The organism is Parasphingorhabdus sp. (assembly GCF_039939955.1).
Lineage (GTDB): Bacteria > Pseudomonadota > Alphaproteobacteria > Sphingomonadales > Sphingomonadaceae > Parasphingorhabdus.
In genome coordinates, this window is record NZ_JBDVHS010000005.1 from 516,864 (window position 1) to 574,306 (window position 57,443).

54 protein-coding genes, 1 tRNA gene and 1 pseudogene (2 of these 56 cut by a window edge) are annotated in these 57,443 nt (G+C 53.0%); 43 read left to right on the plus strand and 13 right to left on the minus strand.

Going from position 1 to position 57,443, the window contains the following annotated elements; all coding sequences use genetic code 11:
- The 5 genes from aspS to ABJG22_RS07780 all read left to right on the plus strand — a co-directional run.
- On the plus strand, window positions 1-941 hold the 3' portion of the coding sequence (aspS, locus tag ABJG22_RS07760; RefSeq protein ID WP_348019669.1) for an aspartate--tRNA ligase. The gene continues 844 nt to the left of window position 1, outside the view; 941 of the gene's 1,785 nt are visible here — the last part of the coding sequence; the start codon falls outside the window, past its left edge; its stop codon occupies window positions 939-941.
- 85 nt (window positions 942-1,026) lie between these two features.
- Window positions 1,027-1,881 (plus strand): alpha/beta hydrolase, encoded by an 855-nt coding sequence (locus ABJG22_RS07765; protein ID WP_348019670.1) that lies wholly within the window; start codon window positions 1,027-1,029, stop codon window positions 1,879-1,881.
- 54 nt (window positions 1,882-1,935) lie between these two features.
- Window positions 1,936-2,877: a tetratricopeptide repeat protein gene (locus ABJG22_RS07770; RefSeq protein WP_348019671.1), complete on the plus strand. Its 942-nt coding sequence runs from the start codon at window positions 1,936-1,938 to the stop codon at window positions 2,875-2,877.
- A gap of 163 nt (window positions 2,878-3,040) precedes the next feature.
- Window positions 3,041-3,826 (plus strand): polyphosphate kinase, encoded by a 786-nt coding sequence (locus tag ABJG22_RS07775; protein ID WP_348019672.1) that lies wholly within the window; start codon window positions 3,041-3,043, stop codon window positions 3,824-3,826.
- 41 nt (window positions 3,827-3,867) lie between these two features.
- A complete protein-coding gene (locus tag ABJG22_RS07780) occupies window positions 3,868-4,149 on the plus strand; it encodes an antibiotic biosynthesis monooxygenase (protein ID WP_348019673.1) in 282 nt (93 codons plus the stop codon).
- Here ABJG22_RS07780 and ABJG22_RS07785 read toward each other — a convergent pair.
- Window positions 4,146-5,123, minus strand: a complete 978-nt coding sequence (locus ABJG22_RS07785; RefSeq protein ID WP_348019674.1) for an MBL fold metallo-hydrolase — start codon at window positions 5,121-5,123, stop codon at window positions 4,146-4,148. The two genes, ABJG22_RS07780 and ABJG22_RS07785, sit on opposite strands and share 4 nt — an antisense overlap.
- Window positions 5,124-5,269: 146 nt before the next feature.
- Window positions 5,270-7,249 carry a transglycosylase SLT domain-containing protein gene (locus ABJG22_RS07790; protein WP_348019675.1) on the minus strand — a complete coding sequence of 660 codons (1,980 nt, stop codon included), beginning with the start codon at window positions 7,247-7,249 and terminating at the stop codon, window positions 5,270-5,272.
- A 114-nt stretch (window positions 7,250-7,363) separates the two neighbouring features.
- Between ABJG22_RS07790 and dapA the strand changes: the two genes are divergently transcribed.
- The 7 genes from dapA to alaS all read left to right on the plus strand — a co-directional run bounded on the left by dapA (window position 7,364) and on the right by alaS (window position 16,592).
- Window positions 7,364-8,239: a 4-hydroxy-tetrahydrodipicolinate synthase gene (dapA, locus tag ABJG22_RS07795; protein WP_348019676.1), complete on the plus strand. Its 876-nt coding sequence runs from the start codon at window positions 7,364-7,366 to the stop codon at window positions 8,237-8,239.
- Complete coding sequence (gene smpB, locus ABJG22_RS07800) at window positions 8,239-8,721, plus strand: SsrA-binding protein SmpB (RefSeq protein WP_348019677.1); 483 nt, start codon at window positions 8,239-8,241, stop codon at window positions 8,719-8,721. The genes dapA and smpB overlap by 1 nt, the downstream gene beginning before the upstream one ends.
- Window positions 8,714-9,328 (plus strand): DUF2062 domain-containing protein, encoded by a 615-nt coding sequence (locus ABJG22_RS07805; protein WP_348019678.1) that lies wholly within the window; start codon window positions 8,714-8,716, stop codon window positions 9,326-9,328. Before smpB ends, ABJG22_RS07805 begins: the two co-directional genes overlap by 8 nt.
- A gap of 61 nt (window positions 9,329-9,389) precedes the next feature.
- Complete coding sequence (locus ABJG22_RS07810) at window positions 9,390-11,750, plus strand: response regulator (RefSeq protein WP_348020327.1); 2,361 nt, start codon at window positions 9,390-9,392, stop codon at window positions 11,748-11,750.
- Between the two features lie 156 nt (window positions 11,751-11,906).
- Entirely contained in the window at window positions 11,907-12,995 is a 1,089-nt protein-coding gene (gene recA / locus ABJG22_RS07815) for a recombinase RecA (protein WP_348019679.1), read from the plus strand.
- A gap of 249 nt (window positions 12,996-13,244) precedes the next feature.
- Window positions 13,245-13,871 (plus strand): glutathione S-transferase, encoded by a 627-nt coding sequence (locus ABJG22_RS07820; protein ID WP_348019680.1) that lies wholly within the window; start codon window positions 13,245-13,247, stop codon window positions 13,869-13,871.
- Between the two features lie 72 nt (window positions 13,872-13,943).
- A complete protein-coding gene (gene alaS / locus ABJG22_RS07825) occupies window positions 13,944-16,592 on the plus strand; it encodes an alanine--tRNA ligase (protein ID WP_348019681.1) in 2,649 nt (882 codons plus the stop codon).
- Here the strand turns inward: alaS and ABJG22_RS07830 are convergent.
- On the minus strand, window positions 16,570-18,399 hold the full coding sequence (locus ABJG22_RS07830) for a cation:proton antiporter (protein WP_348019682.1): 1,830 nt from the start codon (window positions 18,397-18,399) through the stop codon (window positions 16,570-16,572). The two genes, alaS and ABJG22_RS07830, sit on opposite strands and share 23 nt — an antisense overlap.
- Before the next feature lie 59 nt (window positions 18,400-18,458).
- Here ABJG22_RS07830 and ABJG22_RS07835 point away from each other — a divergent pair, with 59 nt between their 5' ends.
- Window positions 18,459-19,685: an FAD-dependent oxidoreductase gene (locus tag ABJG22_RS07835; protein WP_348019683.1), complete on the plus strand. Its 1,227-nt coding sequence runs from the start codon at window positions 18,459-18,461 to the stop codon at window positions 19,683-19,685.
- On the opposite strand, the gene ABJG22_RS07840 is transcribed toward ABJG22_RS07835, so the two are convergent.
- Entirely contained in the window at window positions 19,680-20,906 is a 1,227-nt protein-coding gene (locus ABJG22_RS07840) for an NADP-dependent isocitrate dehydrogenase (protein WP_348019684.1), read from the minus strand. The two genes, ABJG22_RS07835 and ABJG22_RS07840, sit on opposite strands and share 6 nt — an antisense overlap.
- 180 nt (window positions 20,907-21,086) lie before the next feature.
- On the opposite strand from ABJG22_RS07840, the gene ABJG22_RS07845 reads away from it, so the two are divergent.
- From ABJG22_RS07845 to rpmE, 14 genes and pseudogenes are all read left to right on the plus strand, one after another.
- On the plus strand, window positions 21,087-21,821 hold the full coding sequence (locus tag ABJG22_RS07845; RefSeq protein WP_348019685.1) for a phosphatidylserine decarboxylase: 735 nt from the start codon (window positions 21,087-21,089) through the stop codon (window positions 21,819-21,821).
- Between the two features lie 55 nt (window positions 21,822-21,876).
- The gene (locus ABJG22_RS07850; protein ID WP_348019686.1) at window positions 21,877-22,653 is read left to right on the plus strand and encodes a phosphatidylcholine/phosphatidylserine synthase; all 777 of its coding nucleotides are present in this window, start codon (window positions 21,877-21,879) and stop codon (window positions 22,651-22,653) included.
- A 459-nt stretch (window positions 22,654-23,112) separates the two neighbouring features.
- Window positions 23,113-23,841: pseudogene (gene rpsB / locus ABJG22_RS07855) on the plus strand (30S ribosomal protein S2); the annotation flags it as partial.
- Between the two features lie 393 nt (window positions 23,842-24,234).
- Window positions 24,235-25,161 (plus strand): translation elongation factor Ts, encoded by a 927-nt coding sequence (tsf, locus tag ABJG22_RS07860; RefSeq protein WP_348020328.1) that lies wholly within the window; start codon window positions 24,235-24,237, stop codon window positions 25,159-25,161.
- Window positions 25,162-25,280: 119 nt separating this feature from the next.
- Window positions 25,281-26,003, plus strand: a complete 723-nt coding sequence (pyrH, locus tag ABJG22_RS07865) for a UMP kinase (protein WP_348019687.1) — start codon at window positions 25,281-25,283, stop codon at window positions 26,001-26,003.
- A 19-nt stretch (window positions 26,004-26,022) separates the two neighbouring features.
- Complete coding sequence (gene frr, locus ABJG22_RS07870) at window positions 26,023-26,580, plus strand: ribosome recycling factor (RefSeq protein WP_348019688.1); 558 nt, start codon at window positions 26,023-26,025, stop codon at window positions 26,578-26,580.
- A 53-nt stretch (window positions 26,581-26,633) separates the two neighbouring features.
- A complete protein-coding gene (locus tag ABJG22_RS07875) occupies window positions 26,634-27,344 on the plus strand; it encodes an isoprenyl transferase (RefSeq protein WP_348019689.1) in 711 nt (236 codons plus the stop codon).
- Between the two features lie 2 nt (window positions 27,345-27,346).
- The gene (locus ABJG22_RS07880; protein WP_348019690.1) at window positions 27,347-28,150 is read left to right on the plus strand and encodes a phosphatidate cytidylyltransferase; all 804 of its coding nucleotides are present in this window, start codon (window positions 27,347-27,349) and stop codon (window positions 28,148-28,150) included.
- Entirely contained in the window at window positions 28,147-29,307 is a 1,161-nt protein-coding gene (locus tag ABJG22_RS07885; RefSeq protein ID WP_348019691.1) for a 1-deoxy-D-xylulose-5-phosphate reductoisomerase, read from the plus strand. The genes ABJG22_RS07880 and ABJG22_RS07885 overlap by 4 nt, the downstream gene beginning before the upstream one ends.
- Entirely contained in the window at window positions 29,304-30,428 is a 1,125-nt protein-coding gene (gene rseP / locus ABJG22_RS07890; RefSeq protein ID WP_348019692.1) for an RIP metalloprotease RseP, read from the plus strand. Before ABJG22_RS07885 ends, rseP begins: the two co-directional genes overlap by 4 nt.
- A 143-nt stretch (window positions 30,429-30,571) precedes the next feature.
- On the plus strand, window positions 30,572-33,298 hold the full coding sequence (bamA, locus tag ABJG22_RS07895) for an outer membrane protein assembly factor BamA (RefSeq protein ID WP_348020329.1): 2,727 nt from the start codon (window positions 30,572-30,574) through the stop codon (window positions 33,296-33,298).
- A complete protein-coding gene (locus ABJG22_RS07900; RefSeq protein ID WP_348019693.1) occupies window positions 33,298-33,984 on the plus strand; it encodes an OmpH family outer membrane protein in 687 nt (228 codons plus the stop codon). Before bamA ends, ABJG22_RS07900 begins: the two co-directional genes overlap by 1 nt.
- A 10-nt stretch (window positions 33,985-33,994) precedes the next feature.
- Entirely contained in the window at window positions 33,995-34,453 is a 459-nt protein-coding gene (gene fabZ, locus ABJG22_RS07905) for a 3-hydroxyacyl-ACP dehydratase FabZ (RefSeq protein WP_348019694.1), read from the plus strand.
- 110 nt (window positions 34,454-34,563) lie between these two features.
- Window positions 34,564-34,794 carry a 50S ribosomal protein L31 gene (rpmE, locus tag ABJG22_RS07910; RefSeq protein ID WP_348019695.1) on the plus strand — a complete coding sequence of 77 codons (231 nt, stop codon included), beginning with the start codon at window positions 34,564-34,566 and terminating at the stop codon, window positions 34,792-34,794.
- Window positions 34,795-34,826: 32 nt separating this feature from the next.
- On the opposite strand, the gene ABJG22_RS07915 is transcribed toward rpmE, so the two are convergent.
- The 5 genes from ABJG22_RS07915 to ABJG22_RS07935 are packed head-to-tail and all read right to left on the minus strand — an operon-like array spanning window position 34,827 to window position 39,066.
- Entirely contained in the window at window positions 34,827-35,774 is a 948-nt protein-coding gene (locus tag ABJG22_RS07915) for a biotin-dependent carboxyltransferase family protein (protein WP_348019696.1), read from the minus strand.
- Window positions 35,771-36,442: a carboxyltransferase domain-containing protein gene (locus ABJG22_RS07920; RefSeq protein WP_348019697.1), complete on the minus strand. Its 672-nt coding sequence runs from the start codon at window positions 36,440-36,442 to the stop codon at window positions 35,771-35,773. Before ABJG22_RS07920 ends, ABJG22_RS07915 begins: the two co-directional genes overlap by 4 nt.
- The gene (pxpA, locus tag ABJG22_RS07925; RefSeq protein ID WP_348019698.1) at window positions 36,442-37,188 is read right to left on the minus strand and encodes a 5-oxoprolinase subunit PxpA; all 747 of its coding nucleotides are present in this window, start codon (window positions 37,186-37,188) and stop codon (window positions 36,442-36,444) included. Before pxpA ends, ABJG22_RS07920 begins: the two co-directional genes overlap by 1 nt.
- A gap of 5 nt (window positions 37,189-37,193) precedes the next feature.
- Window positions 37,194-38,405, minus strand: a complete 1,212-nt coding sequence (locus ABJG22_RS07930) for an Nramp family divalent metal transporter (RefSeq protein ID WP_348019699.1) — start codon at window positions 38,403-38,405, stop codon at window positions 37,194-37,196.
- A 19-nt stretch (window positions 38,406-38,424) separates the two neighbouring features.
- Window positions 38,425-39,066 carry a 2OG-Fe(II) oxygenase gene (locus ABJG22_RS07935; RefSeq protein WP_348019700.1) on the minus strand — a complete coding sequence of 214 codons (642 nt, stop codon included), beginning with the start codon at window positions 39,064-39,066 and terminating at the stop codon, window positions 38,425-38,427.
- Between the two features lie 108 nt (window positions 39,067-39,174).
- Here ABJG22_RS07935 and gspJ point away from each other — a divergent pair, with 108 nt between their 5' ends.
- From gspJ to ABJG22_RS07955, 4 genes are all read left to right on the plus strand, one after another.
- Window positions 39,175-39,789 (plus strand): type II secretion system minor pseudopilin GspJ, encoded by a 615-nt coding sequence (gene gspJ, locus ABJG22_RS07940; RefSeq protein WP_348019701.1) that lies wholly within the window; start codon window positions 39,175-39,177, stop codon window positions 39,787-39,789.
- A complete protein-coding gene (gene gspK, locus ABJG22_RS07945; RefSeq protein ID WP_348019702.1) occupies window positions 39,786-40,781 on the plus strand; it encodes a type II secretion system minor pseudopilin GspK in 996 nt (331 codons plus the stop codon). The genes gspJ and gspK overlap by 4 nt, the downstream gene beginning before the upstream one ends.
- 90 nt (window positions 40,782-40,871) lie before the next feature.
- Window positions 40,872-40,948: transfer RNA gene (locus tag ABJG22_RS07950), tRNA-His, on the plus strand.
- A gap of 129 nt (window positions 40,949-41,077) precedes the next feature.
- Entirely contained in the window at window positions 41,078-42,130 is a 1,053-nt protein-coding gene (locus ABJG22_RS07955) for a Glu/Leu/Phe/Val dehydrogenase dimerization domain-containing protein (protein ID WP_348019703.1), read from the plus strand.
- Between the two features lie 309 nt (window positions 42,131-42,439).
- Here the strand turns inward: ABJG22_RS07955 and ABJG22_RS07960 are convergent, their stop codons facing one another.
- Entirely contained in the window at window positions 42,440-43,483 is a 1,044-nt protein-coding gene (locus tag ABJG22_RS07960; RefSeq protein WP_348020330.1) for a phytase, read from the minus strand.
- Window positions 43,483-46,320 carry a TonB-dependent receptor gene (locus ABJG22_RS07965; RefSeq protein ID WP_348019704.1) on the minus strand — a complete coding sequence of 946 codons (2,838 nt, stop codon included), beginning with the start codon at window positions 46,318-46,320 and terminating at the stop codon, window positions 43,483-43,485. The genes ABJG22_RS07960 and ABJG22_RS07965 overlap by 1 nt, the downstream gene beginning before the upstream one ends.
- A 209-nt stretch (window positions 46,321-46,529) precedes the next feature.
- On the opposite strand from ABJG22_RS07965, the gene ccmC reads away from it, so the two are divergent.
- The 8 genes from ccmC to ABJG22_RS08005 all read left to right on the plus strand — a co-directional run bounded on the left by ccmC (window position 46,530) and on the right by ABJG22_RS08005 (window position 53,441).
- Entirely contained in the window at window positions 46,530-47,249 is a 720-nt protein-coding gene (ccmC, locus tag ABJG22_RS07970; protein WP_348019705.1) for a heme ABC transporter permease CcmC, read from the plus strand.
- The gene (ccmD, locus tag ABJG22_RS07975; protein WP_348019706.1) at window positions 47,246-47,377 is read left to right on the plus strand and encodes a heme exporter protein CcmD; all 132 of its coding nucleotides are present in this window, start codon (window positions 47,246-47,248) and stop codon (window positions 47,375-47,377) included. Before ccmC ends, ccmD begins: the two co-directional genes overlap by 4 nt.
- Window positions 47,374-47,823 (plus strand): cytochrome c maturation protein CcmE, encoded by a 450-nt coding sequence (gene ccmE / locus ABJG22_RS07980; RefSeq protein ID WP_348019707.1) that lies wholly within the window; start codon window positions 47,374-47,376, stop codon window positions 47,821-47,823. Before ccmD ends, ccmE begins: the two co-directional genes overlap by 4 nt.
- Window positions 47,820-49,757, plus strand: coding sequence for a heme lyase CcmF/NrfE family subunit (locus ABJG22_RS07985; RefSeq protein WP_348019708.1), 1,938 nt, complete (start codon window positions 47,820-47,822; stop codon window positions 49,755-49,757). The genes ccmE and ABJG22_RS07985 overlap by 4 nt, the downstream gene beginning before the upstream one ends.
- Entirely contained in the window at window positions 49,754-50,281 is a 528-nt protein-coding gene (locus ABJG22_RS07990) for a DsbE family thiol:disulfide interchange protein (RefSeq protein ID WP_348019709.1), read from the plus strand. The genes ABJG22_RS07985 and ABJG22_RS07990 overlap by 4 nt, the downstream gene beginning before the upstream one ends.
- The gene (locus ABJG22_RS07995; RefSeq protein ID WP_348019710.1) at window positions 50,278-50,694 is read left to right on the plus strand and encodes a cytochrome c-type biogenesis protein; all 417 of its coding nucleotides are present in this window, start codon (window positions 50,278-50,280) and stop codon (window positions 50,692-50,694) included. The genes ABJG22_RS07990 and ABJG22_RS07995 overlap by 4 nt, the downstream gene beginning before the upstream one ends.
- Window positions 50,691-51,347, plus strand: a complete 657-nt coding sequence (locus ABJG22_RS08000) for a tetratricopeptide repeat protein (protein ID WP_348019711.1) — start codon at window positions 50,691-50,693, stop codon at window positions 51,345-51,347. The genes ABJG22_RS07995 and ABJG22_RS08000 overlap by 4 nt, the downstream gene beginning before the upstream one ends.
- A gap of 153 nt (window positions 51,348-51,500) precedes the next feature.
- Entirely contained in the window at window positions 51,501-53,441 is a 1,941-nt protein-coding gene (locus ABJG22_RS08005; protein ID WP_348019712.1) for a potassium transporter Kup, read from the plus strand.
- Window positions 53,442-53,468: 27 nt separating this feature from the next.
- Here ABJG22_RS08005 and ABJG22_RS08010 read toward each other — a convergent pair whose 3' ends face one another.
- Window positions 53,469-54,089, minus strand: a complete 621-nt coding sequence (locus ABJG22_RS08010; protein WP_348019713.1) for a class I SAM-dependent methyltransferase — start codon at window positions 54,087-54,089, stop codon at window positions 53,469-53,471.
- Window positions 54,090-54,203: 114 nt separating this feature from the next.
- On the opposite strand from ABJG22_RS08010, the gene rpiB reads away from it, so the two are divergent.
- From rpiB to ABJG22_RS08030, 4 genes are read left to right on the plus strand one after another with little or no spacing between them, the layout of a single operon-like run.
- A complete protein-coding gene (gene rpiB / locus ABJG22_RS08015; protein WP_348019714.1) occupies window positions 54,204-54,656 on the plus strand; it encodes a ribose 5-phosphate isomerase B in 453 nt (150 codons plus the stop codon).
- Entirely contained in the window at window positions 54,653-55,960 is a 1,308-nt protein-coding gene (gene glyA / locus ABJG22_RS08020) for a serine hydroxymethyltransferase (protein WP_348019715.1), read from the plus strand. Before rpiB ends, glyA begins: the two co-directional genes overlap by 4 nt.
- 15 nt (window positions 55,961-55,975) lie before the next feature.
- Entirely contained in the window at window positions 55,976-56,437 is a 462-nt protein-coding gene (gene nrdR / locus ABJG22_RS08025) for a transcriptional regulator NrdR (protein ID WP_348019716.1), read from the plus strand.
- Window positions 56,434-57,174, plus strand: coding sequence for an RNA methyltransferase (locus ABJG22_RS08030; protein WP_348019717.1), 741 nt, complete (start codon window positions 56,434-56,436; stop codon window positions 57,172-57,174). Before nrdR ends, ABJG22_RS08030 begins: the two co-directional genes overlap by 4 nt.
- A 13-nt stretch (window positions 57,175-57,187) precedes the next feature.
- On the opposite strand, the gene ABJG22_RS08035 is transcribed toward ABJG22_RS08030, so the two are convergent.
- Window positions 57,188-57,443, minus strand: partial view of a chorismate mutase gene (locus ABJG22_RS08035; protein WP_348019718.1) — the 3' portion only. It continues 56 nt past the right edge of the window; the window shows 256 of its 312 coding nt (coding positions 57-312); the start codon falls outside the window, past its right edge; its stop codon occupies window positions 57,188-57,190.

The following is a 57,443-nucleotide window of genomic DNA, read 5'->3' on the forward strand; positions in this document are numbered from 1 at the left end:
AGGAATCAATGCTGAAATATGGCAATGACAAACCGGATTTACGCAACCCAATCATTATCCAGGACGTTAGCGATCATTTCAAGGGTTCGGGCTTTGGTCTGTTCGATAAAATCACGTCAACCGGCGGCACCGTGCGCGCTTTTGTCGCCCCGGAAGCCGGCAAAAACAGCCGTAAGTTCTTCGATAGTATGAATGACTGGGCCCGCAGCGAAGGTTTTGCAGGGCTTGGCTATATCAATATGAAAGAAGGCGCTGCCGGTGGACCGATTGCCAAAAACCATGGCGAAGAAGGCACGGCGAAGCTGCTAGCCGATCTTGGCTGTGGCCCTGATGATGGTGTGTTCTTTGCTGCCGGCAAGGAAGCCGATGCAGCGAGACTGGCTGGCGTTGCCCGGACAAGGGCTGCGGAACAATTGGACTTGATCGACAAGAATGCGTTTAAATTCTGCTGGATCGTCGACTATCCGATGTTCGAATATGATGACGAGCTGAAGAAAATGGATTTCTCGCACAACCCATTCTCCATGCCGCAGGGCGAGATGGAAGCGCTGGAAAACCAGGACCCACTCGATATTCTTGCTTGGCAATATGACATTGTCTGCAATGGTATCGAACTGTCCTCCGGTGCGATCCGAAACCATCGGCCTGACATCATGTACAAGGCGTTCGAGATTGCTGGATATACCAAGGAACAGGTCGACACTGAGTTTTCCGGCATGATCAACGCGCTGAAATATGGCGCACCGCCTCATGGTGGCTCCGCTCCGGGCGTTGACCGGATTGTGATGATGTTGGCGAATGAGCCCAATATCCGCGAAGTGGTGTTGTTCCCGATGAACCAGAAGGCCGAAGATCTCATGATGAGCGCGCCGAGCGGTGTCTCTCAGAAGCAGTTGCGGGAATTACATATTCGGGTGGTCGAGCCACCGAAGGAAGCCTAACATCAAATCCGTTAGTGGTGAGCCTGTCGAACCACGCTTATCGATACATGTTCTTAGACAGGGTCAGAACTAACGGAAATCGTGTATGAATCCTCTCAAGCAGCATATCTTCCAGTCCTCTCACGGCGACATTTGTTATTTCGAATGGGGCAGTGTCGGCGAAGGTCCGTCGATTTTGTTGCTCCACGCGACTGGCTTCCATGCGCGGTGCTGGGACAAGGTAGTCAAGGCTTTCCCGAAAGGCACACATGTTATCGCCGTTGACCAACTGGGTCATGGGCGCAGTGCAAAGCCTGTCATCGCCGACTGGACCATGGTTTCAGGTGCCACTGCGGAACTGCTGGAAACACTTGGAGTAAAATTTGCGGCAGGCGCGGGACACAGTATGGGTGGCCATTGTCTAGTGCAGGTCGTTGACCGACTGCCTGACCTATTCGAGAGGTTGGTGCTGGTCGATCCGGTGATCATGGAACGCGGAATCTATCAAAACCCGCCTGACTATAGCGCGACCAACGAGATGGTAGCTAAGCGCCGGAATAGTTGGACGGGGCCTGATGCTATGTTTGATCGTTTTCAAGACCGTCATCCCTACAAACTATGGGATCCCGACGTGTTGCGGGATTATTGTGAATATGGACTACTGCCTGATGGCGAGGGCAGCTATGTGCTGGCTTGCCCTCCGCAAACCGAAGCTTCGGTTTATGCGACGAGCGCATCGGTTGATCCATGGCCGATGATTGATCGGATCAAACAATCGGTCACTGTTTTGCGGGCGCCGCAGATAGAACGAAATGGTGCTTTCGATTTTGCCGGCTCACCGACACCATCGGGACTAGCGGACAGTTTTGCGAATGGTACCGATATCTATTTGCCTGACCTTACCCATTTTATGGCGATGCAGGACCCGAAACGGATTGCAGGATTTATCATCACTGACTAATATTGCGTTCATATTGTGGTCGATATTTGTGAACAGACGGGTTTGGAGATAGACATGAACAGATTATTGAACGCAGCGGTCACGGCCTCATTGGCCTTCACTTGCCTTTCTAACGCGGCACAGGCTGAAGTGCTGGTCATCGACGGGATGACGCCGGCAGATTCCTCCGCCTTTGCCCAAATTCAATCAATCGCTTTGGAAGATTTTGGTGGCCGAGATGGCCGCGCGCTTGCGTTCGAATTGGAAGATGCTCTTGCTGCCATTCGGATTTATGGGGAACCGTATTTTGATGTCATTGGCGGGCGATCTGCGGTGGAGTCTGACGCGATATTGTCCGGAAATGTTACTACGGACGTCGAACAGGATGAGACGGTTGCGAAACGCCGGCGCTGCGTAGAGCGCGACGACAAGGATAAATGTATCACCCATAAGAATATTAGAGTCGATTGCCTGACCCGGACCGTCAATTTTAGAGCAGAGTTGCGGGCGACGCGGTATAGTGATGGGCGCCGTATCTATTCAGAGAGCTTTCCCAACCAAAATGAACAGACAATCTGTTTCGGCGATGATGAGGAATTTACGAGCCGGCGTTCGATAATTCGGAACATGGTGTCTGAGACAGTTGGAACTATCCGTCGCGACCTGGCGCCAAGACAATATCGCCGCGAGGTAAGGGTCTTGGAAAGTCGAAAGGGCATGGCGAAAGCCGACGGAAAGTTCTTCAAAGCGGCGGTGAAGATGACCAAGAGCAATCCAACAGAAGCCTGCCGGATGTGGGATGAGGCTGCGGACAACGGGCTGGTGCATATTTCACTGACATTCAATCGCGGTCTTTGTGCAGAACAGCGCGGTGACTTCGAATCCGCTATCGCTCTATACCAAGAGGCGCAGCGGATCTCGCCTGGAAAGCTTGAAGTGAATCAATCCATACAGCGGATCAGTGATCATCGCCGTGCATTGGATGAATGGGAGTTGCGTCAGTCCGGAACGCCGTAAGGCTGAAGCTGACAATCATTGTGAACCGATAGATTATCCAAACGGTTCAATTATTATATTGACCGTTTCGGGCTGAACTTGCCAAGGTCTGCTGATAGGCGATAGATGCTGTTGAGCGTCACTCGTCTTTTGGGGCGGCGGATTTGGGACGAACGGAGATAGAATGACCATAGACCTATCTGATTATGAATCCGGTGACAAATTTGACGGCGACTATGATGAGGCGCTGAGGGTGTTGCAGGACCGGTTGGCGCAGGTCCATTTCAAACATATCATTCACGGTAGTCGATCGATCTTGGTCTTCGAAGGCTGGGATGCGGCGGGCAAGGGCGGAGCGATCCGTCGGATGACCGGCGGCTGGGATCCGCGCTACTATGACGTCTGGTCAATCGGTGCGCCGACCAAGCAAGAGAAAGACCGTCATTTCCTTTGGCGTTTTTGGCAGAAATTGCCTGGTAGTCGGGAAATTGGTGTGTTCGACCGTAGTTGGTATGGCCGCGTTCTAGTCGAACGGGTCGAAGAATTTTGTACCAAAGCCGAATGGAAACGCGGCTATGACGAGATTAATGAATTTGAAGCCCAGCAGATTGATGGCGGCACGAATTTGATAAAATTATTCTTCCACACGACGCAGGAAGAGCAGGATGAACGTTTCGCCAAACGGCTCGACACACCGCACAAGCGCTGGAAGATCACCGGCGAGGATTTTCGGAACCGTGAAAAACGCGGTGACTATCTCGATGCGATGCAGGATATGTTCAAATATACTGACACCCGATGGGCGCCGTGGAAAGTCATTGCCGGCAACGACAAGAAATCTGCGCGCATTGCTGCCATGACCCATGTCGCAGAAATGTTGGAAGCTGCATTACCCGCTGACTTCCCGGATGCTGATCCGGAATTGGTGAAATTGGCGCAAGACGCTTTTGGCTATGAGTTCAAGGACTAACCGACGATAATATTGATGATTTTTTGCGGACTCTATATTTGGTGAACTATGTTTTGATCATTCACGAGGTGGAGGATTATGCCGTTTGGAAAAAGGGGTTTGACCAAGCTCGCGATCTACGCAAGTCCGCTGGCGAAATTGAATATCAGATCCTCAGATATGAAGATGATCCGAACAGAATCGTCCATTTTTCAAAATGGCACTCCTTGGATCAGGCAAAGGGCTTCTTTGAATCTGACAAGGTGAACGCAATCAGAAATGAACTGGGCGTAAAGGCGCCAGACTTTATCTATTTGGATGCGCTTGAGAGCGGAATTCTCTAATCCTCATCATCGGGATAAGTTGGTGACCAGTCCTGCAACCAGCGCGGTTCTGCCTGCATTACGACATCTTCCTTGATCGCATAGATCCGCGGATAAGAGCCTGTGCTTTTCAGTTCTCCATCTTTGATCCTGATCAGTTGGTCGCGGAGAACTGCAAAGTCCTCTCTTGATTTGATAGGCAGTTGCCCATCCTCTCCTGCGTGAGCTCCGCGGAACTCAATATCAGGATTACCGGCCGACGCTCTCAGGATTTTGCGTGCGGATTGTAGATAATCTCCCATGCTGGCCCCTGGATAATAGGCCGAGATGCTGCCGGCGGACATATAATCGCCGGTAAACATGATATTATTGGCATTGTCCAAGAGTGAAATCGAATTGTCCGTGTGGCCGGGCGTAAACAGAAGAGTTAGCCTCCGTTCGCCTAACTCAATTTCTGATCCTGGCTTGATCCATTCATCGATGTTCCAGGTCGCTGGCTCCAGCCCTTCGGCTACCCCCAGATGTTCGCCCCAATTCGGCGTGAAGGCATCACCGGTTGCGCGTTCTCTCAGATGTGGCAAGTCGACAAGAGCGATCCGTTCATAATCGCCTTGCCCGGTGTGATCATAGTGCAAATGCGAGGGAATGAAGGTCACTGGCAGGTCGGTGAGTTGCTTGACGACCGGACGGATATCATAAAAGCCAACGCCTGCATCCAGCAACAGAGCGCGGTCCGTTCCGGCAATGAGATAGTTGACGTTCCTTGGCCAAGCATAGGGCTCGGCAATGGCAAAAGTGCGCTCATCAAGTTGGACTATGTAGAAATAAGAGTCCTCGCCAAACGGCTTGCCATCGGCCGGTAGATTGGCTTGTTCCGACCGCATTATCTGTTCTCCCGTCGTCGCGAGCGGGATTAGAATGCGATGGCGCTGCCAGACACCGATTGCGAGCAGCAGCACAATGATGACCAGTGCGATTCCGAATTTCTTTGTCATATCTATCCCTCTTGAACCGACAACAGTTGCGACCGCTGTGTCGACCATTCTGGCAGGCAATGGAGCTATTTGGCAACTATAGATGCAGATATAGATAGGACGACCGTCAGATCTGGTCCTCCTAAACGGCACTCCTGTAGAGGTTTTTAGCCTTTACCGTTCTTACCGATATAACGCGATAGCGGGGCCGTACTCCGGATCGTCGGACCGCTAGGGTTCTTCGTGTCATAAACCACCGCGTTTTCGAGCACGCGTTTAACGTAGTTGCGCGTCTCCGAAATTGGGATGTCTTCAATCCATTTGATCCAGTCGATTCCGCCCATGCGCGGGTCGCCGTTGCGCCGAAGCCATTTGTTCACATTGCCAGGACCTGCATTATAGGCCGCAACGGCGAGCGGATAGCTACCGCCATAATAGTCCAGCATACGTTGGATGTAACCGCTGCCGAGTCGGATGTTATATTGTGGATCGCCGGTCAGGCTCGACAGTCTATAGGACAGGTTCGCTTTGCCCGACTGTTCGCGTGCGGTGCCAGGCATCAACTGCATCAAGCCGCGCGCGCCAGCATGGCTGATCGCGCCTTGGGCAAATTGGCTTTCCTGTCGGGTGATCGCGTGGATCAGTGTCCAAGTGCTTTCGTGACCAAAGGGAATGGGCATGGTAGGGAAGGTGGTTTTGTCAATCGGACCAACTCCGGCACCAAAAGCGCTAATCCCCTTGATTACGCCCAAATCACGGGCACCGGTACGGGTGGCAAGATCACTGATCAGCATATAGTCTTTTGCGGTCTTGGCGTTATAGGCCAGAGCGCGGTGAAAACGAATTTGTTCGCGCCATGGTCCGGTGCGAACCGATGCTTTCGTCGCGATAACCAGCGGTTCTTTATCAAACGCAATGCGTTCAGCGTCGGTAATCTCGACATCCGGCTTGCGGTTGAATGTCGGTAGAGGGCGACCAAGTCGCTCTAGCGACAATTGGCCATAGAAATGCTCGGGGAAGGCTGCTGCCTTCTCAAAATAGGCATTGGCTTTTTCTGTCTGACCCGCTTCCGATGCAGCGCGACCGGCCCAATAATAGCCTTTCGAAGTGATATTGGGGGAGTCATAGGATTGTGCATAAAGATCGAACATCCGGACGGCTTTGGCGGGCTGACGCATGCCATTCAGAGCAGACGTGCCCGCAACCCACGCGAGATCGGAATATTTATCACGCACGCGGGAATTTTGGTCAGCAATCCGGGTCGGTTCGTCATATGCATCCTCGATTTTCGAGGCGATATCATAGGCTGTCTTCCATTGCCGATCGTTGGCCGCCGCTTTCGCGTTGATCAGCATTGCTTCGAACCAGGTTTCCGGTTTCGCTGGTTTGACCCGCAGTGGTAATCTTGTCGCTAGCAATTGCCGTGCGGCAAAGCTCTGGCCGCGGTTGCGCAAATAGCGGGCACGATCCGCCAGATAGCCGGAATCATCACGGGCAATGGCGCCGACGGCACTTGCTAGAGCATTGGCATTCGTTGCTTCGGTCAGCTGTGCCAGTCGTGCAGCAAATATTGGACGCTTGGCGGCTGAGGCAAAGCCAAGCTTGCGTTTCGCATCTCCCGTGGCCCGAGCCCAGAGCAATGCATTCATCCGGGCATCATGATCGTCAATCGTCAGTACCGAACTGAAGCGGGACAACAGTGCAGCTTCATCTTCGTCAGTCAGCGTGCCGCCGCGCCAAGCCTTTTTGGCCATCGCATTGGCTTCGTCATGCCGGTCCGATGCTTTCAGTGCGACTGCATATTTCGCCGCTCCGGCATTGGTGACGGGTTCAAACTTGTCAAAAAAGGCAAGAACCTGGCGCGGAGAGAAACTGTCGATGTTGATTGCCTGTTCGGCATTGCGCTGCATCCGGCTATCTTCCGGCCAATCCGGATAGGTGACCAGAAAACCTGCATAGTCCTCAAAGGAATAATTGTCGGATTGGGTCAATACCCGCCAGCGTTGTAGGCCGAGAACGGCGTTGCCGCCCGTTGGATCGGATAGTTCGCTTTCTCCAGTTTTCCAGCCTATCTGTTCTGCCGCCATGCAGGTAACAGGAGATAAAAGCAGCGCTGCGATAACAATTCTTGATACCATGCTGGACATTTTAGGGGTAGGCTCCTTATCAGGCGCTGAACGGCGCACTATATCGCTGTTAATATTGCAAATGACTTGGTGGGAGCTTTGCCCATTTCCAAGTCAAATATAAAGGATTATTACATGTTTTCCGGCTCAATTCCGGCTCTGGCGACGCCCTTTCGCGACGGATCGTTTGCGGAGGACCAATTCCGCGCATTGGTAGACTGGCAAATCGAACAGGGCAGCAGTGCCCTTGTACCTTGCGGGACGACCGGCGAAGCGTCCACTTTATCAAATGCCGAGCATCATCGAGTTATCGAAGTATGCATTGAGCAGGCGGCTGGTCGCGTGCCTATCATCGCGGGTTGTGGTTCCAATGATACGACCAATGCTCTGTTGCATCTCAATTTCTCGAAAAAATGCGGGGCGACAGCCGGTCTCGTGGTGGCGCCATATTATAATCGTCCCAATCAGGAAGGCATTACGGCCCATTTCAGAGCCTTGACCGATAAGACGGATCTGCCGTTGGTTCTCTATAATGTGCCGGCACGAACCGTGACTGATATTCAGCCGGACACTGTTGCAGCGCTGTCCCAATTGCCCAGCGTCGTGGCGATCAAGGACGCCAGCGGCGATCTCGACCGGGTGACCGAGCATCGTCTCGATTGCGCTGATGATTTTGTGATGCTGTCAGGCGTCGACGAACTATCGCTGGCGTTTAACGCCGGCGGCGGGGTTGGCTGTATCTCGGTTACCGCCAATGTTGCGCCCAAATTATGTGCAGAGTTTCAGGCAGCTTGCGCAGCAGGCGATTATGAAAAGGCACGTGAGTTGAATGACGTGCTCTACCCGCTGCACAAATCTTTATTCTCAGATGCTTCTCCGGGGCCGATAAAATATGCAATGTCTCGCGTATTGGCGGATTTCTCTGCAGACCTGCGTTTACCGATGACCCCGCCATCTGAAGCGAGCCGCATGGCTGTGGATGCTGCTCTGGAAGGGGCAGGTCTAGTCTAATGGCAAAACCGCGGCCGGAGGAATTTGACAAGAAAAAGATCGTCGCCGAAAATCGGCGCGCGCGCTATGATTATCATCTGGAGGACCGTTTTGAGGCTGGTATCATGTTGACTGGCACAGAAGTTAAATCGCTACGCTTTGGTTCCGGCGCGATTGCCGAGAGCTATGCCGAAGTGAAAGACGAGGAAGCCTGGCTGATCAACGCCAATATTCCCGAATGGAGCCATGGCAACCGCCACAATCATACGCCAACGCGCCCTCGGAAACTGTTGTTGAAGCGTCGCGAGATCAACAAGCTATATGGCGCGGTCATGCGCAAGGGGATGACCGTTGTGCCCTTATCGATCTATTTTAACAGTAAGGGTAAGGCCAAGTTAGAATTGGCGCTCGCCAAGGGTAAAAAGGCACCGGATAAACGTCAGACCGAAAAGGATCGTGACTGGAAAAGGCAGCAAGGCCGGTTGATGCGCGAACATGGTTGATCGGAAGCCCAATATTCGCGACAAGGATTTTGCCGCTCGATGGATCATGCTCATTGTCCATTGGTTTCAGCGCAAAATGCCGACTCGGGCCGGGATGGAGCGGAATAAATATCTGAAACCGATTGCACACCGTTTCCTGCATTCGGAGCTATGGCGCTTTACGCGACGTTCGGTCCCGCGCGGCGTCGCCTTAGGTATGCTGGCGGCTTTTCTGGTCCCCGTTGGTCAGATATTCGCGGCGGTTTTTCTGGCTCTACCGGTGCGCGCCAATGTTCCGATTGCAGCCATCACAACTTTCATCACCAATCCTTTCACCTATCCGCTCTGGATCGGGGCGGCGCATAAGGTTGGCGAATTTGCCCTGCAAATTGACGCAATGACCGCTAGTCAGCCGATTAATACACAGATGCAAAGTGAATTCGGGATTTGGTTGAGCTGGCTGGTGCGGGAAATCGGCGTGACGGCATTTGGTTTTCTTTTGTTCGCGATATTTTTCTCGGTCGCCGGCTATTTCGTCAGCTCTTTTGCGTGGCGCTGGTGGATTGGGCGGAAACGCAAAGGGCGGTTGGACCAAATTCTTGCGGATCGGGCTGGTGATGGCGAGTAAAGCCCAGAATAAGTCGGGTTTGTTGAACCCGAGTACCCGCAAATCGCTAGTCGATGTTCGGATGAGGGGCGCGTTGCTCCTCCTATTAGCGCTTGCTTCTGCAGGGCTTCTTTATTGGCAAGTGCAGAATATCGCCGTGATTGTCGCTTTTCTGGCGCTGGTGCTGAGCATGGCGGGCATCGCCTATTTCCTGCGCCCGCAGCACGCAATGATCGATCAGGATCAAGCTGATCCGGAAGATTGGGCGGTAACCCGGATGGTTGCGGATCAGTCGGAAATTGGTTTGGCTATTACCGACCGTGCGGGACGGCTAGTTTGCGCAAATGAACTGTTCACCAAATGGTTTGACGGGCCTGCTGTTCCCCCTGAATTGCCACTGCAGGCAGGCGGTAACGAGCTGCTTGCGACGGCTGGCCGCAATGCCTGGCGGGACGGCCGCGGCTATGTTGAGGGTCTGAAACGCGGGGTCGCTGAATATAGCGCAAAAGTTGTCCGGGCGGGGCAGGGTGATGAATATCTTCTATGGCAGATGATACCCAAGATTCAGGGCGATATCCTGGATGATATTATTCGTCTGGTCAGTGGCGGCGGTGGCCGTGCATTTTCAGAAGCCGGGATTCTGGTAAGCGTCATCGGCGGCGAAGGACGTATCCGGGCTTCCAATGCCGCGTTCGCTCTGCGCGCAACTGGGCGGGTGGATGCCAATATCTCAGGTCGCAATTTTATCAATTTTCTGCGTTCCGATAATAAAGGTACGATCTTTTTTGAACGCGAGGGCCGACACGGCACTCCGGTCCGGCTTTTCCATGTTCCTCTGGAGCGGGGCAAAGAGAATGGCCCAGCTTTGATTCTACTGATCGACGATGAAGGCGGAATGGTCGAGCGCGGCAAAGCGCTGGAACAGGTGGAATCGATGTTATCGTTGTTGCCCTTGGGGCTGGCGTTGACGGATCGTGATGGGCGGTTCCTTTTTATCAACGAGGCTTTCGCCAAAACCACGGCTATTTCTGAGGGTGAGCAGCCGCTTTATCCGGGGGACCTCATGATCCGTGATGATAAGTCGGCCGTTGCGGACGCCGTGCGTCGCTATGCCAGTGGCCCGCCGATGACTGGCGATCTAGCGGTTCGGTTGCGCAATGGCGGTGAAGATCCGATCGCGCTGGGCATTGCTGGTGTTCGCGGACTGGGCGATGCGGCCGTATTGCTGTCTGTGCGGGACAATAGCGAAGAGTCGAAATTGAAAAGCCAGGTAGCGCAAGCGACGAAAATGCAAGCTGTTGGTCAGCTGGCTGGCGGCGTGGCTCATGATTTCAACAATATACTGACCGCAATCATTGGCCATTGCGACTTGATGCTGCTGCGCCATTCGCCAGGCGACAGCGACTATGATGATATTCAACAGGTCAAGAATAACAGCAATCGCGCGGCGGGCCTGACGAGGCAATTGCTTGCTTTCTCACGACAGCAGACCTTACGTCCTCAGGTGATACAGCTACCTGATGTGGTGGCGGATGTATCAAATCTGCTCAAGCGGCTGCTGAATGAGACGATCGAACTCGAAGTGCGCCATGGCCGTAATCTGGGCCTCGTCCGCGCCGACCCCGGCCAGCTTGAACAAGTGATTATCAACCTCGGCGTCAATGCCCGGGACGCGATGCCCAAAGGTGGCAAGATTTCCATCTCGACGCAGGCATTGGTTGCATCAGATGTCCGGGCGTTGAAGAGCGACATTCTGCCGGTCGGTGATTATACGGCACTGATTTTCAGCGACACTGGCAATGGCATACCGCCGCATATTATCAGTAAAATCTTTGAACCGTTTTTTACGACCAAAGAAGTAGGCAAGGGCACTGGGCTGGGCCTGTCGACGGTCTATGGGATCATCAAGCAATCTGGTGGCTATATCTTTGCCGATTCCAAACCCGGGGAGGGCACAACCTTCTCGATCTATTTCCCGGTTCATCAACAAACGCCCGAAGATACCGCACGTGCCACATTAAATTCTCCACCTGTCAAAGAAACGGCCAAGAAGGAATTATGGGGAAGTGGACATATCTTGCTGGTTGAGGATGAGGATATGGTTCGTGCTGTCGCAGAGCGGGCGTTAACGCGGCAAGGCTACACCGTTGCCACTGCAAGTGAAGGCGAAGAAGCTCTGGCCTTGCTGGCCGATCAGGACGGTAAGGAGCAGCAGTTCGATCTGATTGTCTCTGATGTCGTGATGCCCAATATGGATGGCCCGACAATGGCGAAACATGTCCGCAAAAATTATCCCGACATGCCGATCCTGTTCATGTCTGGATATGCGGAGGAGCAATTGCGTAAATCCATTGATCTCGACAAGGTCAATTTCCTTCCTAAACCTTTCTCAGTGGCGCAAATTGCCGAATCGGTCGGAGAGACTTTGGCCGAACATGCCTAATTCTATTCCAAGCTTGCAATATTATATCTAAAATACAACGTGATAAGGCTATTTAAGAAAAATTATGTTCCCCCCTTGTTCTATGAGAACAAATAAGGTACATAATCACAATCATTGATTGATAGTGGTTAAACATTTAGCAGAGGGGACAGGCAAATGGCCGGCAATTTAAAAGTCGTAGAATCGGATAATCAATTGAATTCATCAGACAGACAAAAGGCGCTCGACGCCGCATTGGCGCAGATTGATCGTGCCTTTGGTAAAGGCTCGGCTATGAAGCTCGGCCAACGAAAAGCTCTCGAAGTAGAAGCCATTTCTACTGGTAGCTTGGGATTGGATATTGCGCTTGGAATCGGGGGATTGCCAAAAGGACGTGTGATCGAAGTATATGGACCGGAAAGTTCAGGCAAAACAACGCTCGCTTTGCACGTCATCGCCGAAGCGCAAAAAAATGGTGGCACCGCTGCTTTTGTTGATGCGGAGCACGCGCTAGACCCCGTCTATGCCAAAGCATTGGGCGTTAACACGGATGATTTGATTATTTCTCAACCCGATACGGGTGAGCAAGCGTTGGAGATTACCGATACGTTGGTGCGTTCCAATGCAATTGACATATTGGTTGTCGATTCGGTTGCTGCTTTGGTCCCACGGGCTGAAATTGAAGGCGAAATGGGGGATACCCATGTTGGCCTTCAAGCCCGTTTGATGAGTCAGGCGCTGCGCAAGCTGACCGGTTCGATCAGCCGTTCCAAATGCATGGTGATTTTCATCAACCAGATCCGCATGAAAATTGGTGTGATGTACGGTAGCCCAGAAACCACCTCTGGCGGCAATGCGCTGAAATTCTATGCATCGGTTCGGCTCGATATCCGACGGACAGGCCAGATCAAGGAGCGCGACGATATCGTCGGTAACTCGACCCGCGTTAAAGTCGTAAAGAATAAGGTCGCTCCACCCTTCAAGCAGGTCGAATTTGATATCATGTACGGGCAGGGCATTTCCAAGGTCGGCGAGATCATCGATCTTGGTGTGAAAGCAGGCGTCGTCGAAAAATCCGGTGCTTGGTTCTCCTATGACTCGGTTCGTATCGGGCAGGGACGAGAGAATTCGAAGCGGTTCTTGCTTGAACATCCGGAAATGATGGAGAAGCTGGAAAATCAAATTCGCGGCAAGCAAGAAGAAGTGGCCGAGGAAATGATGACAGGGCCGATTGGCAAAGCTGATGATGGCGATGACGGGAAATAGGTAGCTCGGCCATCACAATGAGCGATAGCGCCGTTGCGATGGTCGTATCTCCCGCCTGCAGATCATAGATTTTTGATAGTTTTGCCGGATCCCTCTCCCCCGGGTGGTCCTTGGCATAGGGCCATCCTTCTGTCCCCCGACTGAAAGGATGGCCCTTTTTCTATTTGAACGATCTAAACATTTGACAAATTCCGATTTTGTGGGACTTCTTGAGGGCCAACCACTGTCTTGCTCTCATAGGAATTATATATGACCATCATCGTTCATCATCTCGAAAACAGTCGTTCGCAACGGATCATCTGGCTGCTCGAAGAACTCGGTCTAGACTATGAGATCAAGCGCTATGAACGGAATCCCAAAACCCAGAAGGCACCGGACAGTCTGAAAGCCATTCACCCGCTCGGCAAATCTCCGATGATCGAGGATGATGGAGACGTGATTATTGAGACGGCCGTTATAGCCGAATATCTGGTTGAGAAAGCTGGCGGAAAATTAGGCGCGCCTGCCGATAAAAAGGCTGCGCGGCTTTACAACCAATATCTCCATTTTGCCGAAGGTTCGATGATGCCGCCGCTCTATGGTTTGTTGGTGGTCGGTCGTCTTGGCTTGCTTGGCTTACCGGCGCGCAAACCAGTTTCCCAGATGACCACCGATCTGCTTGTATGGCTGGAAACCGAATTGGCTGACCGCGATTATTTCGCGGGAGATGAACTCACCGCTGCGGATATCATGATGAGTTTCCCGCTTGAGGCCTGCCAGTCGCGCGCTGGGTTGGATGAACGTTATCCCAACTTGTTGGCATTTCTGGAACGGATTCATTCCCGCCCGCAATATCAGACGGCGCTCAAGAAGGGTGGGCCCTATGCCTATGCCTGAATATTGCATTGATTTCAGTCGCTGGTGCAATGCAGGATTGTCAACGGCATAAGGCTCGCCTAAGTCGATTCAATGCAAACCACCAATGATATAAGACGGTCTTTTCTGGACTATTTTGCCGCTCAGGGGCACGAGATCGTGCCGTCTGCGCCGCTCATTCCCTATAATGACCCAACGTTGATGTTCATCAACGCGGGGATGGTCCCGTTTAAGAATGTCTTCACCGGAGCGGAGAAAAGTTCTTATTCCACGGCAACTTCTAGCCAGAAGTGCGTGCGTGCGGGCGGGAAGCATAATGATCTCGACAATGTCGGCTATACCGCGCGGCATCACACATTTTTTGAGATGCTGGGCAATTTCTCTTTTGGCGATTATTTCAAGGAACAGGCTATCCACAATGCGTGGAACCTGATCACAAAGACATGGGGTATCTCGTCAGACCGGTTGACCGTAACCGTCTATCATAATGATGACGAAGCTTTCGATCTGTGGAAAAAAATTGCGGGCCTGCCGGATGAACGGATCATTCGAATCGCGACCAATGATAATTTTTGGTCGATGGGTGACACCGGACCCTGTGGTCCTTGCAGCGAGATATTTTACGATCATGGTGCGCATATCGCTGGCGGTCCTCCGGGTAGTCCGGACGAAGACGGTGATCGTTTTGTCGAAATCTGGAACCTTGTGTTCATGCAATATGATCAGCGGGGCGAAGGGGATCGTATTGATCTTCCCAAGCCGTCGATCGATACCGGCATGGGGCTGGAACGTGTTGCTGCCGTCATGCAGGGCGTACATGATAATTATGACATTGATTTGTTCAAGGCGTTGATCGCGGAATCCGGATCGCTGACCGGAACCGATACAACTGGCGACAATCAAGCCAGCCACCGGGTGATTGCAGATCATCTGCGTGCCTCATCCTTCCTTGTTGCAGATGGTGTTTTGCCATCCAACGAAGGCCGCGGCTATGTGCTGCGTCGGATCATGCGGCGGGCCATGCGCCACGCCCATTTGCTTGGCGCACAAGATCCGTTGATGCACCGCATGGTTGGTTCGCTGACCGGTGAAATGGGCAATGCTTTCCCAGAATTGATCCGAGCAAAGCCGCTGATCGAAGAAACCTTATTGCGCGAAGAAACCAATTTCCGTCAGACATTGGCCAATGGCTTGAAGTTGCTGGACGCAGAAATCGCCGACATGGATGATGGTGACATTCTTCCCGGCGCAACGGCTTTCAAACTATATGACACATACGGGTTCCCGTATGATCTGACCGAAGATGCTTTGCGCGCACAATCGTTGGGTGTGGATCGCGAAGGCTTTGACAAAGCAATGGCTGAACAAAAAGCCGCTGCCCGTGCTGCCTGGAAGGGCTCCGGCGATCAGGCTTCTGATACGGTCTGGTTTGATATTGCAGAACGGGACGGTAGCACTGAATTTACTGGCTATACTTCTGAGGAAGGCGAGGGTGTTGTTGTTGGCTTGGTCAAGGATGGTGCAGAGATTAAAGCCGCGAAAAGCGGCGATATTGTTACCCTGTTGACCAATCAAACACCATTTTATGGCGAAAGTGGCGGACAGATGGGTGATGCTGGCCGGATCTCGGGCGCGGAAGGGTTCGCCGCGGAAGTGACCGATACCAGAAAGCCGTTGGGCCGGCTTCATGCCCATCAAATCGAAATCCAATCAGGATCGATATCGGTCGGGGACATGGTCCATCTGACGGTAGACGCCGATCGGCGCACTAGATTGCGCGCCAATCATAGTGCGACCCATTTGCTTCACAAGGCATTGCGGGATCATCTGGGAGATCACGTGACACAGAAGGGGAGCCTGGTTGCGCCCGATCGCCTGCGTTTCGACTTTTCGCATCCGTCGGCTCTCACTGAATCCGAGATGCAAGCCGTTGAGGCAGATGTGAATGCGCAAATCCGTGGCAACAGTTCTGTGACGACGCGCCTTATGAGTCCCGATGACGCCGTAAAGGCAGGGGCATTGGCGCTCTTCGGCGAAAAATATGGTGATGAGGTTCGCGTGCTCTCGATGGGTCGGGAAGCCGATCTAGACTATTCCGTAGAGCTATGCGGCGGAACGCATGTTCACGCGCTGGGAGATATTGGTCTGATGGCCATTGTGTCGGAATCGGCGGTTTCTAGTGGTGTCAGACGAGTAGAGGCGTTGACGGGAGAAGCCGCACGGCTATGGCTGACCGATCGGGATGCCAAGCTTAAGTCAATTGCTGCGGCGCTCAAGGCATCCCCAGAGGAGGCCGCAGATCGTGTCGCGATTTTGGTCGATGAACGGAAGAAGTTGGAGCGGGAGTTGACCGAAGCGAAAAAAGCTCTCGCCTTGGCTGGCGATGGCGGTGGTGCGAAGGCAGCGGAAACAGAAACTGTGGGTGATATCGCCTTTAGCGGTCAGGTCATTCAGGGATTGAATCCGAAAGAATTGCGCGGTCTGATCGATGACGCGAAAAAGAAGCTGTCGAGCGGCATCAGTGCCTTGGTTGCGGTCAATGATGGTCGTGCAACCGTTGCGGTGGGTGTGACCGATGACCTGACGGAGCGCTTCAGTGCGGTTGATCTCGTCCGGGCTGGTGTGGCCGCAGTGGACGGGAAGGGCGGTGGTGGTCGTCCCGACATGGCGCAGGGCGGTGGTCCTGATGGTGCCAAAGCAGATGACGCGATTGCAGCAGTTAAGGCAGTTCTTGCCGGCTGAGTCCATCTGGTACTAAGTCATCGGCGGTAGCTTGCCCGGATGAAGTGCTCATTGATTTTAGCTTGGGCTTTTTCTCTAGATCACCATCTTCCTGAATACGCTCTCGGTAGATGTCGCGTAGCTCATGAATAGAGGCGATGACCGGCCCCATGGCGACGCCATTTTCGACGAGCACGGCTTCTGACAATTGCAAAGACCCTTCAAGCGCCTCGGGTACCGCATTTGTTGCCCCTGCCTGGTATAGTTCCGTAGCATGGTCGATGTCCCGTGCTCGTGCAATAATTGGAAGGTCAGGCACCCAGGCACGGACTTTTTTTACGATCTGCACCGAAAGAACCGGTTCATCCATTGTCAGGACCAGAGCTTTGGCGTGACCCAGCCGCAACCGATCGAGCATTTCGTTCCGTGACACGTTGCCAAAAATGATTGGATAGCCATCACGACGTGCCTTTGCGACCGTATCGATGTCGGTTTCTACCGCGAGAAATTTTTGATCATGGGTTGTCAGAAGATCAGCGATTAACTTACCGACCCGGCCGAAGCCGATAATGATTGTCTGCTGGGCTTCAACCGGTTGTTCACCGTGCGCGGGGCCGCTGTTGCTCCGCATTTCCATTCGCCGAGCAATATCATGGCCAAATCGAGCAAGCAGTGGGGTGATCGTTAGGCCGATCGCTGTTACGATCTGCCAAAATGCGGCTGTTTGTGGTTGGATAAGTTGGGCCTGCATGGCCGCCGCTAGCACGATCAAAGTGGTTTCCGAGGGGCTGGCCATCAACACACCGGCTTCGGTGGCTGTCCCGACGCGAGCACCGGCAAAGCGGAGCAGGCTGCTGGTGACAACCGCTTTCACAACAACCACGCCGGCGACGGCGGTGATCAGACTAGCCCAATTCTCAAGGACAACGCGGATATCAATCTGCATACCAACGGTGATCAGAAATACGCCCAGCGCCAAACCCTTGAACGGTTGTGTGATCACTTCGACTTCGCCGTGATATTCGGTTTCTGCGATGAGCAGGCCAGCGAGCAGGGCGCCGACAATGGGCGATAATCCTGTCGCAGCGGTTGCTAGGCTAGCGAGAATAATGACCAGCAGGCTGACCGCTAGGAAGAGTTCCGGGCTCTTGGTTCGCGCTGCCTGTGCAAAAATTCGAGGTAAGATCAGTCGTCCAAGAACGAGCATGCCAATGATGACCGCACCGCCGAGCAGAAGCGTCCATCCTAGATCATCCCATCCACCATCAGCGGTGATGGCTGGAGAGATGGCGCCGAGGAGAAAAATGATCGGCACAATGGCAACATCTTCGAACAATAGCATTGCCAGGGCGGCCCGGCCGACAGGGCTTTTTGTGCCTGCCATCGGCAGAACCAACGCGGTGGAGGAAAGCGCCAAGGCGAGCCCCAAGCCCAATGCACCTGCCGGATTTTGACCAAGTAGATAAAGAACCGAACCGATGATCAGGCCCGACGCTAATAGCTCGGCTGCACCGACACCAAAGACCAAACGACGCAACGACCAGAGACGTTTGAATGACAGTTCCAACCCAATAGAAAACAGGAGCAATATGATCCCGAATTCGGCGAAAGGTGCGATGGCTTCACGGTCGTTGATCGTGACAAATTGCAGCCAGTCATATTGATTTTGCAGGGACCCGAGACCTGATGGGCCAAGCAGAATGCCGACCAGAATGAATCCGATGATCGGCGTGATCCGAAAACGGGCAAAAGCCGGAATCACGATTCCGGCGGCACCCAAGATCACAATGGCATCGATAAACGCCGGATTTCCGAATGGACTATGCATTTGGCTACTCTATACCTGAACATATTATTTGTCAGCAGGTTACATAGTGGAGTGCACGAATGGCGAATATTGATCGCGACATATTGATTGTGGGCGGCGGCCCTGCAGGATTGATGGCTGGCCTGCTGTTTGCACGCGCTGGCCTGAAGGTGACCGTGTTGGAAAAACATGCGGATTTTCTGCGCGATTTTAGAGGGGATACGATCCATCCTTCGACATTGGAGCTTTTTCACCAGATGGGGATGCTGGATGAGTTGCTTCAGCTGCCTCACAATAGAGTTGATCAGGCATTCATTCACATCGCGGGACGCCAGATGAAAGCCATGGATTTTCGGCATTTGCCCGTTGCGGCACCGTATATTGCGATGATGCCACAATGGGATTTGTTAAACTTCATTACCAGAAAAGCGAAACAATATCCTGGATTTGAGGTGCTTATGAAAACGGAAGCCGTCGATCTGGAATATGACGAGGCTGATCGTGTGCGCGCTGTCGAAACCAAAGATGGAAGGAAGCTGAGCGCCAAGCTTGTGATTGCCGCTGATGGCAGAAGATCGGTGCTGCGCGGCAAAGCGAAGTTACCACTGCAGAAAATTGGCGCGCCAATGGATATTTTCTGGTTTCGTGTCGATAAACCGGAAAATTACGGCGGTGACGTCTTCGGAACGGTGCAAGCGGGGCGGTTCATGGTTATGATTGATCGCGGAGATTATTATCAATGTGCCTTTGTCTTTAACAAAGGACAGGCCGATGAAGTCAGAGCTGCGGGGCTTGATGCATTCCGCGCCAGTTTGCGGTCTCTGGTTCCGGACCTCGCCCATAGCTTTGACCAGATATCTGACTGGGATCAGGTTAAAATGCTTGAAGTGGCGCTCGATCGATTAGATCGATGGCATCGTTCTGGCTTGCTGGCCATTGGCGATGCGGCACATGCTATGTCACCCATCGGTGGGGTCGGTATCAACATTGCTGTTCAGGATGCGGTGACGGCGGCCAATGTTTTGGCGGCTCGGATGACGAATGGAGAAAGCCCCGACCCGTTGCTTGAACAGGTCTATGCTCGCCGCATTAAACCGGTGCGCCGGATGCAGGCATTTCAGAAATTTGCTCAGGATAGGGTGATTGCACCGCTATTGCGGCGCACCAAGCCGATCGAAAAGCCATTGTTCGCGTTGACGCTGTTGGATCAGATGCCTTTGTTGCGGCGGCTGCCCGGACGAGTCATTGGGTTGGGCTTCGGGCGAGAGGATATCCAATCGCCCGAAATACCGATCAACCGATTATGACTTCTGCCAGTTTTCCATTTCTTTTTCGAGATTGGAGCGGACGGCTTCGAAAAACTGTTCGGTCGTCATCCATGACTGATCGGGTCCGATAAGGATCGCGAGATCTTTTGTCATATCGCCCTTTTCAACGGTTTCGATGCAGACACGCTCCAATGTTTCAGCAAAGCGCGTCACATCAGGCGTATCGTCAAATTTGCCACGATAGATCAAGCCGCGCGTCCAAGCGAAGATGGAAGCGATCGGATTGGTCGATGTGGCTTTGCCTTGCTGATGCTGACGATAGTGGCGGGTAACCGTACCATGAGCCGCTTCTGCTTCGACACAATCGCCGGTGGGTGTCATCAGAACGGATGTCATCAGGCCAAGGGAACCAAAGCCCTGAGCGACGGTGTCTGACTGGACATCGCCATCATAGTTTTTGCAAGCCCAGACGAATTTACCGCTCCATTTCAGAGCAGAAGCCACCATGTCATCGATCAAACGATGCTGATACTCGATTCCGGCTTTGTCGAACTGCTCTTTGAATTCCGCTTGGAAAATTTCTTCAAACAGATCTTTGAAGCGCCCGTCATAGGCCTTCATGATTGTGTTCTTTGTTGAAAGATAGACCGGCCATCCACGGTTCAGGCCATAGTTCATCGATGCACGGGCAAAGTCGCGGATCGAATCATCCAGATTGTACATCGCCATGGCAATACCAGGGGACGGGAATTGGAACACTTCTTCGTCGATTTTCGTGCCATCATCACCGTCAAAGACGAGACGCAGTTTGCCAGGGCCGGGAACCTTGAAGTCGGTTGAACGATATTGGTCACCAAAGGCATGGCGGCCGACAACAATAGGATCGGTCCAGCCGGGGACGAGCCGCGGAACATTGTCAATCACGATCGGTTCGCGGAACACCACACCGCCAAGAATATTGCGAATGGTGCCGTTTGGTGATTTCCACATCCGCTTCAGGCCAAATTCTTCGACCCGGTCTTCGTCAGGAGTGATTGTCGCGCATTTGACGCCAACGCCGTATTTTTTGATCGCATTCGCAGCGTCGACGGTGATCTTGTCATTGGTGTCGTCGCGGACTTGGACAGCCAAATCATAATAGTGGAGATCAATGTCCAGATAAGGTTCAATCAACCGTTCGCGAATCCATTGCCAGATGATCCGTGTCATTTCGTCGCCATCAATTTCGACGACCGGGTTTTTGACCTTAATTTTCGACATATTGCTTAGTCTTTCCTGAAACTGGAATAATAGGGAGGAATGATGTTGCGAGCCTCTTAGCAAAGATTGCCATTTGTTCAACCTAGAGTTGTTGGTGAGGAAAACCAAAGCCGGCTGTTGGATTGCGGATATATCGACGGGAGTGTTGTCAGAGTACTGGCTCGCGCCTAAGTAGCGTCCATGGCAATTGAGAAATATTCAAACAAAGGGCTGGGCGAAGCCAAATGGTCTTTCCCCCCAGTGCACCCCGAAGGACGCAAATTTGCAGTTATCGCAGCGGGCATCACCGCGGTTTTTGCAGTCATGGCGTGGGAAACACTGGCTTGGCCAATGGCAGGCATTACCATCTGGGTGCTTGCGTTTTTCCGCGACCCGAAGCGGGTTACGCCCCTTGACGACAAATATATTGTCGCGCCTGCCGATGGTTTGGTAAACCTGATCATGCCGGTCATCCCGCCCTTGGAATTGCAGGGCGAAGGCGGGCTTGGCGAAGAGGAAGTGACCCGCGTGTCCATATTCATGAGTGTGTTTGATGTGCATATCAATCGGACCCCAATTGAAGGTATGGTGAAAAGGCAAGCCTATATTTCAGGGAAATTTCTAAACGCTGACTTGGACAAGGCCAGCGAAGAAAATGAACGGCAGCATTTCCTAGTCGAGCGCAATGATGGACTTAAAGTGGGCTTTACCCAGATCGCGGGCTTAGTGGCTCGGCGGATCATGGCCTTCGTCAAAGAAGGCGATTATGTCGCGGCTGGTCAGAGAATCGGATTGATTCGATTTGGTAGCCGTGTGGATGTCTATTTGCCGAAAGGCACAATGCCCAACGTGGTTTTGGGGCAGCGGACCATAGCCGGTGAAACTATAATTGCCGTGACCGGTGAGATGAAAGAAATTGAAGGCGTTGGTCAATGATAGCCGGATTGGCTAATGGCTTGCTACATCGAAGCTGATGGCTGATAATAGCCCAATGAAACGACCCGAAAAAGGCATCTCCCTGAGAGCTTTTGTTCCTAACGCCGTGACGGCTTTGGCGCTTTGCGTCGGGTTGAGCAGTGTGCGTTTCGCCTATTTTGATAATTGGGTGCTTGCGGCTGCCGCGATTGTTCTGGCGGGTATATTGGATGGCTTAGATGGTCGTATCGCCCGTTTACTAAATGCGCAAAGCCGCTTTGGTGCGGAGCTCGACTCGCTTTCAGACGTGATTGCCTTTGGTGTGGCACCGGCGCTGGTTATGTTTCTTTGGTCGACCCAATATATGCCGCATTTTGGTTGGGTTTTGGCACTCACCATGGTTGTCGGCTGCGCTCTCAGGCTAGCGCGTTTTAATGCATCGATTGATGATGAGGAACAGCCTCATAAGTCAGCCGGCTTTCTTACAGGAATCCCGGCGCCCGTGGGGGCAGGCTTGGCAATGTTGCCGCTCTATTTGTGGATGATAACCGATCAGGAGATATTCCGTCACTATTTTTTAGTGGCACCGTGGATCGTTCTGATCGCTTTTCTGATGATGTCCAACACGGCGACTTTCAGTTGGTCTTCGCTGCGCCTGCGTAAGAATATCAGGCTTGAAGGAATCGCTGTGATTGCCTTGCTTGGTGTTGCTTTGATCAATGCCCCATGGATCATCCTAACGGTAATCAGCGTCGGATACCTGATATTGATCCCGTTCAGTATCAGAGGTTATGCGAAAGTTAAGCGGCAGCGCGCAGCGGAACGGACTGCAACGAGCGATGCTGGCTCATAAGCTGCGGCGCTTTGACAATCCGGTGGTGATAGGCCGTATGCTGTAAAACTGCTTTTGGCTGTCTGGCGCTCAACTCGTTTTGAATGACGCTAGAAATTTTGTCACGATATTGAAAAAACATCATTGCTATAACCGTAGCAGAGCCGAGAAAAGCGAGTGCGAAGAAGGTTGAAATAGCGATGGTGAGCATGTGATGTTCCATTTGTTCTTTTGATGAGCCCTTAATGTTCCATTTATGTTCCCATTGTCAAGTATATATCGCTCCAGACTGAAAATTTTAATTCTGACAGAGCGATAGGTGGCGGATTGCCGTCATTTTATGGTTGCATTTCCTGCGCGACCGCTCTAACGCGCCGGACATTCCACATGGAAAGCACTCATACCGGTGCTGACAGCGGCCTTTCAGGTCGTTTGAGGTTCTCAGTTTTCCAGAGGCATAACCGGATAAGGAGAAATATTATGGCGGCCCCTGTCGTCACCCTACAGCAATTGATTGAAGCCGGAGCGCATTTCGGCCACCAGACCCACCGCTGGAACCCAAAGATGAAACCATACATCTTCGGCGCCCGCAACAGTGTCCATATTCTTGACCTTTCACAGAGCGTGCCCTTGTTCGCACGGGCGCTTGATTTTATCGCCAATGCCGTTTCGGCTGGCGGCAAGGTCCTCTTCGTTGGTACCAAGCGTCAGGCGCAAGAGCCTATCGCTGAAGCTGCGCGCGCAAGCGGACAGCACTTCGTCAACCATCGCTGGCTCGGTGGCATGCTGACCAACTGGAAAACCATTTCCAACTCGATCCGTCGTATGAAGACTTTGGAAGAACAGCTTGGTGGTGACACTGCTGGCTTTACTAAAAAAGAAGTCCTGCAGATGACGCGCGAGCACATCAAGCTGGAACTTTCGCTGGGCGGTATTCGCGACATGGGCGGTATTCCGGATGTGATGTTCGTAATTGATGCCAACAAAGAAGAGCTCGCAATCAAGGAAGCCAATGTTTTGGGTATTCCGGTTGTCGCAATTCTCGATTCCAACGTTGACCCCAGCAACATCGCTTTCCCGGTTCCGGGTAATGACGATGCGGCGCGGGCGATTCGTCTCTACTGCGAATCCGTTGCTGCGGCTGCGACTAAGGGCGGTCAAGACGCTGCTGTTGCATCCGGTGTCGACCTGGGATCAGCAGTCGCACCTGCGGTGGAAGAAATTGTTTCGAGCGAAGCCAATGCAAGCGCAATGGCTTCCGGAGAAGAAGCAGCGGTTGCTGACATTGCCGAAATAGCAGCAGAAACGGCACCTGTTGAGGAAGCTCCTGCGGCTGAAGACGCAAAAGCGGAAAAAGCACCTGCTAAGGAAGCAAAAGCTGAAAAGAAAGCGGCCCCGAAAAAGGCCGCTGCCAAAAAGCCTGCCGCTAAAAAGCCAGCCGCCAAAAAGGCTGCTGCGAAGAAAGATGATAAGAAGGCCGACGAAAAAGCCTGAATTTGAGTCATCTTTTTACGGTCACATATTGACTGTAACGTAAAAATAATCGGGGCGACATTTTTGTCGCCCCAATTTCACATTCCCCATCAAGAAATTGAGGAGCAAATAATGGCTATTACAGCAGCAGCAGTGAAAGAACTGCGTGAGCGCACCGGCGCTGGCATGATGGATTGTAAGAAAGCACTGAACGAAACCAATGGCGACGTTGAAGCAGCAGTTGATTTGTTGCGGACCAAAGGTCTCGCCGCGGCGCAGAAAAAATCGAGCCGTACGGCGGCTGAAGGTCTTGTCGGTGTTTCCGTACAAGGGACCAAAGGCGTAGCGGTTGAAGTGAACAGCGAAACCGATTTCGTTGCCAAAAATGACCAATTTCAGGACTTTGTCGCCAAAGTCACGGACGTTGCACTTGGTCTCGGCAGCGACGATGTCGAAGCACTTGCTGCTTCGGCCCATCCTTCTGGCGGCACGGTACAAGAAGTGCTCACCAACAATATCGCGACCATTGGCGAGAATCAGGCTATTCGCCGGATGAAAACGGTGTCAGTTTCTAGCGGTCTGGTTGTTCCTTATATCCACAATGCCGTTACTTCGACGATGGGTAAAATTGGCGTATTGGTTGCTCTGGAAAGCACCGCAGGGGCGGATGTACTCGAACCATTGGGTAAGCAGATTGCGATGCATATCGCTGCAGCATTCCCGCTGGCGTTGAATGCCGATGACCTCGATCCGGAATTGCTTGCCCGTGAGCGTTCTATCGCCACTGAAAAGGCAGCTGAATCCGGTAAGCCTGAAAATATCGTCGAGAAAATGGTTGATGGTGCAATGGCAAAATTTGCCAAAGAAAATGCGCTGCTCAGCCAGATTTTCGTGATGGACAACAAAAGCACGATTGCCAAAGTTGTTGAGCAAGCTGGCAAAGACGCTGGCGCAGAAATCAAGCTTACGGAATATGTCCGCTTCCAGCTTGGTGAAGGCATCGAGAAGAAAGAAGACGATTTCGCAGCAGAAGTCGCTGCCGCAGTTGCGAGCTAAGAACGTAACAGGTTGAATAATTCAGGCGGTAACGCTTGGCAGCATGGCGCGGACTATCTATGGTCTGCGCCATATTTGTTTTTGGGGCCGGATTTCGATGCCGGTGGGATGGGATTTGCATGAAACGACCAGCATTCAAGCGCATTTTACTAAAATTATCTGGTGAGGCCTTGATGGGTTCGGGTGAATTCGGGATAGACCCGGAAACGGTCAACCGCATTGCGGCTGAAGTGAAATCAGCAAAAGAGGCCGGATTTGAGCTTTGCTTGGTTGTTGGCGGCGGTAATATTTTCAGAGGGCTGGCTGCGGCAGCGAAGGGCTTCGAGCGGACGAGCGCCGACTATATGGGTATGCTTGCAACCGTGATGAACGCGCTTGCCGTGCAAAATGCACTGGAGCAGATGGGTTGTGACACGCGGGTCTTATCAGCCATTCCGATGGCCAGCGTTTGCGAACCCTATATCCGTCGCAAGGCCGTGCGACACCTTGAGAAGGGACGCATCGTTATTTTTGCGGCGGGGACCGGCAATCCCTATTTTACGACCGACACCGCTGCGGCATTACGCGCCGCGGAAATGGGCTGTGAGGCGCTTTTCAAGGGTACGAGCGTCGATGGTGTCTACAATGCCGATCCGAAGAAGGATCCCGATGCCACCCGCTATGAGCAATTGAGTTTCGACCAGGTCTTAACGGATAATCTGAAAGTGATGGATGCCAGCGCGGTAGCACTTTGCCGTGAAAATAAGATTCCGATTGTGGTGTTCTCGATCCGGGAAAAGGGCAATCTAGCGACTGTATTGGGTGGCGATGGCACCGCGACTATGGTCGGAACAACCGAATAGTTATTGAGGGGAAATAGCAATGGCACAATATGATAAAGCCGACCTGCAAAAAAGAATGAACAGCACGATAGAAGCGCTCAAACATGATTTGAGCGGTCTTCGCACTGGCCGAGCCAATGTTGCTCTTCTCGATACGATAACGGTCGAAGTCTATGGTTCGAATATGCCGCTAAATCAGGTCGCGACTGTGTCCGTGCCCGAGCCACGCATGTTGTCGGTTCAAGTGTGGGACAAAAGCAATATTCAGCCCGTGGAGAAATCGATCCGGTCCGCTGGTTTGGGATTGAACCCGATGGTTGATGGTCCCAACATCAGACTTCCTATCCCTGACTTGACCGAAGAACGTCGCAAAGATTTGGCGAAACTGACCGGTCAATTTGCGGAAAAGGCACGCATCGCCATTCGCAATGTTCGGCGGGACGGCATGGATGATTTGAAAGCGGATCAGAATAAAAAAGAAATCAGCGAAGATGACAAGAAGCGGCTTGAGACTGAAGTTCAAAAGCTGACTGACGACATGATAGCCGAAGCAGACAAGCTTGCTGATGCAAAAGAGCAGGAAATTCTAACCCAGTGAAGCTTTCGCGTTCCAAAATTGATTCTGGCGACCCATCGCAAAGTCCGGCAGTTGTGGCGGACCCCACATATGGTGCCCGTCATATAGCCATCATCATGGACGGCAACGGACGATGGGCAAAACGCAAGCATTTGCCGCGTGCGCTTGGCCACAAGAAGGGTGTGGAGGCGGTTCGCAATATAGTGCGTACGGCTGGTAGAATGGGCATTGAGGCGATGACGCTATATGCCTTTTCATCGGAAAACTGGAATCGGCCGGAAGATGAAATTAGCGACCTCATGGGATTGCTACGCCAATATATACAGTCGGATATCGAAGAATTTGTCGAAAATGGCGTACGGTTGAAGGTTATCGGCAACTATAAAGCGCTGGATACCGATATTGTCGAGATGATCGACGAGGCGATCGAAAAAACTGCCGGAAACACCAAGATGACCTTGGCGGTCGCGCTTAACTATGGAGCACAGGATGAGTTGCTTCGCGCGACCCACTATATAGCGGCAGCTACACAAAGCGGCGAAATCGAACTAGACAAACTAAGTATCGAACATATTTCGAATGCTCTGGATACAGCCGATATGCCGCCGCTGGATTTGCTGATCAGAACCTCCGGTGAACTGCGTTTATCCAATTTTCTTCTTTGGCAGGCTGCTTATGCAGAGCTCTATTTTACCGACACGCTCTGGCCTGACTTTGATCAGGGCGAGCTGGAAAAAGCACTGAAGTCTTTCGGCAGCCGTGAACGCCGATTCGGTGGGCGTTGATCATGGATGAACCTGCTACTCCGCCGTCCGGTAAAACCAATGAACTGCAAACACGTGTCATCGTGGGTGTGATTCTAGTCGCCGCTGCGGTGTTAGCAGAATATTTTGGCGGTGTTCTGTTGTGGTTGCTTGTCGTGCTCATGGCCCTTGGAATTATGAGCGAATGGGCCGGATTGACCGGTCGGCTAGAAAAACGAATGCTTGCGATGTACGCCTTGTCGGTGCCCTTGGCGATCATGTCTCCCTGGGCTGCAGGGGCCTCGTTTCTGGCATTGGGCTTGATCATAGGTGCGGCTATGTTTGTCGCGGTTTTTGATCGGTCGCTCAAGCTCGCTACGGGCGTATTTTATGCCGGACTTCCAGCTCTTGCGATCATCTATTTGCGGGACATCGACAATGGGATTTTGATCGTGTTCTGGACGCTTGCTTTGGTCTGGGCCACCGACATCGGTGCCTATTTCTCCGGACGCGCCATTGGCGGGCCGAAATTAGCGCCGCAATTCAGCCCCAATAAAACTTGGGCCGGTTTGATAGGCGGCGTCGCGCTGACGGCGGCGGCGAGCTATGGCTTGCATGTCTATTGGGGGCTTCCCTTCTATCTGGTGCTACTCAGCATTCCTTTAGCGATTTTGGCGCAAATGGGTGATTTGTTCGAAAGCTGGCTGAAGCGAAGGGCAGGGGTGAAGGATAGTGGTACGGTTTTTCCTGGCCATGGCGGTGTGATGGATCGGCTTGATGGCTTGATTCCAGTGGCGCCGGTTGTTGCGCTTATCATGCTTGCTGAAAACCTGTCTGCTTTATCATGACCAAATCGGTCTCTATTTTTGGCGCGACTGGATCGGTGGGACAGTCGACCTTGGACCTTATCCGGCAGCATCCGGAAGACTATAATGTCATTGCGTTGACGGCTAACGGAAATGCCGACGAGCTTGCCGCTCTAGCCAAGGAATTTTCTGCGCAGGTCGCGGTTGTCGCAGATGAGGCAGCTTATGATTGTCTGAAGCAACGGTTGGCCGGTACTTCGATAGAGGCTAGCAGCGGGCCGGATGCCCTGATTGCTGCAGCGGGCTTGGGTGCCGATTGGACCATGGCCGCGATTGTTGGTTGTGCTGGTTTACCGCCCACGCTCGAAGCCTTGCGGAGCGGTAAGACGGTTGCCCTGGCGAATAAGGAAGCCTTGGTTTCTGCAGGTGCGTTGATGATGGCCGAAGCCGAAAAGGCTGGTGCAACGCTATTGCCCGTCGATTCGGAACATAATGCAATATTCCAAGCCTTGCAGGGCGGACAGATTCAGCAAGTCCGCAAGATCACTTTGACCGCTAGCGGTGGCCCGTTTCGGACGTGGACGCGTGAACAGATGGCGAGCGTTACGCCGGAACAGGCTGTCGCACATCCCAACTGGGATATGGGCGCTAAGATTTCGATTGATAGCGCGACCATGATGAATAAAGGGCTGGAATTGATCGAGGCTCATTATCTTTTTCCAGTCGGCCTCGAGAATATTGAAATATTGGTGCATCCGCAGTCGGTGATTCACTCAATGGTCGAATATCAAGACCGTTCAACGTTGGCGCAACTGGGGTCCCCGGATATGCGGATACCGATTGCCAATGCACTGGCATGGCCGGAACGCATGACGACCAATTGCGAGCCTCTCAATTTGGTAGAGATTAGCCGATTGGATTTCGAGCAGCCCGATGAAAGTCGTTTTCCAGCGACGAAGATCGCTAGAGCCGCGATTACGGCGGGCGGCGCCACGCCTGCAATGCTTAACGCAGCCAATGAAGTTGCGGTTGCGGCTTTTCTTAATGGAGCGGTTCAGTTTCTGGACATCACAGAGATTGTAACGCGGCTGTTAGATAGTTATAGCCCCCCGGAACCGAACGCTTTGGCAGATATTTTTGCGATAGACAAAGAAACGCGTGTTCGGACCGAACAATTGGTCGAGGGATTGCAGGTTTGACAGAAAATCCGGGTATTTTACTAACGCTTTTGGCGTTCCTTATTGTCATCGGCGTGCTCGTATTTGTGCATGAGATGGGCCATTATCTTGTCGGTCGCTGGTGTGGCGTGAAAGCCGACACATTCTCCATTGGCTTTGGCAAAGAAATTGCCGGATGGACGGATAAGCGCGGGACTCGTTGGAAAATAGGTATGTTACCTCTGGGTGGCTATGTTCAATTTGCAGGTGATATGGATCCGGCAGGTGCCAAGAGCAAAGAGTGGCTTAACCTCAGCGCCGACGAACGCAATCAAACATTCCAATCGAAATCACTTTGGCAGCGTGCTGCCATTGTTTTCGCCGGGCCGGCGATCAATTTCCTCTTCGCTATTTTGATTATTATGGGTTTTGTTATCGCCTATGGAACGAGCGCAACCTTGCCGGTTGCGCATGAAATATCTGAAAATTCAACGGCAGCCAGCATTGGCATGAAACCTGGAGATCGGATTGTGTCTGTCGATGGCGAGGAAATTGAATTATTTCAGGATTTGCAGCAGAAAATTGTTCTGATTCCTGACCAGAATGTAGAAATTGTCTATGAGCGTGACGGCCAACGTATAGCCAAGCAGGGTACGATTGGCGTCAATATAATGCGGGATAGATTCGGGAATGAATACCGACTGGGTTTGTTGGGAATGTCATCCAGCAAAGTAGAATGGCGGGAAGTTAGCCCGATAGAGTCTCCGATTGTGGCGGTAGAGAAAACCGTCGGCATTGTCGATCAAATCACCACTACGCTTGGGCAGGTTATTACCGGTAAACGTTCGATAAAGGAGCTTGGCGGGCCGCTTAAAATTGCGCAGGTTTCCGGTGAGCAGTTTAAGCTGGGGCTCGAAAGCTTCATTCTCTTCGTTGCGCTGATCTCAATTAACTTAGGGTTCATCAACTTGCTGCCAATCCCGATGCTCGATGGAGGGCATTTGATGTTCTATGCAATTGAAGCGGTTCGGAGAAAGCCGGCTAGTCCAAAAATTCAAGAATGGGCTTTTCGGTCGGGATTTGCGTTGGTGGTAGTTTTTATGTTGGTGGTGACATTTAACGATTTAACGTCATTTGGTCTGTTCCGGTCCGTCTCTGGCTGATTGGCCATTGATTGAAACGCTGCATTGGGGCAGGGGGTTCGCGAAGTTGGTGCATTGGTGTCGATTTTAGTCTGTTTACTGGTTTTTTTGGTGTGAAAGCGAGTTTGTCTGTGAATCATAAAAAGCGGCTTCTGCCCATATTGATGTGTGGTACCATTTTGGGTGGCATTGCTGTTCCTCTGCAGGCGCAAGAACAGGAAGCAGCGCAAGCTGTGCCAGCGGCTCCGGCTGATGGCACTATCCGGTCCATTGTGGTCAACGGTGCGCAGCGATTGGAACCGACGACGGTCTTGTCCTATATGCAATTGCGCAACGGGCAGGCCTACACCGAGGAAGCCGCCGACCAGGCCTTGAAGGACTTGTTTGAAACTGAATTGTTCAAGGATGTCAGCATCCGGAACAATCAGGGTGCTGTGGTTATCGATGTTGTCGAAAATCCGGTGATCAATCGCATTTTGCTGGAAGGCAATAAGCGGATCAAAGAAGACAAGATCTATCCCGAGATTCGATTGGCTCCGCGGCAGATATTTACGCGCTCGAAAGTTCGGGCCGACGTCGCTCGAATTGTCGAGCTATATAAGCGCAAGGGTCGCTTTGCGGCGAGCGTTGAGCCCAAGATGGTCCAATTAGATCAGAATCGCGTCGACATCGTCTTCGAGATTAATGAGGGACCCAAATCTAAAGTTCAGCAGATCAATATCATTGGCAATGAGGAATTTTCTGACGGCAAGCTGCGCGGTGAAATGGTCACCAAACAATCGCGCTTTTATCGTTTCTTCAGTTCTAGCGACACCTATGATCCTGATCGCCTCGCTTTTGACCAGCAGAAGCTTCGCCAGTTCTATTTGACCGAAGGTTATGCGGATTTTCGTGTGATCTCTGCTGTGGCGGAACTCACGCCGGACAAACGTGATTTTATCATCACTTATGTGGTTGAAGAAGGCGAGCGATATCAGTTTGGCGATGTGACCGTCGAAAGTGATATTCGTGATTTTACCGCCGAGTTTTTAACTCCGCAGCTGCCGATGAAGTCCGGAGACTTCTATGACGCGAAGCAAGTTGAGGACACGGTCGAACGTCTCTCGGAAACCGCTGGGCTGTTTGGATATGCCTTCGCCGACGTCCGCCCGCAATTTACGCGGAACAAAGAAACGTTGACCATGGATATCTTGTTCCAGGTTGCCGAAAGCGACCGGGTCTATGTCGAACGGATTGATATTAACGGCAACACTTTGACTCAGGACAAGATCGTCCGTCGGGAATTTCGTCTGAACGAAGGCGACGCTTTTAACAGTTTTCAGGTCAAGCGCTCTGCCAACCGTATTAAGTCATTGGGCTTTTTCCAGGAAGAGCTGGAAATTGAACAGAAGCAGGGTAGCGCTCCTGATCGCATCATATTGGAAGCGAATGTAGAAGAGAAAGCAACCGGTGAGCTTCAGCTTTCAGCAGGTTTTTCTAGTGTTGAGAATTTCATTCTTCAGGCTTCTGTGCGGCAGCGTAACTTCCGCGGCAAGGGACAGGAACTGCGAACAAGCATAAGCTACTCGAGCTTCTCGCAATCCATCGAACTGGGCTTTACTGAGCCCTATCTTTTCGATCGGAACATTGCGGTTGGCGCTGATATTTTTCGTCGCGATCAAAATAGCTTTAACTTCGTCAACAATGATCGGGAAACCACCTTTGAGCAATTGACAACCGGTTTTCAAATCCGGGCAGGTGTTCCGATAACAGAGTATATGTCGGCTTCGTTCCGCTACGGGCTTAGTCAAGATGACGTGACCCTAGAGCCAAGCTTGTTCTTCTCTGATAGCAATGGTGACGGAATCCGAGGCAATAGCCCGGAAGATGCGTGTGACCCGCTTCAAGCCGGGCGCTTTTTGTGCGATGCTATAGGTAGTCGGACGACTTCTTCGCTCGGTGCGTCGTTGATCTATGATGACCGGGATAGTCGTATCCGACCAACCCGGGGCCAGACGGTGGTCGGCAGCGTCGATTTTGCTGGTCTTGGCGGTAGCGTCAAATATCTGCGGGGCCGCTTGAATGCGTCCAAGCACTGGCGTGTGCTGGGTGACTTTATCTTTACGGTTAAGGGTGAAGGTGGATATATCCATCCACTTTCAGATCGTTCCGTAACTCCAGGGGATGGTATCGATGATGTTCGTCTGACAGACCGTTTTTTCCTCGGTGAACCGCAGATGCGGGGATTCGATATCCGCGGTGTTGGACCACGGATCGTTAGAAATCTGACGACGCCGGCTCTTGATGAAAACGGTACACCGTTTAATCAGATCATCGTCCAAGAAAACGGCCGGCAAACCGATGATGCCATCGGTGGCCGAGCTTATTACCTGGCAAGAGCTGAACTAGAAATACCCCTCGGGTCGGGGGCTCGTGAACTGGGCTTGAGGCCTTCGATCTTTATTGATGCGGGTGCCGTATTCAAAGTCACAACCCCAATTTTGCAGAACCCCCAATTTATTGGAAATCTTCAAGAGCGGGCCGATGACGGAAGTGGGATTACGACATTGAGGCTTAATGCTGACGGCACGCCGGACCTTGATGAAAACGGCAATGAAGTGTTCGTCCCCGTGTTCGTTAACAACGCTCTGGGCTATTTGAGAACAGATGAAAATGGCGAAGTCATTATTACGCCACAAGCGACTGATGCTAATGGAAACCCATATCCAATCGCGACTAGTTTCATAGAGCGCTTCTTTGGCGATAGCATCAGCCCTCGCGTTTCGGTTGGCATCGGGGTCAACTGGAACTCACCATTTGGTCCATTCAGGATCGACATAGCCAAGGCGCTGTTGAAAGAGCCAGGCGATGACACCAAACTTTTCACCTTTAATGTAGGAACACAATTCTGATGACACGTTTTTTCAAAACCGCACTTACCGTTCTCGCGGTGACTGCTGCTCCACTAGCTGTTGGCTCGGTGGCTAACGCACAAGTTTCCGGTATCGCTACTGCAAATCCGACTGTTGCCATTGCTAGAACAAAAGCCTTCTCGGCCGCTTATTCGCAGATTGGAACTCAGTATAAATCCTATTTCGATCAAATTGATGTGCGCAACAAAACGCTGAACGGGTTGCGTGCGCAGTTGGATACGGACAACAACAAGCAACTGACGCAAGAAGAGCTTGATGCTGCTGTAAGAGCGAACAACCCTGTGCTGCAGAGCATCCAGACGGAAGAAACAGAAATCCAGAAACTGCAAACCCCTGCAATCAAGGCTCAAATGTTTGCCGTTGAGAGCATTTTTAATGAATATGCCAACGCCCAGCAGCAAGTGGTCGCCGACAAAAAAATCGGCGTTATCCTGAACCCTGATGCGTTTCTTTATGCTCCTCCGCAGGCAGATGTGACGGAAGCTATTACCGCGGCTTTAGATACCCGAGTTCCATCGGTTAACACCACGCCTCCGGCGGATTGGCAGCCTCAGCGCAATACGGTAACGCTTCATCAACGGTTACAGCAATTGATTATGGCCAGTGCCCGCAGTCAGGCAGCTCAGCAGCAACAGCCACCGGCAGCACAACCTGCTAGTCGCTAGTTGATCGTTGATGACTGACACATTGGACTATGATGTAACCAAGGTGATGGCGGTGCTACCGCACCGCTATCCCATGCTTTTGGTTGATCGAGTGGAAGAGCTCGTAAAAGACGAATCCATCCGCGCTATTAAAGCCGTGACCATCAATGAGGGATTCTTCCAAGGGCATTTTCCTGGCCGACCGATCATGCCGGGTGTGCTGATCGTCGAAGCACTGGCGCAAGCGGCTGGTGTTCTCGCTATGGAGAGTTTTGAATTGGTTGGGTCAGGCAAACTGGTCTATTTCATGGCAATAGACGGTGCGAAGTTCCGTCAGCCCGTGGAGCCCGGCTGTTTGCTGTCCTTGAATGTGAAATTCGAGCAAAAACGTGCGCGTGTTTGCAAATTTTCCGGGCAAGCGATGATTGGAGACAAGTTGGCCGCTGAGGCGAGTTTTACCGCGATGATCGCTGATCCTCCTTCAGCATAAGCTTTTTCAAAAGAATCTTGCCCTTTTCCCGTTCCGCGGTTAATGCGCCGCTTCCGCTAATTTTATTCGCTTTGGGTCTGGTCGGTAACCAGCCTGTTTAGGAGCCGAAAATGAAATCCGATACGCATCCCGATTATCACATGATCAAGGTCCAGATGACCGATGGCACGACGTTTGAAACCCGCTCTACTTGGGGCAAAGAGGGTGAAACGCTGCAACTTGACATTGATCCAACATCTCACCCAGCTTGGACCGGCGGTAACCAGCGCCTTATGGACCAAGGTGGCCAGGTGGCTCGCTTTAACAAGCGTTTTGGTGGTTTGTCTCTCAAAAAGAGCTGATCTCTGTTGAGGCTATTGGATAGCCTCAATGTTCACCACAAAACGATCTGGCCGAGCCAGGAAGATAGCAGGGATAGTTTTTCCTGATAAATTTCTGTGGCTCGTTCGGATGTGGTGCGAACAAATTGAATTTTTGAGCCTGCACTTAGTTGCCCGATCAAATGTCGGTCGGCGCGAATGACTTGTGCAATTCTAGGATAGCCACCCGTTGTTTGTGCATCGGGACCGAGCAGAAACGGCTGACCATCCGGCGGTATTTGAATGGTTCCCGGAAAAACCGCTGCGCTTTGCATATTGGCGGTTTCGTCTGCAGGCAGGGGGTCCCCTTCCAATGCTATACCCATTCGGTTTGCACGTACTCCTGCGGTATAAGACCTTTGGCACAGACAATCTAAAGCCGATTCATGACCTTTGGTTGCTTCCGGTCCCGCGGTGATCCGAAGCACGTGGCTATTGCTATAGTGCGGTCTGAGATGCGGGGGCGTAGTGCGATCTCCAACTAAAAAAGTTCCATTATTTGAAAAGGTAGTGACATCTTCTGTCTGGAGTGCGCGGCCATGATATCCGCCCAAGCCGGCGGCGAGATAGGTTGACCGACCGCCCAGCAATTGGTCCGTATTGATATCCGCCGACATGGCTAGATAGGTCCGGCATCCGGGGCGGCTTGGGCCGATATGGAGCTGGTCCCCGGCCTCAACGTTTAAGGTTTGATGCTGAGGGCGATCTTTTCCATTGATGCGGACATATTCTGCACCACCCACCACGCCAATGGAGCATGGCTCGTCCATTCCGAAAATTGCGTCGGTGAGCGTGATTTCCAAGGCGATTTCACCAAAGGATTTTCCGACCAAGAAATTTGCCAATGCCAAAGAAAGGCAGTCAGCTGAACCAGCGGCGGGCATTCCAATATGCCGATGCCCGGTAAAGGGCGCGCCCTGCAAAGTGGTTTGCATCCCGGCTTTCAAAACCGTGAGGCTCATCTTTTCGCCTCCGTTGGCCAATTGTCGAACGCGGCCTTCGAAATGGACTCAAAGCGCACAGATTGTCCGGTGGAAAGTAGAGTGGACTCTTTTCTAGACGGGTCAAATAAGCGGAGCGGTGTACGGCCGATGATTGGCCAACCACCGGGACTATCAAAGGAATAGATACAGCTTTGTGTGCCGATGATACCGATAGAACCAGCGGGGATCAATTGTCTGGGGCTATTCAACCGACCAATGGCGGGACATTCTGCATTGTTTTCAAGATAGGCAAAACCCGGCATGAACCCGAGCATGGCTACCCGAGGCCTTTGTGATGCGTGCCATGATGGTAACGCTTCCGCTTCGATCCCCAGTTTTTCGGCGACATAGTCACGATCCGGCGCATGTTCAGCTTCATAACAGATCGGAATAGTTACTACGGAATATGTGTTTTCGGTCGCGCTGGCATCGATATTCAGTTGATCAGAAGCTAGGTTTGCGGCGTCGCGGGGTGATATAAGGGCAGGGTCGAACTGGACGGCTATGCTGTCTAGCCCCGGCACAATTTCCGTCCAACGATTGTCAGCGGAAAAGGCGGTTTGCGCCGCTAGGATTGTTTCCCAATTGGGCAGTTTGATATCGATCCAGTCGTCGCAGATATGGATCATGGGATCATATTTCGCCACTATCCGACTGGTCCAATCATGATTTTTGCCTTTTCCAGCGCCAGTCGCATCTGTTTCGCGCTTTCCAGAGCACCATCGCTATCGGAATGCAGGCACAGGCTTTGTGCTTTCACAGTTAGTTTTGACCCATCATGTGCTGCAAACGCGGTTCCCTTTGCTAGCGCGAGGCCCTGGCTTACTCTTTCGCCTTCGTCGGCAATGATTGCGCCTTCTTCGCTGCGGGGAACCAGTCTGCCGTTGTTGCTATATCGCCGATCAATGAAGGCTTCTGCAACATAGCCAATGCCGATCTGAGTGGCTTTCTGTTGGACCAGCGATCCAGGCATACCAACAAGCGCGAGCCCGGTCTCGGTCGCCATGTCGATTAGAAGGGCCGAAAGTTCGGGGTCATCTTGCGCGTCATTATATAGGGCGCCATGCGGCTTAATATGGGTCAGCGCTATACCACCTTCTGATGCCAAGGCCGCGATGCAGGCCAATTGCTTGTTCAAGCTGATTCGTAGATCTGTAAGCGAGATTTCCATCGATTGTCGGCCAAAACCGGCTCGATCCGGATAGGAGGGATGTGCTCCTGGTGCGATGGCTTTGGACTTTGCCGTCGCCAGCATTGTCCGCATCGTTGTTGGTGATCCGGCATGGCCGCCGCAGGCGATGTTGCAGCTGGAGACAATATCCATGATCTCGATATCGCGCGCGATGCCAGCGGGACTATCATCCTCGCCGAGATCTGCGTTGAGATCGATCATGGAAATCATGGCCAGAAACCTACGGCGCGTGCGATCAATCGGAAGCCCAAGCCGATGGTAATAACCAAAATGGCCGCGCCTAGGATATTTGCCTTCAGGCCATTTGCATATTGTCCGAGCAGTTTTTTGTCATTGGCGAGCTTGAGCAGAAAAATCGCAACGATAGGGAGCAGCAGTCCGTTGGCAATCTGCGCAACGAATATGAGTTCAACGGGACGATATCCGAGCAGAGACGCGAGCGCGCCTGAGACAATTACAATCAGGGCACCGATCTGAAAAGGCCTGCGAGAGTTGGATGATTTGAAAATCTCTTGCATGATATAGCCGGTAGCCAATGGTGCGGTGATGGCGGAGGTCAATCCGGCTGCAAATAATCCAGCGCCAAGAGTGAAGGTCGCCATGCTGCCGAACAGAGGGGTGAGTTGTTCAGCCATATCTACCGCGTTTGATATTGTCTTGCCGCTGCCAAAAAGGCTTGCTGCTGCCGTTGCCAATATCGTAATCGAGATTAGCCCGCCGATGCCAATGGAAATTGTGTTGTCTAACTGTGCTTCCGGCATCTGTTCTGCGTTCCAACGTTGGCGCACGCTGGCGGCGTGAAGAAACAGATTATAGGGTACGATGGTGGTGCCAATGAGCGCGATAGCGGTCATCAGGCCACCATCGGGGATGGACGGCACAAACCCTTGCAATATGGCCCCTAGATCTGGCCCGATGAGCAAAAAGGTCAATAGAAAGGCTGCACTCATCAACATCACCAGCGCAATCAAGATATTCTCGATCCATTTTGGTTTCGAGAATATCAGCATGGCCGCAGCGAACAGGGCAATGGTGATGATGATTGGCGCTATACCGAAGGTCAGCGGTCCACCGTTAATGGCTTCCAGTCCCAGCGCGGCACCGGACATGTTTCCGGCCTCATAAGCGGCATTGCCCATTACAAGGGCGCAAATCAAAAGCAACGCAGCGCAGGCGCGTATGATCGGTGATGCGATGGATTTTAGCATCGCTTCTGCCAAGCCGAGTTGCGTTACCAAGGCGATGCGGACGGCAAAGGATTGAAGGATGATTGTCGTGACGGTAGCAAATATTAACGCCCAAAGCAGCGCGAAGCCAAAATTTACACCCGCCAACGTGCAGGCCGTGACGGTTCCGGGGCCGATGAATGCGGCCGAAACCATCATGCCGGGGCCAGGGCGGTAGCGGCTCAGTTTCATTGTTCTAGGTGCAATATATTTAACCGTTCCAAGGCCAGGGTTTCTCACGGTACCATTTGGTAATCACATACTTTGTGCCACTGCGGACTTTCATTCCGTGGTGCAGTGTCCAGTCGTTAACGCTACCATCGATGTTCCGGTTATTCCAGCACAGCATGGCTCTGGTCTCTGGAGTGAAGCTCTTTTTGAATTGGGTGAAGCGGGTTGCACCACCGGCTACGGGCTGATTGAGATAAATCATAAATGTCCAAGTGCGCTGTCCAGAAACCGCGCAATATTTCTGAAAATCTTGACCGTGAGGATCGAAAAAATCGGTGTGCGCTTTAAATTCCTGCCCGACTGCATAGCGTTGCCCTTGAAGGGGCTCTCCGAATTTCTTGTCAATGCCGGAAAAACTGCAAATCTTTGTGTCAATTGCCTGCACGAATTTATCGCGATGATCGAGGTCGCAGGTTTCGCTGGTGCGGAAATAGTCATCACCATTGGGGTCAGCAATGGTGGAAGGGCGTCTATGTTCGTCGATAAGCGCGATTAGTCTATGGCATTCATCCGCGCTGAGGAAGTTTTTGATAACGCACAATTCAATTTCCTTGCGTGGAAAGCGCTGCACATGACTCGATTTCGTGAGATAGTCAGCCGAGGTGTTGTTGGCCTCTGTCATATGAACGTCCAAAATTGTTCTTAGGCTATCGCCAGTTACGATAAATGAATCCCCGTTTATCGCAACCGCTGTTTGCGGGTTGGAGCAATCCGAATATAAGCGAGGCCGATGGCAATGAATCCTGTGAAATCCTGCGATAGCAATGGCTTCACTCTGGTCGAGATGATGGTGGCGCTATTCATTTTCGCGATGCTGTCCGTAGCGGGCGTGATCATGTTGCGTTCGGCCGTTGATAGTGATGAAGTGACGGCTGGAAATCTGAGTGAAATGGCAGCGATGCAGCGCTTCATTTCTTTGATGGAATCGGATTTGAGTCAGGCCTTGCCTCGAACTTATCGTAATGACAAGGGAGACCGCATGCCGGCTTTCGCGAGTGAGACCAGCGGGCTGGAAGCCGCTTTCCTGAAATTCACACGAGGTGGTCAAAGCAACGTCAACGGCGAGGCCCGGTCCAATCTGGAACGGGTAGAATATCGACTGACTGCTGGTAACCTGGAGCGGTGGCGATATCGGATGACCGATGGCGGTGCGATCGATCCGCCTGCGCTACTGATGTCGGAAGTGGGATCGGTGCAGCTGCGTTTTCGGGATAAACGGGGACAATGGTCCGGTGACTGGCAGGGGGAGCGATTGGTGGACCTTCCACGTGCGATCGAAATCCAATTTGACAAGCAAGGGCGTCGTTATCGCCATCAGTTTCTAGTCGGTGCGGGTTATTTATGAGTGTATCGCAAGAGATTGGGAACCAAAAGGAGCGAGGCGCAGCGCTGTTGACAGTTCTGTTGCTGGTCGCGGTGATCGCGATATTGGCAGCGCACGGCATTGATCGGTTGGCGGGTGCTACGAAACTGGCGTCTAACGCAAGAGAGCTATCCCAGGCCAAGGCCTATCTGATCGCTGCTGAATCGATCGGGATGCGGTCTGCTGAACAGATTACATCGATCTCTCCCGGACGAACAATCAACGTGGGTGGCTGGAACGGCAAGGAACGGAAATTCCCTGTGCCCGGCGGGATTGTCACAGCATCGCTTGCTGATGGCGGCAATTGTTTCAATATCAATAGTCTTGTGATGCAGCGACAAGAGCTGCTGTACGCTAGGCCCGAAGGTTTGGCGCAATTTTCGCGGTTGATGATCATGTTGGGTGTCATGGACGGAGATGCTGCGGATATTGCGGAATCGGTCGCGGACTGGATTGATAGCGATATGGTCGCAGCGCCCCGCGGAGCGGAGGACCAATATTATCTGCAGCAGGAAAACCCTTATCGCACGGCCAATGCCCTGATCGTAGACGTGAGCGAATTGCGCGCGATCAAAGGGGTGTCCGATGATATTTACGTACGTCTTGCGCCCTGGGTTTGTGCCTTGCCAACCACCGATCTCTCTCCGATCAACATCAACATGTTGCGGCCGGAGCAGGCGATATTGCTGGCGATGTTGGGGGATGTACCTTCTGATCTGACGCCGGCGCGACAGTTTCTGGGCAGGCGTTCTGAGCTTGGTTATGCCAGTTTGAACGATTTTTGGGCGCAATCTTATCCTGCCAGCCTGGGAGCAGGGACCGACGTCCAAAGCCAGATCAAATTGACGACACGGTGGTTCCGCGCGGACCTCGCGGTCGAGATGCAAAGTGCCTTGGTGGAGGAGCGGGCGTTGATTGATGCAGCCCGCCGACCGGCTCGCCTTGTCCATCGTCAGCGGGGAGATGCTTTTTAATTTGGAAACAGCCTGCTAAATGCTTGACGATTGCTACCCGCTGTCCCTATGGACCGCGGCGCAATGCGGCTATATAGTGCGCGGCTTGTGGCGATCGTAGCTCAGTTGGTTAGAGCGCCGGTTTGTGGTACCGGAGGTCGGGGGTTCGAGACCCCTCGATCGCCCCATTTTTCTCCTAGAAGCGCAAGAAACATATGGTCACCACCACATGGTCATATTGGAAAGACTCTCTTTATTTGTAATTAAATTACATCTATGAGATGTTTTATTACTCCAGTTTGCTAGGGATGACAGCGATGAGCGTGATGTGGGACTTGCCGGATTTTGATGACCATGAAGCGGTCCACTTTTTTCATGATGCGGCTACGGGCCTGAGCGCGATTGTCGCTTTGCATAGCACGCATCTTGGCCCTGGCGCCGGCGGAACCCGTTTCTGGCATTATGAAAATCGCGAAACAGCAGTGACTGATGCGCTGCGTCTGTCGCGCGGTATGAGTTTCAAAAATGCCATGGCCGGACTGCCACTAGGTGGTGGCAAGGCGGTCATTCTTGCCGACCGTAACCGGACAAAAACGCCTGAAATGCTCGCTGCTTTCGGCCGGATGATCGATTCGCTGGACGGACAATATGTGACGGCTGAAGACGTCGGGATGACCGCTGCCGATATGGTCGCATTGACCGAAGAAACCCAATATGTCTCTGGTCTGCCGGTCAGCAACAGCGACGAAGCAGGTGGCGATCCCGGTCCCTTTACCGCAATGGGCGTGTATTTAGGCGTGAAGGCAGCTGTTGCTTACAAGCTTGGCCGCGACACAATGGAAGGTGTTCACGTCGCTATTCAGGGCGTCGGCAGCGTTGGCGGAGGTCTTGCGCGCTTGTTGGCCAAGGATGGTGCAAAGCTGAGTATCGCCGACATCAACAAGGACCATGCAGCGGCTTTGGCACAGGAAATTGGCGCGACGGTCGTAGGACTTGATGAAATCATGCGGATCGAAGCAGATGTGTTTAGTCCCAATGCTTTGGGTGCGATACTGGACAAGGTTTCTATCGCTCATCTCAACGCGTCCATTGTCGCCGGCGGTGCCAACAACCAATTGGCAACCCCGGAAGATGGACAGAGAATCTTTGATCGCAACATCCTGTTTGCACCAGATTATGTCATCAATAGCGGCGGGATCATCAGCGTCGGCTTGGAATATCTTGGCGACGGCGATGTTAACGAAGTGAACCGCCGGGTAGCGATGATTCCGGAACGTTTGACTGAGGTCTGGGAGCAAAGTGCATCACAAAAACTGCCATCCTCGGATGTGGCGGACAATATGGCGATGGCGTTGATCGGTCGAGGTTAGACTCAGGCCGAACTTTACGCAGATCAATTGTTTTATTTTCTGTAACCTTAGCCTGAAAGTATCAGGTTTTTGCCGTTTTTTGGCCGCCATGCCAGCGCCTAGTGTAACCTTTGGATTTCCCGCCCGGGTGCGCGGGGTTTCAAAGGTCGTGTGAGCATCCTCCTTTGTTCAAATGTCAAAGAGCCGGTCCCGCGCATGGCGAAGGACAGGCCGGAAGGTAGAGGATCGGGTCGGCTGTAGGAAAGCCGTTTCGACCGGATGACGGAAGAGAGGCCGCAGTGGCGCTCCCGTCCGTTCAATTCGCCAATATTATGGCGCGATCGCAGCCTTGATCTTTGACCAGCTGACCAGTTTGAAATTCTGCGTGCCGCCTTCATTGGCGCCATCCTGCATCACCATCAGCCCCTCGGGATAGGCCGGACCAAAATCGCCTAAGCTGACTTCGATCCCGTCTGTTTCCGATGTGCCGTCGATGGCACCGTCGACGAGGCGAAAGCGGTTCACATAGGCGCCTGTGGTCAGGTCATAGAGCACATAGGCATTGTCGCCCTGGCTGGAGGCTACCAGATAGCCGCCCGTATCGCCGGTGGGCGCGAGCGCCAGACCTTCGACATCGGCAACCAGTTCCCTGCCATTGACATTGGCAAAGCGCTGCGGCGCGAAATTGTCCGCATTCAGATCGAATAGCCAGATACCACTATTTTCCTCGCCAACATAAAGCCGCCCGGTGCGGTCATCGACAACGCAGCCCTCGGGCTGGGTTGCCAGCTTGTGTTCGCGCGTGATGGTTGCGCCCGGCGTGCCGCCGTCAAAGGACAGGGTGATTTCGCGAACAAAACCGCTTTTCTCGATCATATAGGCAAAGATCTCGCCGCCGCTGTCCTGACCGAAGCAGAAACCATAAGCTTCGCCGGGACCGGCCGGATATTTGCCCAGCGGTGTCAGTTCTGCGGATTCGGGATCAAGCCTGTACAGGCCGATATGCGCGTTGGCGCGGTCGTTGCGGACGCTGGCTCCGACCAGCACGGTTCTTTCGGCGTCGGACATCACTTCGCGCAGATCGACATTATTAAGTTCGCCTTCCGGCAGGAAGGATTTCTTGCTGCCATCTAGGCCGTAGACATAGAGGCCGGCGCGCTTATCTGTGCCGATGATCAGGCTGTTCGCGGGATCCGCGGCATTGCGCCAGATCGCCGGATCATCGGCTGCATCGCGATTGACGGTGCCGACCGGAACGGTTTCTGCATCCGCCGTCAGTTTGAGGGTCGGAGCAGAAGTGACCGTGGCGGACGGGGTCGCGCAAGCGGATAGAGCGAGGCTACCGAGCAGGAGAGGGGAGACTATATTTTTCATCACATTTTTATCTTTGCGCCAAATTTGAACGTGGAACCATATTCTTCATATTGCAGCAGCCGTTTGCGCGTATCGAAATTCTGATAGGCAAAATATTTGGCGTTGTTGATGTTGATCCATTCCGCGAACAGCTTGATATTTTTGTTGATCTTGAATTTGACGCTGGCGTCGAGCTGGAAATGATTGTCGACATAGCGGTCTTCGCTGGCTTCCGCGCCGAGTTCGTCAAGATAGCGATCCCGATAAGTGCCGGCGAGACGGAAATCGAACGGACCTTTCTCGTAACCCAGCACCGCGTTGAACGTGTGCCTGGAGCTGCTCGGCAGCGCGATGCTGCGCAAATCGCCGATGTCCCCATCGGTTGGCACCGTGCCGGTCGCATCGGTGAAGGTATAGTTGAAGTTGACAAGGAAACCGTCAAGTGGGTCCGGCAGGAAATTGAGCGCTTGCGCAAAACCCAATTCAATGCCGAAGACTTCGGCGCTGGACCCGTTGATCGGGATGGTCGCCTCGTCAAAGTCTATGCCGAAGCGCGTGCCGTTTTCTTCCAGCGAGCTGACGATGAAATTCTTGATATCCTTGTAAAAAAGATTCGCGGTGAGCGCGCCGTTTGAACTGAAATAAAATTCGGCGGCAGCATCGAAATTCCAAGCCTCGTAGGGCAGCAGGTCCGGGTTGCCAAATTCGCCTTCGCGTTCATTGTCATCATTTTGCTCAACCGCGAAGCGGGGCGCAAGGTCGGACAGATTGGGACGGACAACGCTGCGATAGCCGGCTGCACGGAACACCAGATTGGGCTGTGGTTCAAACCGAATGTTGAGGCTTGGCAACCAGTCGTCATAGCTGCGCGAAAAACTGTTGGGCGCGACAACGACGGTGTCGTCGGTAAATAGCACGCCGCCGAACGTCGCATCTTCCTCAACCAGCGTCACCGTATTGGCGGAAATCACATTTCCCGTGCGCTCAAAGCGAACACCGCCGATGACACGCAGTTTCTCGCTGTCCCAGCGGCCCATCAGATAGCCGGCATAAATATCTTCCTGATTGATATAGTCGGAGACGGCGGAGTCGAACTGGCTGTCGATTTCCTGCAGTTCGAAATCCCCGAAATTGGCCCGGAAATATTCCGTCGGACCCGTATGGCTGGCAACCGGACCGAGGTCGGTGATGCGATAGGTCTGTGTGCCGAGCACATCGGCAAGCGTGTAATTGCCGGTGCTGTCTTCATAGAATTCCACGTCATTGTCATAACGTTTTTCCCGCCAGCGGCCCTTGAAGCCGGCTTGTACGGTGAAATCGCCACTGCCCATCGCGAACTGGCGGGACACGTCCAGCTTTGCGGAAAATTCTTCATCTATGGCCGCCGACAAAGCGGTCAGCTCGACATCTTCCAGTTCGTACAGGCTTGGATCGTTGGCCAGAGCAGGGCCCGAGGCATAGCTATAGGTCGGGACGCGATCATCTGTATAATCGAACAGCACGCCGAGCCCGTCGCCTTCGAATTTATTGGAAAAGGTCGTCGGATCGACGGAGCCATTTTCGGATTCGCTGGATTTGGACCAGCTTCCCGAATATTCGATCGTCCAGGGACCGGTTTCGGTCTCGCCGCCCAGAACAATCGAGCGGATTTTCTGGCTTTCGAACCGGTCTTTCATGTCCCGTTCGATCTCGATTTCACCATCGGCATCGTCAAACAAGGCGCTATTGGCATCGCCGCTGCTGGCTTGCTCGTCCAGTTTGAAGGTCGTCCGTCCACGAAACTCCTGATCGTTAAACTGGCTGTAGATGCCACGAACATAAAGGTCGGTGCTGTCGCTGGCGCGGAAATCTAAGGATAGCGAAGCGCTAATCCGTTCCCGTTCAACGTCATAGTCGCGATACTGGACCTCCTCGGCATAGGCGACGCCGTCATCATTGAGGCGCCAGTCCTCGGCCTCGACATTATCGGTTTCAAACTTGCGATTATAGTAAGAAAAGCCGCCCGCGATGCCGATGTTGTCGGTGAGCCGCGTCGAGAAATCAATGCTGCCCTTTGGCGTTACATCACCCGAATATTCATTATAGCTGCCTTCGATCTTGCCGGTCAGCAGATCTTTTTTGCGGTCGAATGCGCTGACCGTCTTTATTTCGATCGAAGCGCCGATCGTGTCCCCGTCCATGTCGGGCGTGAGCGACTTTTTGATTTCGATCGATTCAATCAGGTCGCTGGAGATAACATCCAGCGCCACGGAGCGCACATCGCTTTCCGGGGACGGGATGCGCACGCCGTTCAACGAGGACGCGTTCAGATTGGGATCGAGGCCGCGCACCGACACAAAGCGGCCTTCGCCCTGATCGTTGAGGATATTGATCCCGGGCACGCGGCGCAGCGATTCCGCGACATTCTGATCGGGGAACTGGCCGACGGAATCGCGGGTCAGGACCGACGAGACGCCGTCTGCTTCCCGTTTGCGAGAGAGCGAGCTGGCCTGATTGGCACTCTGGCCGATGACCAGAATTTCGTTGCCGAAGCCAGAATGAAGTATGATATCGGCTTGAGATTGACCAGTTTCGTTCACCGTAACGTTGGTTTGTACGGTTTCAGCACCGACATAACGTGTCTCCAATATATAGGTGCCCGCTGGAACGTCAGGGAATCGATAGCTGCCGTCGCGTTCGGTGGTTGCGACGCGATTCAACTCGACAATACGCACCTGCGCAGATTGCAGGCCGCGGGTTTCGCTGGGGTCGCTGACCACACCCGTGAGGGTTCCGGCCCATGCCGAAGCAGGCGTTAGGAGCAGCGCGCCAGCGGCGCTCGCCAGTAACTCTTTGCGAAAATTTGTTATTTTTGACATTTTATGACCTTCCATCACCGGGTTCTGGGGGCGATCTAGGCCTTAGCTGTGAAGCTATTTTGCGATTAGAGAGACTCATGTGTGAATCTTTTTGGACGCTTTTATTACGATCAAAAAAGCGCAAAACACTTGTCGCCATGCCCCGCTTCTGCCATCGAAATTCGCGATTGATGTTGATCATTCACTACTGAGGCAATATCGCTTTACCCATGCATGCATATGCCAATCCTACTCGGTTCCTGTCTCTTGCCAGGCCGCTGACCCCACTATTGCTATTTGGCGGTATTGCGATGGTCCTGGCGGCTTGTATCTGGGGGCTGTTGGTGACACCGCCGGAGAAGTTGCAGGGCGATGCGGTCAAGATTATTTTTGTCCATGTGCCGATGGCGTGGCTCGGCATGGCCGGTTGGACCGGCATCGCGATCGCTAGCATTTCCGAACTTATTTGGCGGCATCCACTGGCCTCGCATGCCGCGCGGGCAGTGGCGGTTCCTGGGGCATTGTTTACCGTGCTATGTCTGGCGACGGGGTCGATTTGGGGACGGCCCGCATGGGGGACATGGTGGGTATGGGACGGTCGTTTAACGTCCATGCTGGTGCTATTTTTTCTATATCTTGCCTATATTGTACTGGCGAATGAGACCAGCAGGAATGGGGGAAAAAGCCGAGTTGCCGCAATTTTTGGTGTGGTGGGTATCATCAATCTGCCGATCATTCGCTTCTCGGTCGAATGGTGGGAGACGCAGCATCAGGGGACGAGCATCAGCATCATCGGAAAATCCACGATTGATGGCCTCTATCTATGGCCGCTCTTGGCGTCTGCGGTAGGCTTTTCTCTGCTATTTGGCGCGATTGTACTGATGCGGATGCGGGCTAGTCTGGCGCAAACCAAAGTCGATGCCCGGTTAAAAAGGATGGCAGCGGAATGAACCATTGGCCCTTCATATATGCGGCTTACGCCATTGTGCTAATTGGCACAGCCGGTGTCATTGTAAATAGCTATGCGATGATGCGCAAAGCGGAGCGCAAGGCAGAGCAGTTGAGCAAACGGAAATGAAGGCAAAACATCAAAGGTTGACCTTGGTGGTGTTGGCGGTGGCTGCGCTGATTGGGGCTGCTGTGCTCGGCGTATATGCGCTGCAGGATCAGGCGAGCTATTTTTATACGCCTGCCGATATTGCAGAGAAGAAGCCGGAAGCGGGCACTGCCATCCGATTGGGCGGGATGGTCGAAGAAGGTTCGATTGAACGATCTGCGGACGGCGTTACGGTGCTATTCATCGTGCAGGACGGCATCGCGCAACAGCCGGTTACCTATACTGGGATCACTCCGGACCTGTTTGTTGAAGGATCAGGGGTGGTTGCTGATGGGCGGCTGGACGCGAACGGTCTATTCGTGGCCGAGAAACTGCTTGCCAAGCATGATGAAAATTACATTCCGCGTGAATTGGAGGGCATCGATATGACTGCCGGACAGCAGAAGACGGAAACGCTTGTTCAATGATCGCTGAGACCGGCCTGATTGCGCTCTGGCTCGCAGCGGCGTTGGCGCTGCTGCAATTTGCCTTGGGTGCCATTGGTTTGCGGACGGATCGAGAGACCTATTTTACCGCCATCCGCCCGGTGGCGATTGCCCAAGGGCTGTTCGTCGCTTTGTCCTTTCTGTTGCTGATCTGGCTATTCCTGCGCTCCGATATGTCGGTAAAGCTAGTGGTGATGAACAGTGCTTCGGTGAAGCCGTTGCTATACAAATTCGCTGGAACCTGGGGCAATCATGAAGGATCTATGCTGCTCTGGGTTACCGTCATGGGACTGGCGGGCGCTTTTATCGCGATGTTCGAACGTTCACTGCGCACCAAGACGCTGGTCGCTACCTTGGCGGCGCAGGCGTTCATCAGCCTCGGTTTTTACGCTTTTCTATTGGTGTCTTCCAATCCGTTCGAGCGGATGTTTCCTATACCGGCAGAGGGGCAGGGGCTTAATCCCCTGCTGCAGGACCCCGGCCTCGCCTTTCACCCGCCGACGCTTTATTTCGGTTATGTCGGGTTGTCGGTGGCCTTTTCTTTCGCCGTCGGCGCGATGATTACTCGCGATGTCGGCGCGGCTTTTGCCAAAGCGATGCGGCCATGGGTGCTGGGCGCCTGGATATTCCTGACGCTTGGTATCACGGCGGGCAGCTATTGGGCCTATTATGAACTCGGCTGGGGCGGTTGGTGGTTCTGGGATCCGGTTGAAAATGCGTCGCTGATGCCTTGGCTGGCTGCGACCGCCTTGCTGCATTCGGTGACAGTATTGGCAACGCGCGATAGCCTGCGTGCCTGGACCTTGATGTTGGCTGTGGTCGCCTTTTCAATGTCGATGATCGGGACCTTTCTGGTGCGCTCCGGTATTTTGACAAGCGTTCACGCCTTCGCGGTTGATCCGGAACGCGGCAGCTTCATTCTAGCTCTGCTCGCCATTTATATTGGCGGGGCGATGGCCTTGTTCGCGCTGCGTGTTGGTACGGTTAAGGAAGGAAAGCGTTTTGAACTGGTAAGCCGAGAAGGTGCCTTGGTGGTCAACAATCTGTTGCTTTCGGTCATATTGGCGCTTGTGTTTATCGGCACGCTTTATCCCTTGGTGGTGGAAGCGGTAACAGGCGATAAATTGTCTGTTGGACCACCCTATTTCAATTTGGCAACCGGCCCGCTCGCGCTCATTCTCGTGGCAGCTATGGCGGTGGGGCCGCTGCTCCGTTGGCGGCGCGACGATCCGAAGGCATTGCTGAACCGTATTTCGGTCCCTGTGCTAATCGCAGCGGCGGCTCTATTTGCATTGGCCTTGTTTACCACAGACATGTCGGTTCTCGCGCTACTCGGTCTGGCGCTGGCGGCCGGGATTGCGATCGCCAGCTTCGCGCCTCTATGGAAACGAAACCTCCGTCGTACGCCGCTTCACACCTATGGTATGGTCGTCGCCCATTTTGGTATTGCGGTGGCGCTGGTCGGCATGGCGTGCGAAAGCAGCTTTACAGAAGAAAAACTGGTCGCGGCGAAGCCTGGTGACGAGATTGTCGTGAATCAATGGACGCTGGAATTTGAGGCTATTGAACCAATGGCTGGCCCCAATTGGACCGCACTTGAGGCCCGGGTGACGGCGCAATATGGCGACGGGGCCGTCCATGAAATCACCCCGCAAAACCGGATGTTTGCGGCTGCGCAGACACAGACCAGCGAGGCCGCGTTACTGACCCGCTGGAACGGGCAACTTTATGTCGTACTTGGTGACGGGGATAGCGAAGGACGCTGGCAGATACGGGTCTGGTGGAAACCATTTGTCACCCTAATCTGGTTTGGCGGGATATTGGTTGCCTTGGGTGGGCTTTTGGCCATGATCGGTCGTGTCTGGCGCGGTTACAAGCAGCGGAAACAACGCGAGTTTGCCGAGATGATGCTATGAACCGCTGGTTGCTCTGGTTACCGCTTGTGCTGTTCGGTATCTTCTTCGCCGCAGTGGCGACAGGCCTGATCATGCCAAAGGACAATATCATCCAGAGCAAGATGGTTGGCAAACCAATGCCCGCCTTCACCTTGCCCGCAGCGATTGAACAGCGGCCCGGGTTGAGCAGCGTCGATCTCGCTAAGGGCAAGCCAACATTGCTCAACATCTTTGCCAGCTGGTGCGTGCCCTGCATCGCCGAAGCGCCGCAACTATTGGCTCTGCAGAGGGCGGGCGTTGAAATTCATGCAATTGCCAGCCGTGACACGCCGGAGGATATCGCCAACTTCCTCAACCGGTGGGGTAATCCTTATGCGCGGATTGGAACAGATACGACCAGCAGGGTGCAGTTGGAACTGGGATCATCGGGCGTACCGGAGACGTTTGTGATCGATGGCAATGGTATGATCGTTCATCAGCATATCGGTGATATCCGCCAAGAGGATGTCGCGAAGCTTCTAGAATTGCTGGAGGAAGCGGAATGAAGAGATTCATTGTCCTATGCGTCTTGTTTTTTTCGTTTCCGATCTCTGCGCAGACCGGGCTTCCGCCGGCTCCTTATGCCGACCGGCAACTGGATGATCCCCGGCAAGAAGCCGCTGCGCGTGACCTGATGGAAGAATTGCGCTGCTTGAAATGTCAAAGCCAATCGATCGCCGACAGCAATGCACCGATGGCAGGGGATATGCGCAGTCAGGTGCGAGAACGAATTGCCGCCGGTGAAACACCAGAAGCGGTCAGAAGCTGGTTGATTGAACGTTATGGCAATTGGGTGTCATATGATCCACCCATCGCGTCGGCGGTCACCTGGCCGCTCTGGTTCGCCCCGATCATCTTGTTGGTCGCCGCAATGTGGCTGGCGCGCGGGCGGTTTCGTAAATCCAAGGGTGACGAATGATGGGTTGGATCATCGTTCTGCTATCCGTTCTGATCTGTGCCGCTGGTCTGATCCTATTGGGAAAATTGTCTCGTACGACCTATGAAATCACTGCTGCTGCGTTGTTGCTCGGTATTGCGGGCTACGCCTGGCAAGGTAACCCCGGTATGGCAGGGGTTTCGGTTGTACCGGTCGAAAAGGCCAATAGCTTTGACGATGATATGATCGATGCGCGCAATGATATGGGGGAGCGGTTCGGTACCGCACGAGAGTGGCTGATTTTTTCTGACTCTCTCAACCGTACGGGAAAGCATGGAGCTGCCGCTAATTATTTGCGCAATGGGGTCAAGGCGCATCCAGAGGATCCTGATCTTTGGGTTGGACTGGGTAACGCGCTGGTGGTCCATGCCGATGGTGTGATTACACCTGCCGCGCAATTTGCCTTTCAAAAAGCGGCGGATATCTCGCCAGAACATCCCGGACCTCCGTTTTTCCTAGGGCTGGCTTACGCCCAGTCCGGCAAGATTGATCAGGCCCGGGCCATTTGGACCGAATTATTGGGACGGAGTAGTGCAGACGCCCCGTGGCGCGAAGACCTCGAGTCGCGTTTGGCGACCATGGAAAAGATGCAACCGGCGCTTCCTGCTGATCTAAAATCACCTATGGGTCAGTAAAAACACTTTATTTTAAGTTACTTACTATTCATGGCCAGTCGTTTTGTTGCACCTGCGATATGCCAGTGCTAAGCGCTCGCGCTTGCTGAAACGAATGTCAGTAGAAGCCTGTTGTGTCCATATTGATCGGGGTACGCCTTAACGGCCAAACCAATGTCTGCAGAACCAACTGAAAGCGTACAAGCGCAAGGCAGCACGGTGCAAACCCATGGCTCGCCACAGCGCAATACCGCCATTGCCAAATTGGCCGCTGGTGCGATTGGTATCGTGTTCGGCGATATCGGCACGAGTCCGCTTTATGCGTTTCGTGAGACGTTCATTGGTGCACATCCTCTAGAGCTGGACCGTATCCATGTTCTTGGTGTCGTCAGTCTGATTTTCTGGTCGATGACACTCGTCGTGACCATCCAATATGTCACCATCACCATGCGCGCAGATAATAAAGGGCAGGGCGGTAGTTTGGCGCTTGTGGCGTTAATCTCTGGGGTGATGCGACAATCAAAATATGGCTGGCTCGCGATTTTGTTGGGCGTATTCGCAACAGCGCTATTTTACGGTGATAGTATGATCACGCCGGCGATATCGGTGCTGTCGGCGGTCGAAGGGTTGACCGTTGTGCAGCCCGGATTGGGGCATCTGGTTATTCCGATTGCCTTGACCCTGTTGATCTTCCTGTTTCTAATTCAGTCTCGCGGTACCGCGAAAATCGGCGCCCTATTCGCCCCGGTAATGTTCGTCTATTTTCTTGTCATCGGTACGCTGGGTATCATCCAAATAGCCGGTCACCCCTCTGTTCTTCTGGCCTTCAACCCTTGGTATGCGGTGCAATTCTTTATCACCGACGGTTTAAAGGCGTTTCTTGCTTTAGGGTCGGTTGTGCTGGCGGTTACTGGTTCCGAGGCGCTGTTTGCCGACATGGGGCATTTCGGAAAGAAACCGATGCGCGTGGCATGGTACGGCTTTGTGATGCCAGCTTTGCTATGCAATTATTTCGGACAGGGTGCGATGATCCTATCACTCGATGCCGCCGGTGCCGCCGCAGCTATTGAAAGCCCGTTCTTCATTATGGCACCGGAAGTGCTGCGCTTGCCGCTCGTCATTCTCGCGACCATGGCGACGTTCATCGCCAGTCAGGCCGTTATTTCGGGGTCCTTCTCGGTCACCCACCAGGCGATCCAACTGGGTTTCATTCCGCGTCTGACGATTAAGCACACGAGCGCGTCGGAAGCAGGGCAGATCTATATTCCATTCGTAAATTGGACGATCATGATCGCGGTTATTTTGCTCGTATTGACCTTCCAAAGCTCAAGCAATCTTGCCTCGGCTTACGGGATTGCCGTCACTGGCGCGATGTTCATCGACACATGTTTACTGGCCATTGTAATGGTCGTGCTGTGGAAATGGAAACTTTGGTATGCGGTTCCAATCTTGGCGGTCTTCTTCATCGTTGATGGTGCTTATTTTGCAGCCAATCTTACCAAGGTCCCCGACGGCGGTTGGTTCCCCTTGGCGGTTGGTGGTGTTGCGTTCATCATCCTGACGACCTGGGCGAAAGGCCGCAAGATCATGCGGGAAAACATGGCTGAAGCCGCCATGCCGATCGAGATTTTCACCAAATCGGCTGCCAATAGTGCCACTCGGGTGCCCGGAACTGCCATTTTCATGGCTTCTTCCGCCGCTGGCGTGCCGTCGGCGCTGCTTCACAATATCAAACATAATAAGGTGATCCACGAACGGGTCGTCATCTTAACAGTCAACATCAAAGATGTCCCGACCGTCGCACCACATAAACGCTGTGAAGTGAAAGATCTTGGGCATGGCTTCTACCGGCTCATCCTGCATTTTGGTTTCATGCAGGAAACCGACGTTCCCGAGGCTCTGAAAGACGTCAAAGAATGCGGTATGGAATTCGACATGATGACCACCAGCTTCTTCCTGTCGCGTCAGACGCTACTGCCGTCGAAAAAGCCGGAGATGATGATCTGGCGTGAAAAACTCTTTGCCTGGATGCTCCGCAACGCGGCCACTGCGATGGAGTTTTTCAAACTGCCGACCAATCGTGTGGTGGAACTCGGTAGCCAGATGGAGATTTAGGCACCTTTTTCGTGGCGCTCTATTAGTTTAGCCGTTCTTCTCAAAAACCAGCTTGGTCCACATCACACCCATTTTTCGATTCTGTTTTTGGATAGAATCATTTTGTGAATGATGTCGCAGCGAGAGATTGTTTTCGGCCGCAAGGTCAATGGTCTCTTGTCCAGAGACTTCGAACATCTGCCGCCCGTCGGGGACCGGACCATGCCGAAGAGATAGGAATATTTTGCCTTTGGGCTTTAGGAGCGATGCCAGTGTGGACATCCCGATGCGACGCCTTTCCTCGTCCAAGTGCATCCAGACGGCGTTGGCGATGATTAGATCGAACTGTTGCCCTTGTTCCAAGACATTTGCCAAATAGGGCAGGCTATCATCCAGAAATTCAAGATGATCATGCTGGTGAACTTTGCTCGCCGGTTCTCTGAACTCTCGGACAGGTTCGACGGCGAGCACATGATGCCCCAGACTCGCGAACCAATAGGCATGCTGGCCGGTTCCAGCACCAACATCTAGAATATCCGCGGCGGCGGCAGGGAAAAATTCTGCTACTGCGTCAAAGCTATCTTCTGCAGCAAACTTTTTATATTGATCGAACAAGACCGCGGCTTGCTGGGCATAACCCATAGTACCGAAAACTTCTTTTTCGCTCATATTCCGCATTGTCCTAACAATTCAAGTTCTTGTCAAAAAACACACTATTCGGTGGCCTATCGCGACGGGCTCTACTAAATAGCTGGCATCCGATTCTCACCATAGGAACTGACCATGCGCATTGCCATTGCCTCTGATCATGCCGCTCTAGATATGAAAGCGGCTTTGGTCGACTGGTTGACGGAATCGGGCCATGAAGTCAGCGACCTAGGGCCAATGACAACGGACAGCGTGGACTATCCCGACTATGGATATAAGCTTGCGGAAGCCGTTGCGTCCGGCAAGGCGGAACGCGGCGTGGCTCTCTGTGGTTCGGGCATTGGCATCTCTATCGCGGTCAATCGAAACCCGGCCTGCCGTTGTGCGTTGGTCTCCGAAGGATTGTCGGCAAAGCTATCGCGGGAACATAATGATGCGAATGTCATTGCCATGGGCGCGCGTCTTGTCGGTATCGAAATTGCGAAAGACTGCCTCGATGCCTTTCTAAACACACCATTTGGCGGCGACCGGCATCAGCGCCGCGTCGATAAACTGTCAGCACCACAAGTTGAAGGAGTAAGCGCATGAGCAACGTCGCAGATATACAAGATATCCGACCGACCGGTTTTTTTGATTTTTCGGTTGATGAAAGTGATCCTGCGGTTGCCGGTGCCATAAACTCTGAAATGTCGCGTCAGCAGAATCAGATTGAGCTGATCGCTTCGGAAAATATTGTTTCCAAGGCCGTTCTGCAGGCGCAGGGGTCTATTTTTACCAACAAATATGCCGAAGGTTATCCCGGGCGTCGTTATTATCAGGGCTGTGCGCCATCGGATGATGTCGAAACGCTGGCTATCGAGCGTGCCAAGCAACTGTTTGATTGCGGCTTTGCCAATGTCCAGCCGCATTCGGGCGCGCAAGCCAATGGCGCGGTGATGCTGGCACTGGCAAAACCGGGCGATACGATCTTGGGCATGTCGCTCGATGCCGGCGGTCATTTGACTCACGGTGCCAAGCCGGCCCAATCGGGTAAATGGTTCAACGCGATCCAATATGGCGTTAACGATGACGACCATCTGATAAATTATGAAGAGGTGGAAGCGCTTGCTAAGGAACATCAGCCGAAGTTGATTATCGCCGGCGGCTCTGCCTATCCGCGCGAGATTGATTTTGCGAAATTCCGGGCGATTGCCGATGCGGTCGGGGCCATTTTCATGGTCGATATGGCGCATTTCGCTGGCCTGGTAGCGGCCGGGCTGCACCCCAGTCCGCTGGATCATGCCCATGTTGTGACGACCACAACCCACAAGACTCTGCGCGGGCCCCGTGGCGGTATGGTTCTGACTAACGATGAAGCCATTGCCAAGAAGATCAACTCCGCTGTTTTTCCTGGCCTTCAGGGCGGACCTTTGATGCACGTGATTGCGGCCAAGGCGGTAGCTTTTGGCGAAGCTTTGCGGCCCGAGTTTAGTAGCTATTCAGCTGCAGTGATTGAGAATGCAAAAATTCTTGCGGCAACCCTTAAAGAGCGCGGTGCGAATGTTGTAGCGGGTGGGACGGACACTCATCTTGCGCTGATCGATCTGTCGCCTTTAGGTATCACCGGACGCGATGCGGATGAAGCGCTCGAGCGGGCCGGGATTACTTGCAATAAGAACAGCATCCCCAATGACCCTCAACCACCGATGAAGACCAGTGGTATCCGGGTTGGATCACCCGCTGGAACAACCCGGGGCTTCGGTCCGGCGGAGTTCCGGATGATTGGCAATATGGTTGCCGATGTGCTCGACGGACTGCGGGAGAAAGGCGAGGCGGGAGACCCTGAGGTCGAAGCAGATGTACGTGAACGGGTGCAGTCGCTTTGCGACCAATTCCCGATTTATCAGGATTGATCGGAAAGCCAGAACATGCGTTGCCCCTTTTGTGCCCATGATGACAGTCAGGTCAAAGATAGTCGACCTACCGAGGATAATACGACGATCCGGCGCCGCCGCCAGTGCGAAAGCTGTGGCGCGCGGTTCACGACATTTGAACGCGTGCAGCTTCGCGAGATTACGGTCGTAAAGAGCGAAGACCGCAAAGAGCCCTTCGATCGATCGAAAATCGACTTGTCGGTTTCGCTGGCCTGTCGCAAACGGGGCCTCGCGCAAGAGCAGATGGATCAACTGGTCTCCGGCATTCAGCGTCAGCTGGAAACCAGCGGGGAAACGGAAATCCCATCGCAGAAGATTGGCGAGATGGTTATGGATGGTCTGAAAGGTCTCGACAGTGTGGCCTATATCCGCTTTGCGTCGGTCTATAAGGATTTTACCGAAGCCAAGGATTTCAAGGAATTTGCCGGTAGTGTGAACGATGTTGGCGGGGCGTGATCAAACAGCCTGCCATCATATTGGTAAATCCCCAACTCGGTGAAAATATCGGAAAAGCAGCACGAGCGATGCTCAATTTCGGGCTAACCGAGATGCGCATTGTCAATCCGCGCGATGGTTGGCCAAATCCTGCGGCTGGTCCAACGGCATCTGGCGCAGATCAAATTCTGGAACATGCCCAGGTTTTTGATACAACGGCTGAAGCTGTAGCTGATTGTTCCCATGTCTATGCGACGACGGTCCGCAAGCGCGGCATGACGAAAGAAGTGCTGACGCCGTGGGAGGCAGCAGATGATATCTCAGGGGCGAGCGGAAAATGCGCCATTCTGTTCGGGCCAGAGCGTTCTGGTTTGGAAGTGGTCGATGTTGAATTGGCGCGCAAGATCATAACCGTTCCGATCAATCCGGAATTCGGGTCTCTTAATCTGGCGCAGGCGGTGATCCTTGTCGCTTATGAAATATCCAAGTTGGATAGTGCTGCCAATGTGCAGCCCACTTTGGAAAAGAAAAAGGCCGAACCGGCCCCGCAGAAGGAGCTCGACATGTTCTACGAGCATTTGGAGCGAGCGCTGGAAAAAAATGGCTATTTCTATCCGCCGGAACGAGCGGCAGCGACGAAAGTTACGCTTCGCAATATGTTGACCAAGCCTGCCTGGACGAATGAAGAGGTTAAGACATGGCGCGGTGTTGTGTCATCACTGGAACGACCGCCACGCAAGGACAAGGCAAAGAAATAGGAAATTAGCGTCGCTATTTGCGCAGCTGGTCCCATTTCTGTAACTCGTAGCTTATTGACGTTTCCACCAGCAGTTCCCAGATCGCGGCCATGGCCGGCACTGGAATGCGTGCTTCTTCTGCAAGGCTTTTTACGTTTTCTAGTACTTCTGCTTTGCGGCTTTCGTCCCTGACTGCCTCGCGGCCCACTTTGATCCGCGCCGCTGCATTCATGCAGGCAAAACGAAGTCGGAACAAATCAATCAGCTCTGAATCTAGCTGATCAACTGCT

Excerpts from the sequence above, each read along its gene's own strand:
- ABJG22_RS07985 (WP_348019708.1), top strand. The coding sequence starts at position 47,820 with ATGATCGCTGAGACCGGCCTGATTGCGCTCTGGCTCGCAGCGGCGTTG.
- pyrH (WP_348019687.1), top strand. The coding sequence starts at position 25,281 with ATGAAACGACCAGCATTCAAGCGCATTTTACTAAAATTATCTGGTGAG.
- ABJG22_RS07900 (WP_348019693.1), top strand. The coding sequence starts at position 33,298 with ATGACACGTTTTTTCAAAACCGCACTTACCGTTCTCGCGGTGACTGCT.
- gspK (WP_348019702.1), top strand. The coding sequence starts at position 39,786 with ATGAGTGTATCGCAAGAGATTGGGAACCAAAAGGAGCGAGGCGCAGCG.
- frr (WP_348019688.1), top strand. The coding sequence starts at position 26,023 with ATGGCACAATATGATAAAGCCGACCTGCAAAAAAGAATGAACAGCACG.
- ABJG22_RS07845 (WP_348019685.1), top strand. The coding sequence starts at position 21,087 with ATGGCAATTGAGAAATATTCAAACAAAGGGCTGGGCGAAGCCAAATGG.
- gspJ (WP_348019701.1), top strand. The coding sequence starts at position 39,175 with ATGGCAATGAATCCTGTGAAATCCTGCGATAGCAATGGCTTCACTCTG.
- ABJG22_RS07935 (WP_348019700.1), bottom strand. The coding sequence starts at position 39,066 with ATGACAGAGGCCAACAACACCTCGGCTGACTATCTCACGAAATCGAGT.
- ABJG22_RS07835 (WP_348019683.1), top strand. The coding sequence starts at position 18,459 with ATGGCGAATATTGATCGCGACATATTGATTGTGGGCGGCGGCCCTGCA.
- ABJG22_RS07810 (WP_348020327.1), top strand. The coding sequence starts at position 9,390 with ATGAGGGGCGCGTTGCTCCTCCTATTAGCGCTTGCTTCTGCAGGGCTT.
- ABJG22_RS07805 (WP_348019678.1), top strand. The coding sequence starts at position 8,714 with ATGGTTGATCGGAAGCCCAATATTCGCGACAAGGATTTTGCCGCTCGA.
- ABJG22_RS07965 (WP_348019704.1), bottom strand. The coding sequence starts at position 46,320 with ATGTCAAAAATAACAAATTTTCGCAAAGAGTTACTGGCGAGCGCCGCT.
- fabZ (WP_348019694.1), top strand. The coding sequence starts at position 33,995 with ATGACTGACACATTGGACTATGATGTAACCAAGGTGATGGCGGTGCTA.
- ABJG22_RS07885 (WP_348019691.1), top strand. The coding sequence starts at position 28,147 with ATGACCAAATCGGTCTCTATTTTTGGCGCGACTGGATCGGTGGGACAG.
- ABJG22_RS07765 (WP_348019670.1), top strand. The coding sequence starts at position 1,027 with ATGAATCCTCTCAAGCAGCATATCTTCCAGTCCTCTCACGGCGACATT.
- dapA (WP_348019676.1), top strand. The coding sequence starts at position 7,364 with ATGTTTTCCGGCTCAATTCCGGCTCTGGCGACGCCCTTTCGCGACGGA.
- ABJG22_RS08000 (WP_348019711.1), top strand. The coding sequence starts at position 50,691 with ATGATGGGTTGGATCATCGTTCTGCTATCCGTTCTGATCTGTGCCGCT.
- ABJG22_RS07995 (WP_348019710.1), top strand. The coding sequence starts at position 50,278 with ATGAAGAGATTCATTGTCCTATGCGTCTTGTTTTTTTCGTTTCCGATC.
- ABJG22_RS07955 (WP_348019703.1), top strand. The coding sequence starts at position 41,078 with ATGAGCGTGATGTGGGACTTGCCGGATTTTGATGACCATGAAGCGGTC.
- ABJG22_RS07960 (WP_348020330.1), bottom strand. The coding sequence starts at position 43,483 with ATGAAAAATATAGTCTCCCCTCTCCTGCTCGGTAGCCTCGCTCTATCC.
- ABJG22_RS07785 (WP_348019674.1), bottom strand. The coding sequence starts at position 5,123 with ATGACAAAGAAATTCGGAATCGCACTGGTCATCATTGTGCTGCTGCTC.
- ABJG22_RS07770 (WP_348019671.1), top strand. The coding sequence starts at position 1,936 with ATGAACAGATTATTGAACGCAGCGGTCACGGCCTCATTGGCCTTCACT.
- glyA (WP_348019715.1), top strand. The coding sequence starts at position 54,653 with ATGAGCAACGTCGCAGATATACAAGATATCCGACCGACCGGTTTTTTT.
- ABJG22_RS07790 (WP_348019675.1), bottom strand. The coding sequence starts at position 7,249 with ATGTCCAGCATGGTATCAAGAATTGTTATCGCAGCGCTGCTTTTATCT.
- alaS (WP_348019681.1), top strand. The coding sequence starts at position 13,944 with ATGCAAACCACCAATGATATAAGACGGTCTTTTCTGGACTATTTTGCC.
- ABJG22_RS07775 (WP_348019672.1), top strand. The coding sequence starts at position 3,041 with ATGACCATAGACCTATCTGATTATGAATCCGGTGACAAATTTGACGGC.
- ABJG22_RS07850 (WP_348019686.1), top strand. The coding sequence starts at position 21,877 with ATGAAACGACCCGAAAAAGGCATCTCCCTGAGAGCTTTTGTTCCTAAC.
- ccmD (WP_348019706.1), top strand. The coding sequence starts at position 47,246 with ATGAACCATTGGCCCTTCATATATGCGGCTTACGCCATTGTGCTAATT.
- ccmC (WP_348019705.1), top strand. The coding sequence starts at position 46,530 with ATGCATGCATATGCCAATCCTACTCGGTTCCTGTCTCTTGCCAGGCCG.
- rpmE (WP_348019695.1), top strand. The coding sequence starts at position 34,564 with ATGAAATCCGATACGCATCCCGATTATCACATGATCAAGGTCCAGATG.
- ABJG22_RS08010 (WP_348019713.1), bottom strand. The coding sequence starts at position 54,089 with ATGAGCGAAAAAGAAGTTTTCGGTACTATGGGTTATGCCCAGCAAGCC.
- smpB (WP_348019677.1), top strand. The coding sequence starts at position 8,239 with ATGGCAAAACCGCGGCCGGAGGAATTTGACAAGAAAAAGATCGTCGCC.
- recA (WP_348019679.1), top strand. The coding sequence starts at position 11,907 with ATGGCCGGCAATTTAAAAGTCGTAGAATCGGATAATCAATTGAATTCA.
- pxpA (WP_348019698.1), bottom strand. The coding sequence starts at position 37,188 with ATGATCGATCTCAACGCAGATCTCGGCGAGGATGATAGTCCCGCTGGC.
- ABJG22_RS07830 (WP_348019682.1), bottom strand. The coding sequence starts at position 18,399 with ATGCATAGTCCATTCGGAAATCCGGCGTTTATCGATGCCATTGTGATC.
- bamA (WP_348020329.1), top strand. The coding sequence starts at position 30,572 with ATGTGTGGTACCATTTTGGGTGGCATTGCTGTTCCTCTGCAGGCGCAA.
- rpiB (WP_348019714.1), top strand. The coding sequence starts at position 54,204 with ATGCGCATTGCCATTGCCTCTGATCATGCCGCTCTAGATATGAAAGCG.
- ABJG22_RS07880 (WP_348019690.1), top strand. The coding sequence starts at position 27,347 with ATGGATGAACCTGCTACTCCGCCGTCCGGTAAAACCAATGAACTGCAA.
- ABJG22_RS07820 (WP_348019680.1), top strand. The coding sequence starts at position 13,245 with ATGACCATCATCGTTCATCATCTCGAAAACAGTCGTTCGCAACGGATC.
- ABJG22_RS07840 (WP_348019684.1), bottom strand. The coding sequence starts at position 20,906 with ATGTCGAAAATTAAGGTCAAAAACCCGGTCGTCGAAATTGATGGCGAC.
- ABJG22_RS07930 (WP_348019699.1), bottom strand. The coding sequence starts at position 38,405 with ATGAAACTGAGCCGCTACCGCCCTGGCCCCGGCATGATGGTTTCGGCC.
- ABJG22_RS07915 (WP_348019696.1), bottom strand. The coding sequence starts at position 35,774 with ATGAGCCTCACGGTTTTGAAAGCCGGGATGCAAACCACTTTGCAGGGC.
- nrdR (WP_348019716.1), top strand. The coding sequence starts at position 55,976 with ATGCGTTGCCCCTTTTGTGCCCATGATGACAGTCAGGTCAAAGATAGT.
- ABJG22_RS07990 (WP_348019709.1), top strand. The coding sequence starts at position 49,754 with ATGAACCGCTGGTTGCTCTGGTTACCGCTTGTGCTGTTCGGTATCTTC.
- ccmE (WP_348019707.1), top strand. The coding sequence starts at position 47,374 with ATGAAGGCAAAACATCAAAGGTTGACCTTGGTGGTGTTGGCGGTGGCT.
- ABJG22_RS08005 (WP_348019712.1), top strand. The coding sequence starts at position 51,501 with ATGTCTGCAGAACCAACTGAAAGCGTACAAGCGCAAGGCAGCACGGTG.